This is a genomic window from Rhizobium sp. BK176 (assembly GCF_024808055.1).
In genome coordinates this window covers 56301-113971 of the sequence record NZ_JANUBV010000016.1, presented here as the reverse complement: position 1 = coordinate 113971, position 57671 = coordinate 56301, and the positions used below count along the sequence as shown (strand labels likewise).

Genomic DNA, 57671 nt, shown 5'->3' with positions numbered 1-57671 from the left:
GACACTCGAGCCCGATCCCCGGAAAGCTACATCGCTGTTTGCGGCGGCGGCCGCCAAGGGAAGCGTTCCGGCCATGCTGCGGCTGGTGGACATGAGGGTCGCAGCCGCGGATGGTGGTGGCATGGAATGGCAGCAATGGCTCGGCCGGGCGAGCGCCACAGGCGATCTGCGCGCCACCCTCGTGCAGGCCGACGTCGAGGGCCGCGACGACCGGAAGGCCGCCATTCTGAAGTCTGTGCTCGACCGGCCACTCTGCTCGGAGAAGGAACAGGTGCAGGCTGCCCTGGCGATGCGGTCCGTGCCGCAGTTCAGGCAGAATTATTTCGATCTGTTCGACAGGGTCATGGCAGCGCCGATGCGGGACCCGACCACGCAGTATCAGGTCGCAAGGTTCCTTCTCAATGAGCGCCCGGCCGACAAGCCAAGAGCGATCGAGCTGATGAAGACCGCCGCGGAAGGCGGAAAGCGCGAGGCCATGCGCGAGATCGGCCGGATGTACGGAGCCGGCGATGGGCTGCCGCTCGACGAAAAGAACAGCTACATCTGGCTCCTGAGAAGCGCTCGGCTCGGTGACGAGGGCGCCCTGGAAAGCCTGGTCAAGGAGATTCTGTCCGAGCAAAGCTCGCTCAATGATCCGACAAGCGGCGACGCAAAGATCGATATCCTGCTACGTGATCTCGCGGCCGAGAATTCCGCCCAGGTCGCCAGTCTTTTGTCCAGGCTTTATCTGAGGCTCGCCGAAGGAAGCCCGGCCTTTGCGCCGGCGGCAAAGACCTGGACCCTGAAGGCTGCCTCGCTCGGAAGCGGGCCGGCCATGCTCAACGTCTCCGATTTTTATGCCGCCGGCACGCACGGGTTCGAACATTCCGACAGCATGAGTACCGAATGGCTCGCCAAAGCGGCGCACGCCGGATACCGCGGGGCATTCGAGAAGTACGCGATCGCGTTGCAGATCGGGTTCGGCACGAAGCCCGATGCAGAAGAAGCGCAGCGCTGGCTTGGCCGGTCGACCGACCAGGCAAGATGAAGAGATGAAGGCAGGAGCAGGCGTCATGAAGAGCACCCTTTGCATAATACTGACCGCTCTGATGGCAACAGTTGTCGCCATGCCGGCGTCGGCCAAGGTTGTGAAGCCGACGCCGAAGCCCGTAGTCGAGACCTACGCAAACTTCGAGGCGATGCGGATCGCAAAGGGATGGCCTGACGCCGCCGCAGCAGCGAGGCTTCCCCTGCCGAAACGGCTGCTGATTGCAACGGCAGCTCTGACCACCAAGGACAGGTTGGTGCGTGATCCCGATTACGGCTTCGCGCTTCTGCTCGCCCAGCCGACGTCGCGGGACGCCACCAGGCTTCTCGCCAAGGGCGTACTGATGAACGACTATAGCTTCGGGGAGAGGACGCCGGCTGTCCTTCGCTCGCTTGCAACCGAAGCGATGCGCGGATGCAAGAGCTGTGTGGCGGCCTATGGATTGATCCACTTCGAAGGCCAGGACATCACCCGGAATGACGCGGTCGCCTATAAATGGTATCGCTGGGCGGCGGTCGTGGGAAATGCAAAGGGTATCGAGGCATTGTCCCTTGCTCTTGTCGAAGGACGCGGTACGCCGAAGAATATTGTCGAGGCCAAGAAGTGGGCCGCCCGCCTCGAACCGGCGCGCCGGGCAAAGCTCTACACCGAAATGGCGAAGCGGGTCGTGCTGAGCAACAGCCAGGAGGACATGGCGGCAAGCTCCGACCTCCTTTTGCAATCGATGGCACTCAATCCCGCCGATGCCGGCCGGCCGGCAAAGCAGCTTCTCAATCTCGACTACGCTCCGGAAGCGCAGGACAAGGCAATGGCGGCGATCCGGGCCGCCGGGCCAAAGGCTGATCCAAATGCGCTGAAGATCATGGCAGAAGTACTTTGGAAGAGGGGAACACCTGAGGCGGTTGCCGAAGCCGTCTCGATGTTCCAGACATTGGCCCAGGGCGGCGATCCCGAGGCCGTCGACTACCTGTCCAAGGCGCTCGCCCGCTCGGATCTCGACAAGGACAAGAAAGACAAGATCATCGCAAGTCTGACCCTGGCGGCAGACAGTGGTTACGCACAGGCCTCGAAGGCACTTGGCAATGCCTACTACTACGGAACCGGGGTCGATGCCTCGCTCGAAAAGGCCGAAAGCTACCGCGAGCGTGCTGCCAGGCAGAATGATCCCGAGGCCCAGTATCTACTTGGCATGATGCTGCTGCAGTCGACGAGCGATAGACAGAATGACGAAAAGGGCCGGCAATGGCTGGAGAAGTCCGCGACAGGTGGATATCCACTGGCACGGGCCGCGCTCCAGAAGCTGTCGTCGAATTGAGCTCCGCAGCAGGATGCCTGCCTCATAAAGGATCAGCAGTCGCGCAGCGGCTCCAGCTTTGTCTTTCCCGCCTTTGTCTTCCTGGCGTCGCCATCAAACGTGTTGCCGCAGACCTTGCCCTGCGGGCCACGCTGCGCCTTGACGACGCCGACACCCACTTTCCGGAAGGTGTTGCCGTAGACGTCATTGTTGATGCCATCCGTGTCGCTGTCGCCGCCGAGGCGCACACCCGCCCCCCTCACGTCGCTGACGGTGTTGTAGCGGAACACGTTGTTGTTCCCGCGAGAATCAAAACCGGCGGAATTCTTGTCCCTCTGGCCACTGCACTGGTTGTGCTCGACGATGTTGCGGCTCGATCCCTCCTTGATGTCGACGCATTCATTGCCGTTCGTATCGATGACATTGTGATGCACGTGGTTGCCGTCGGAAGCATCGACGGCGCGGTCGGGTGCTCCATGGGCGCCGCGCTGCTCGGGCGCGGTGCCGATATAGATTCCTTCACCGTTCTTGCCGCCGCCCCTGAAGGCGAAATCATAGAGGCCGCAATTGCCGATCGTGGAATAGGCAATCTCGTTTTGACGCGTCTGGTAGCGCAGCCTGATGCATTCGCCACCGGCATTCCTGACCGACATGTTCACGATGCGAAGACCCGTCACGCCATCCCCGGGCCTTTTGCCGACCGCATAGATCAGCTTGTCCCTGTAACTGCCCTTGTCGTGGCGGGCGCCGAATTTTCCATCGACCGTGAAGCCCCGCAATTCGAGATAATCATGATTGATCTCGATCACCCTTGCTGCACCGCCGCCCTTGACGACCGCAGAGCGCGGACCGGTGATGATGATCGGCTTGCCGGGCCTGCCGTCGCGGACCGTCTTGAAGTCCTGGTAGTAGATCCCCGGCTTCAACCGGATCACGTCGCCTGGCGCAGCTCTTTCAAGCGCGGACTGGATCGTCCTGCCTCCGGATGGCGTAACGTCAATCGTCGCCGAAAGCCCGGGGCTGGCGAAGGCCGTGCATGCACAGATCACCGTCACAAGGACGGCGTAATGACGGGACGGGAATGCAGGGGCCATTGCATGTCTCTCGCGTTTCATCGACGGATTGAGGCGGGCAGTGCAAGCAGGCTTTCCAATGGCAGATGTTTCGACATTCAGCCAACGGCCAACCATGTGGAATTAACGCAAGACTTTGTCAAATCATGGATAGGAGACAGACTTCCATCACCCCTTGCCTCGTGAAACGTGACGCCCGTCGATTTCAGGCGCGATATCGCCTTTCGAGATCGACATCGAAGGAGAAAAACCATGTTGAAACTCGTCCTTGTCGCCTCCGCCGTCCTGTCACTGTCCGCACCGGTTGTCCTTGCCGACAGCCCCTGGTACCGGATCGTTCCGGTGCCGAACGCGCCAGGCTGCAAGGTCCTTGCCGACCCGAGCGGCCGACCGATCCAGCAGCGATACGAAAGCGGTGGCGCCCGTATCTATGCCATAGGGGGCAAGGCCTGCCCTGAACGGTTCCCCGGCGACAATTACGCCACGATCTCGACGGCTCGCTCGATCACGACAGACGGGAACTTTGCGCGGATCATTACCAAGACGCGCAAGCTCGTCGTGACCCGCGGCGGCACCGGGAGCAACTATACCTTTGCAATCAACAAGCTCGACGTTCCGAGATAAACACAATACGACGGGGGCAGGGCTGCCCTCGACCAACCGGACCAGGTCCAGCCACGAACGTAAATGTGGTATCGTTCCCACATGTTCAGCGATACGCCCTCCGTTTATTTGGGGTATTGCTCATGCTTCGATTGCCTCTTCTCTTCCAGGAAGCCGACACCCAACTTCGCCAAAAAAAACGGGCGGTAGGCTGCGACAACGGGCCCGTTCGAATGTCCGCTTGCTGCGCGCCCGGGCGCGCCTGCGCCGGCGTTACATTCGAGGCTTCCGTCCTGTACTTCATTGGCCGCGCAGCCAAGCGTGTGCTAATATGAACGGAGAGGGCAGAGTGATACCGGTGTAGAGGATATCTCTCCGGTACATATCGTTGTTTCCAATCCGTTTGTGGAGTTGGTTGGGCTTCAGCTCCAACCCATGCGTATGATGCCCTCGTTCGACTCGCGTTTCCCTCAATGCTGATGTGACCGTTTCAATCTGATGGTAGTGACAAGGAGGGTACCATGCGAATGAAATTGGCTTTCTTGACGCAGGTCGCTGCAGCGGCCCTGACATGTTCAGCCTGGGCCGCAAGCGCCCAGGAAATCACAGGGACACCGGGTGCACCGGACGCGACGACGACCCTTGACGAGCGATACCTTCCCAATCCGCCGACGCCGTTTGGTGGTGAAATCGGGCTGAGCGCCAAGGACTCAAAACCCTATTGGCCGCCGCAGGTCGTCCCTCCCAAGGGCGCCCCCAATATCCTTTTGATCATGACCGACGATGTCGGTTACGGGGTCGCCGGTACGTTCGGCGGTGTTGTCCCGACTCCGGCGCTCGATCGGGAAGGCCCCCGACACGCTGCCACCCAGTAAGCATACCATCGAGTTCGATTTCACATCGGACACCCACAATATGGGCAGCGGCGGTACGGGCATCCTCAAAGTGGATGGCAAGGAGGTCGCCAACCAGAAAATTCCGCACACTGTCCCAGCTCTTATGCCATGGGACGAGACCTTCGATGTCGGTGTTGATACTCGCACAGGTGTCGACGACAAGGACTACCAGGTGCCGTTCGCCTTCACCGGAACGATCGACAAGCTGACGGTCCAGTTGAACTGAGACCGTGCTGCGGCCTCTGCACAGTCCTGGGGCCCGGCAACAAGGCCGTTCCCGGGACGTTCAACACCTGGAGGTTGATACCGTGGAGAACAGCCAGGACGACTGGACCTTTCAGGCACCAGGAGCCGACATTCACGTCACCCCACGAAGGGCAGTTCTTCAAGTGTGGCCGGGGATCAGGACCGGGCGCAGCTTTTGTGCGCCGAGCCAATCCCGCTCTGTAAAGGCTGGCACGTCGGCTGAGATGATGCCGAAATGCATACAGAGTCCAAAGCAACGCGATCAAGTAAATACACTTGGTTGCGTCATTGCATTTATAATATCTCAAGTATTATTGCTGTAATTAGCCCCGCTATTTCAATAGATTTTAGATTTACCCAATAAGGCGTATCGGGGGTGAATTGTTGCGCGCGTTAATCCCATGCTAACTATACGGCAGGGTTGAGGACGTGCACTATGACTATTCCGGTCGAATACAACTGGAGCCCGAATCATTCCGTCAGAAGCGACCGGAAATGGCTCGGTTTCAACGCCATTGCGATTTCCTGCATCGCCGCTTCGTGCGACTTTGTCGCCCTGATCGGGGCAAGTGCTGCCGGCCATCTGCTTTATCAGCAGATCGGCACGGGCACCGCTGCGGATATGTCGCCCTATGTCGGGGTTGGGCTTTTCGTCGCGACGGTTTTCGTTCTGGCGATGTTTGGCGTCCATGGCTATCGTCCCCGCGAAATCCTGTCGTTCCGCCGTCAGCTGCTGATGATCCTGACCCTCCTGCCGGCAGCGATCCTCTTGTTCATCGCCGTTGCGCTGTTCCTGAAGGTCGGGACGACCATGTCCAGGGGCTCCCTGATCACGACGGCTGGTCTTTCTGTCGCCGGTCTCGTGGCACTGCGATTGTGCTGGCGCCAGGTCGGCGATGCCTTTTCTCGTGCGCAGTTTCCCTCCCGCACGGTACTTCTGATCTGCCCAGGCTCGATGCAGGTCGAACCGGTCATCCAGAGGGCAACTCAGAGCGGGCTTTCCGTCAATCACATCATGAAGATTGCCGAGAATGACCTTTCGCTTGGATGGATGGGGGAAGTCTACCAGGAACACGGCATCGACGACGTCGATGAGGTCCTGGTCGCCTGGAGCGACTATGGCAATCTTCGTGCCCTGGAAAAGTGCCTTTCCGACCTTCGCCAGTTCTGCGTGCCGGTCAGCGTCATGTTCGGTGGCGTGGTTGGCGAGGTTGTCGAGGGCTTCGCGCAGACGGTCGGCGAGCGGCGCGCCTTCCAGATTCATCGGCCGCCACTCGATTTTTACCAGCGCGCCCTGAAACGCGCCTTCGACATCCTGTTTTCGATCGCCGCCCTCTTCGTGATGTTTCCGATCTGCCTGATGGTCGCAATCGCGGTCAAGCTCGACAGCCCGGGCCCGATTTTCTTTGCCCAGTCACGCAAGGGCTACAACGGCCGCGCTTTCCGCATCCTCAAGTTCCGCAGCATGACGGTCTTGGAAGATGGTGGCAACGTCCGCCAGGCGACGCGCAACGATCCCCGGGTCACCCGGGTGGGCGGCTTCATACGGTCGACGAGCCTCGATGAACTGCCGCAATTCTGGAACGTCCTTCGTGGCGACATGTCCGTCGTCGGACCGCGCCCGCATGCAATGGCACATGACGATCTCTACGGCACGCTGATTGCCCAATATGCAACGCGGCGGAACGTCAAGCCGGGCCTTACCGGCTGGGCCCAGATCAGCGGATGCCGCGGCGAAACGCCGACATTGGACCGGATGGCCGACCGGGTTCAACACGATCTCTGGTATATCAACAACTGGTCATTCTGGCTTGATGTGAAAATAGTATTGCTGACCATGCGCACGATGTTAGATCGGAGCAATGTTTACTAGAGGGCAATCGCTGTTTAGTGTTGCGTTGCAACAGGGGTGTCTCGACAATGATATTGGTGACTGGCGGAGCCGGTTTTATCGGCTCGAACTTCATTCTGGACTGGTTGGCAAACAGCAAAGAGCCTGTCGTCAATCTCGATGCGCTCACCTACGCTGGCAATATCCGCAACCTCGACGCGCTCGCCGATGACGAAAGGCACATTTTCGTGCATGGCAGCATCGCGGATACGGCACTGGTTGCGAGCCTTCTCGAGCGCCACAAGCCACGCGCCATCATCAACTTCGCGGCCGAGAGCCATGTCGACCGATCCATCCATGGTCCGGAAGATTTCGTCCAGACGAACATCGTCGGGACATTCCGGCTGCTCGAAGCGGCCCGCGCCTACTTTGCAAAGCTGCCCGATCGCCAGGGCTTCCGCTTCCTGCAGATATCGACCGATGAAGTATTCGGCACGCTCGGCCCGGACGATCCGGCATTCGACGAACAGACGCAGTACCAGCCGAACAGCCCGTACTCTGCCAGCAAGGCGGCAGGCGACCATCTGGTGCGCGCCTACCACCATACCTACGGCTTGCCGGTTCTGACGACGAACTGCTCCAACAACTACGGTCCCTATCATTTCCCAGAGAAGCTCATCCCGCTTGTCATTCACAATGCCTTGCAGGGCCGCCCGTTGCCGCTCTACGGCGATGGCCAGCAGATCCGCGACTGGCTCTATGTGAACGATCACTGCAGCGCCGTGCGCCGTGTCCTCGAAGCGGGCCGTCCCGGAGAGACCTACAATATCGGCGGCTGGAACGAGCACACCAATCTCGACCTCGTCAACCTCCTTTGCGAAGTCCTCGACGAAATGGCGCCAAAGGCCGACGGAACCTCGTACAACACCCAGATCACCTTTGTCACCGATCGTCCCGGCCATGACAGGCGCTATGCCATCAATGCCGGCAGGATGGAAACGGATCTCGGCTGGCGCCCCGTGGAGACGCTGGAGAGCGGCATCAGGAAGACGGTGCGCTGGTATCTCGACAATGCCGAGTGGGTGACGGGCGTCACCTCGGGAAGCTATCGAAACTGGATCGCCAAGCAGTACGCATGAACATCCTTCTCCTCGGAAAGAACGGCCAGGTCGGCCAGGAACTCCAGCGCACGCTGCTGCCGTTCGGCGCGGTGACCGCGCTTGGTCGTGACGGGCTCGACATCGAAGCAACAGACCGGCTCGCCGAAACGGTCAGCGCGCACGCACCCGATATCATCGTCAATGCGGCGGCGTGGACGAAGGTCGACCTGGCGGAGGCCGAATCCGAGAGGGCCTTTCGTGTCAATGCCGAGGCTGTCGCGGTCCTTGCGGAGATCGCTCTCGAACGCAAGGCAACGCTTGTCCACTACTCCACGGACTACGTCTTCGATGGCAGCAAGCCATCGGCCTACCGTGAAGGCGATGTGACAAATCCGTTGAATGCCTATGGCCGATCGAAGCTTGCGGGCGAGGAAGCGATCCTGTCCAGCGGATGCGATGCGATCGTGCTCAGGACGAGCTGGGTCTTTTCCGCACACGGCGCCAATTTCATAAAGACCATCCTTCGCCTCGCCAGAGAACGGAAAAGCCTGCGGGTGGTGGCGGATCAATTCGGCGCCCCGACCTCGGCGGAACTGATCGCCGACGTCACGGCGCTCGCGCTCGCCGCCCATCGCCGCCGCGAGCTTCCAGGTGGCGTTTACCACCTGACGGCGCGCGGCAGGACGAGCTGGCACGAGCTTGCCCGCTACGTCGTCGGGCGCGCCAGTGAGCTGGGTTTTGACCTGCAGGCGGGGGCAGCTGACATCGAGCCTATTTCAACCGCGGACTATCCGCTGCCGGCAGCCCGACCATCCAATTCAGAGCTCGACAGCGATGGCCTGGCCAACTGCCTGGGACTGGAGCTTCCGGACTGGACGATCCACGTGGACAGGATGCTTCATCAACTGAGAAGACGGGAGCTTCAGTCGTGAACCGAAAGGGCATCATCCTCGCCGGCGGCTCCGGCACGAGACTTCATCCGGCGACGCTCGCCATCAGCAAGCAGCTGCTGCCGGTGTTCGACAAACCGATGATCTACTACCCGCTGAGCACGCTGATGCTCGCCGGCATTCGCGATATCCTGGTGATCTCGACGCCTCAGGACATTCCCCGCTTCGAGCAGCTGCTCGGAAGTGGCAGCCAATGGGGTGTGAACTTCTCCTATGCCGTCCAGCCGTCCCCTGACGGTCTTGCCCAGGCCTTCATCATCGGGGAGGAATTCCTCGCCGGCTCACCGTCGGCACTGGTGCTTGGTGACAACATCTTTTACGGGCACGACCTGCCCCTTTTGCTGCAAAGCGGCATGTCGCGCGAAACCGGATCGACCGTCTTCGCCTACCATGTTCTCGATCCGGAACGCTATGGCGTCGTCGATTTCGACGGCACGAACAGGGCGCTCTCGATCGAGGAAAAGCCGGCGCAGCCGAAATCGAACTATGCCGTGACCGGCCTTTATTTCTATGATGCCCGGGCGGTCGAGTTCGCCAAGGCACTCAAGCCTTCGCCGCGCGGCGAACTTGAGATCACCGACCTCAATCTCCGCTATCTCGAGGACAGCAATCTGACCGTCGAGATCATGGGCCGCGGCTATGCATGGCTCGACACCGGAACACACGACTCGCTGCTTGACGCCAGCCAGTTCATTTCCACGCTCGAGCATCGGCAGGGCCTGAAGGTGTCCTGTCCGGAGGAGATCGCCTTTCGAAACGGCTGGATCGATGTCGCAGCGCTCGAGCACCTGGCGACACCTCTCGCAAAGAGCGGATACGGGAAATATCTCCTCAGGCTCGTTTCGGAGGCTGCGACGCGATGAAGGCGACACGACTTGCAATCCCCGAGGTGCTGCTGATCGAACCGACGGTCTTCGGTGACGACCGCGGCTTCTTCTTCGAGAGCTTCAACCAGGCGAAATTCAATGCGCTTGTGGGCTCCGATGTCAGCTTCGTGCAGGACAATCATTCGAAATCCGCAAAGGGCGTCCTCAGGGGACTGCACTACCAGGTCAGGCAGCCGCAGGGAAAGCTGGTGCGGGTCGTCGAAGGCGAGGTGTTCGATGTCGCCGTCGACCTGCGCAGGACCTCGCCAACCTTCGGCAGGTGGGTAGGGGAAATTCTCTCTGCCGGGAACAAGCGCCAGGTCTTTATCCCGACCGGCTTTGCCCATGGCTTTCTGGTTCTCTCCGAGACGGCCCAATTCCTCTACAAGACCACGGATTTCTACGCGCCGGAAAGCGAGCGGGCCATTGTCTGGAACGACCCCTCGCTCGCCATCCGCTGGCCGATCGATACGGCGCCACTCCTGTCGGGCAAGGATGCGGCCGCGGCCGCCTTCAAGGACGCCGAGGTGTTCGACGACGCCCTGGTCGGCTGATCTCTGATGAGCTCTTCCCCGGACCGCCGGATCGGCGTTGCTGTGGACCCCAGGAACCTGATGGCAAAGGACGAAAAGCGCGTTGAGTGAACTTGGCGGCGGATCCGACCTGACATTTTACGCCCGGGTGATCGCCTGGGCGCTGTTTGCCTTCATCCTGTTCGTGACGGTCTCCCCGATCAGGATGCGGCCGCGGACGATCACCCGCGTCAACCTCGACAGGGCGCTTGCCTTTGCCTCCATGGCATTTTTCTTCGTGCTCGGCTATCCACGCTCCACGGCATGCGTGGTCCTTGCCTGCGTGGTCGGTTCCGCCCTTTCGGAACTGCTGCAGCTGTTGTCGCCGTCGCGCCATGCGCGATTTGGCGATGCGATGGCAAAATCGATCGGAGCGGCAGCCGGTGCCGGCGTTGCCATCGCCGCGCTCGCCACATCAAGCCTCGTCGCAAGCTGAACGGCGGACCATGCATTCGTCGATGCCGGCTTTTCGGAAACGTTTTAGTGTGGCAGATAGGAACGGGTTGATCGGGGAGAGAGATTGCCGCAGATGAAGGGAATTCGCCAGCTCGCTAAGCATCTCGATATTTCGATCGGAACAGTTTCGCGTGCGCTGAATGGTCGGCCTGACGTCAACGAGGAGACGCGCAAGCGCGTGCTGGCGGCCGCCGAGGAAATCGGCTATGTCGCCAACCAGTCCGGCAGAAGCCTTCGCCAGGGGACGACCAATGTCATTGGCCTGATGATCGAATCCAGCAAGGAGACGGTCGAAAACAGCGACAACTTCTTCCTCGGCGTTACCGGCGGGCTGCAAAGCGTGCTCTCCCGCCACAAGCTCGACCTGCTGATGCTGCCCTGCCCGAATGACGAGGACCCGCACGAATATCTGAAACGGATGGTTGCGCGGCGGATCGTCGATGCGATGATCATCTCCGCCACCCAGCGCGTCGACAAACGCATCGATCTCCTGATCAAGACGAAGATCCCCTTCGTGGCGCTCGGACGCAGCGCGTCCGGCGGCAACCACACATGGATCGACCTCGATTTTGAAGGCGTTGCTGCCTGCGCCGTCGACCGGCTGGTGTCCAAGGGTCATCGCCGCATCGCCATAGCCGCGCCGTCGAACGACATCAATCTCGGTTATATTTTTGTCGATGCCTATCGCAAGTCGCTTGAACGACACGGCATTGCCTTTGATCCCTCGCTGGTCATCCGGGTCAAATCGAGCGAGCAGGGGGGCTATCAGGCGGGCCACGAAATTCTGCGGCTCGACAGCAAGCCGACCGCCATCATCCTGATCTATGAGCTCATGGCGATCGGTCTCTATCGCCGCCTCAACGAGGCAGGCATCGTACCCGGACGCGATCTTGCCGTGATCGGCTTTCGCGAGGAACCGCGCGGAAAATTCCTGCAGCCGTCGCTCACCTGCTTTCGCATGTCGCTGCGTGACCTCGGCGTCGAACTCGCCGAAACCCTGCTTGCCACCATGCCTGCCTATGCCGAACATTATCCGAAGGGTGCCCGCAACACGATCTGGCCGCTCGAGCTCGCGCCAGGCGAGAGCGATGCTTTTTCGCTGAAGGCTTAAGTCGCGCCGCGTGCGGGGACGCTTCGCTGGCGACGGATTCGTCGGATGACGCGAGGCAGAAAGGCTCGTCATCAGGCCGAACTTTTTTCCTGCTGCCTGCGGCGCAGACTGCCTAAAGCCCCGCCATTCCACACGTTTTCGGCCGCATTTGCGAGGGCATGACCCGGTATTGACACCAGGAAACGTTTCCGCTTAGTATCGTAAACGTTTACGGGATGCGTTTCGGGAGGAAAGCCGGAAACCACCCATCGGAGGAAATCGTGATTTTGAAAGCCGTTCTATGCGGGTGCGGAGCCATGTCCAAAGGCTGGCTGCGCGCCATCAAGGAAACGCCGACGCTGGCGGCCGCCATCGAGGTCAGCGGCCTCGTCGACGTCAACCCGGCAGCAGCCGAAGCGCTGGCATCCGAATTCGGTCTTGAGGGCGCCGTCATCGGCACGGACTTGTCCGAAGTCATTGCACAGTCGAGCGCAGACATCGTGTTCGATGTCGTCGTGCCTGCGGCTCGCTTCACCGTTGTCTCGACCGCGCTGAAGGCCGGATGCCACGTGCTAAGCGAGAAGCCCATGGCGACCTCGCTTGCAGAAGGGGCGGCACTGATCGATCTTGCCGCCGAAACCGGCAGGATCCACGCCATCATCCAGAACCGCCGCTTCATATCGGGCGTGCGCCGCATGCACCGCTTCGTCAAGAGCGGAGCGATCGGCGACCTGACCGCCATTCATTGCGACTTCTTTCTCGGCCCGCATTTCGGGGGGTTCCGCGAGGAGATGGACAACGTCCTTCTGCTCGACATGGCGATCCATACCTTCGACGCGGCCCGCTTTGTCGCCGACAAGAAGCCGCTCGCTGTCTATTGCGTCGAGAAGAATCCGAAGGGGTCATGGTACAGGCATGGTGCAAGCGCCAATGCGACCTTCGAATTTTCCGATGATGTCATCTTTACCTATCGCGGCTCTTGGTGCGCCGAAGGCGAGCGCACGAGCTGGGAAAGCGAATGGCGCCTCGTTGGCTCGCGCGGCATGCTCACCTGGGATGGCGCCGATAAGTTCCGCGCCACCGTCGCCGGCACGGAGCCCGGCCTGCTACACGGGTCTGCGCCCGTAAACGTTCCCGACCCCGAGCACGAGGAAGAGACGCACGGTCATGCCAGCGTCATCTGCGACTTCGTCGAGGCGATCAGATCGGGCAAGCGGCCGGAAACCGCGAGCTCCGACAACATCAGGAGCCTGGCCATGGTCTTTGCCGCAATCGAGAGCGCCAGAACCGGCAAGCGCATCGAAATTTCAGCATAAGGAAAGATATTGTGAGCAACCCCGCCAAGTCCATTCGTATCGGCACCATGGTCAGCGCCTCCAACGGCGGCGCCGACAAGCGCATCGGCCAGATCGCCAATTTGGGCTTCGAAAGCTTCGAGCCCTTCTTCTGGCAGACGACGAACCGGCAGGACCTTGCCGAGCTCGGAAAGCGCTGCGTCGACGCCATCGGCGACCGCGACATCACCATCTCGACGCTCGGCATGTTCGGCAATCCGCTTGAAACCACCGAGATCGATCTCGAGACGCTGCAGGGATGGAAAGACTGCATCGACAATGCCCACCATTTCGGGGCGACCTGCGTTGCCGGCTTTACCGGCCGTGTCCGCAACAAGCCGCTGACCGACAGCCTGCCGCGCTACAAGGAAATCTGGAGCGATCTTGCCAAGCGGGCCGCCGACAAGGGCATCAAGATCGCCTTCGAAAACTGCGCCATGGACGGCAACTGGGCGACCGGCGACTGGAACATCGCGCACAATCCCGACGCCTGGGAACTGATCTTCAACGAAACCCCGGACGACCATATCGGCATCGAATGGGAACCCTGCCACCAGATGGTCTACCTGATCGAGCCGCTGCCGCAGATCCGCAAATGGGCCAAGAAGATCTTCCACGTGCATGGCAAGGATGCGACGATCCGCTGGGACGTCATCAAGGAGCATGGCATCTTCGGCAAGGAGAAGTTCGTCTTCATGCGCACGCCGGGCTTTGGCGACAGCAACTGGACGGACATCATTTCCGAACTGCGCCTTGCAGGCTGGTCCGGTTCGATCGATATCGAAGGCTGGCATGACCCGGTCTATCGCGATCAACTCGAAATGACCGGCCAGGTTCACGCGCTCAACCACCTCAAGCATGCCCGGGGCGGCGCTTTCGTCGTCGATCCGGTTTGATCAAGTCGTGGCCGGCGAGGAGGATTCGCCGGCTTCTCAAGGGATAACCACAAAGGAGGAGAACTATGGGTATCCACAAGTTTGCAATGATTGGCGCCTTGGCGCTGGCAGGCGTCTCTCTCTTCGGCCTCTCCGCGAAGGCCGAAGACGTCACGCTGACGCTGTGGTCGCTGGACAAGGACATCCAGCCGGCTCCCAATCTCGTCAAGGAATTCAACGCCCAGAACAACGGCATCAAGATCGAGTATCGCCTCATCCAGTTCGATGACGTCGTCACCGAAGCGATGCGCGCCTATGCCACCGGCCAGGCTCCCGACATCATTGCCGTCGACAATCCGGAACATGCGATGTTTGCCTCGCGTGGCGCCTTCCTCGACATCACCGACATGGTGAAGTCGTCCTCGGTCATCAAGCCGGACAATTATTTTCCGGGTCCGCTGAAGTCCGTCGAATGGGACGGCAAGTATTTTGGCGTTCCGAAGGCAACGAACACGATCGCGCTCTATTACAACAAGGACATGTTCAAGGCGAAGGGCCTCGACCCGAACAAGCCGCCGCAGACCTGGGACGAGCTTGTCGAGGATGCGCGCAAGCTCACCGATCCCGCCAAGAACGTCTATGGTCTCGCCTTCTCCGCCAAGGCGAACGAGGAGGGCACCTTCCAGTTCCTTCCCTGGGCGCAGATGGGCGGCGGCAGCTACGAGAACATCAATGCCGAGGGCGCGGTCAAGGCGCTGGAGACCTGGAAAACGATCATGGACGAGAAGCTCGCCTCTCCTGACACGTTGACGCGCGGCCAGTGGGACTCGACCGGCACCTTCAATTCGGGAAATGCCGCCATGGCGATCTCCGGCCCCTGGGAGCTTGATCGCATGACGAAGGAAGCAAAGTTCGACTGGGGCGTTGCCCTGCTTCCGGTTCCGAAGGAGGGCGCGGAGCGCTCCTCGGCGATGGGCGACTTCAACTGGGCAATCTTTGCCAGCACGAAGCATCCAGCCGAGGCCTTCAAGGCACTCGAGTTCTTCGCCTCCCAGGATGACAAGATGTTCAAGAACTACGGCCAGCTCCCGGCCCGTTCCGACATCACCATCCCCGAGACCGGCGAAAAGCTCAAGGATCACGCGCTGAAGGTCTTCATCGAACAGCTGAAATACGCCAAGCCGCGCGGTCCGCACCCGCAATGGCCGAAGATCTCCAAGGCAATTCAGGACGCCATCCAGGCTGCCCTGACCGGTCAGATGTCGCCGAAGGACGCACTCGACCAGGCCGCCGACAAGATCAAGGCTGTGCTCGGCTAACCCTTTCCGGACAACCGGATGGCCTTCGGGCCATCCCACCATTTCCTCCCGGCAGGGGCTGTCTTAAAGCGAAAGCGCAAGGCAGCCCCGTTCGGAGTATTGGAGGATCGATGAAACGGATTCTTTCAAGCGTCAGGGACGGCCGTGGCTTCGACATCATGCTCGTCGCCTTTCCGCTGGCGTTCCTGTTCCTGATGGCGGGACTGCCACTCATCTACAACGTGGTGATGAGCTTCCAGGAGGTCGACATGTTCAGCCTCGGAACCTTCTCGCGCCCATTCGTCGGCTTCAAGAACTACACGGACCTCTTTGCCCAGCCGGAAACCTGGCCGATCCTCGGCAACACGGTGATATTCGTGGTCGGCTCGATCGCCGGGCAGTTCCTCATCGGCTTTGGCCTTGCCCTGTTCTTCTGGGTCAGGTTCCCCGGCGCCTCCTGGCTCAGAGGCCTGTTTCTTGTCTCCTGGGTCATGCCTGGCCTCGTTGTCGGCGCGATCTGGAACTGGATCCTCTCGGGCGACTTCGGTGTCCTCAACTTCATCCTGAAGGAGAGCGGCATCATCGGCAGCAACATCTTCTGGCGCTCCGATCCGCACTTCTCGCTCTATGCCGTCATCATCGCCAATGTCTGGCTCGGAACTGCCTTCAACATGATCCTGCTGTCGGTCGGCCTTTCGGGTATTCCCGGCGATCTCTACGAGGCAGCCGAGCTCGATGGCGCCAATGCCTGGCAGCGCTTCTGGACGATCACGCTGCCGATGATGCGCTCGACGATCGGCGCCATCATCGCGCTTGGCCTGATCTTCACATTGCAGCAGTTCGACCTCTTTGCCGCGATTACCTCGGGTGGCCCGAACAACTCCTCCAACGTCACGCAGTACTGGGCCTGGGATTTGTCCTTCCGCCAGTATGATTTCGCCAAGGGTGCGACCATTTCCGTCATCATGATTGTCTTCGTCATGTTCGCTTCGGTCGTCTACGTCCGCTCGACACGTCATGAGGTGCGCGGATGAGCGAGACGACACGCAACCGCCTGATGCTCGTGATCGCCATCGTCATGGCCGCGATCTATCTGTTCCCGCTCTACTGGATGTACATCACCGCACTCAAGGGCGGGTCCGAGATGTTCGCCACGCCGCCGAGCTTCTGGCCAGGCGATCCGCAATGGGGCACCTTCGGCTATGTCTGGGAAAGCCGCGGCATGGGCCGCTACCTCTGGAACTCGCTGGTCATCGCCGTCGGCGCTGTCACGCTGATCACCGTGCTCGGCGTCGGCTGCGCCTACGTGCTGGCACGCTACCGCAATGTCTGGGTCGACATCGGGCTCTTCCTGATCCTGATGCTGCAGGTTCTGCCCGCGTCGCTGATGGTAACGCCGATCTTCGTCGGCTTCTCGCAGCTCGGCATGCTGGATTATCCACGCCTTGCCGTTATCATCGCGATTGCCGCAAAGAGCATGCCCTTCTTCGTCGTCCTGGTCAGGGCCACGTTCATGGCCGTGCCGATGGAGCTCGAGGAGGCCGCCCTAGTCGATGGAAACAGCCGCATCGGCGCTTTCTTCAGCATCGTGCTGCCGCTCGCCCGCAATGGCATCCTGGTCAGCGCCATCCTGATCTTCATGCAGGCCTTCGGCGAGTTCGTCTATTCGAAGTCGATGATCCAGGCAGCCGAGCTTCAGCCGGCAAGCGTTGGCCTCAACTCCTTCATGGGACCGAACACCAACGAGTGGAACAACATCATGGCCTACGCCACGATGTATGTGACACCGATCCTCGCCATTTTCGTCCTCTTGCAGCGCCGCATCGTATCCGGCCTCACCTCTGGAGCCCTCAAATGACCAATCAGATCGAGCTCAGCGGCGTCAACAAGCATTATGGCGCATTCCATGCCCTGAAGAACATCAACCTGTCGATTGCCAAGGGCACCTTCGTCGCGCTTGTCGGTCCGTCGGGCTGTGGAAAGTCAACACTTCTGCGGTCTCTCGCAGGACTGGAAAGCATCTCGGAAGGCGAGCTCAAAATCGCCGGCGAACGCATGAACAACGTGCCGCCACGCAAGCGTGACGTCGCCATGGTGTTCCAGTCCTACGCGCTCTACCCGCACATGACCGTGGAAGAGAACCTCACCTACAGCCTGCGCATCCGCGGCGTCGCGAAGGCTGAAGCCAGGAAGGCGGCAGCCGAGGTTGCTGCGACCACCGGCCTGTCGCATCTCCTGAAGCGCTATCCGCGCGAATTGTCAGGCGGCCAGCGCCAGCGTGTCGCGATGAGCCGCGCGATCATCCGCCACCCGAAGGCCTTCCTGTTCGACGAGCCGCTGTCAAACCTCGATGCCGCCCTTCGCGTCCACATGCGCAAGGAAATCCGCGCGCTGCATGACCGGCTGCACGCGACCTCCGTCTACGTGACCCATGACCAGATCGAAGCCATGACCATGGCCGACCACGTCGTCGTGATGCGCGAAGGCGTGATCGAGCAGCAGGGCAAGCCACTCGATCTCTACGACAAGCCCGCCAACAAGTTCGTCGCAGGCTTCATCGGATCGCCCGCCATGAACTTCATTCCGGCCGTGGCCAGCGACGATGGCAACAGCCTGACGATCGATCTCGGCAACGTCAAGCACCGGATCGCGATCGATCACCAGGTGCAGCCTGGGCGCAAGGTCACGGCCGGCATCCGCCCTGAGCATATCGGCGTGACCGCCCCAGGGCAGGGGACCTTTGACGTCCCGGTGGCGGTGGTCGAGTCGACAGGTTCTTCCACCTTTATCACGGCATCGACGACCCCTGAACTGACGATCGTGGAGACGGGACGTGGCACCGCCCGGGCGGGAGAGGCGATCGGCGCGACCGTCGATCCCGCGAACCTGCATCTCTTCGACGAGACGAGCGGGGCACGCCTCTGATTTGTCAAGCGGCCGGACGATGATCCGGCCGCTCATCAATCCTAGCGGCCGCCTTCGATCTTGCGATGCCGTTGGTTCGTGCCGCCGGCTCCGTACGGGTAGTCGGCGACCAGAGGCTGGCTGATTTCGTTCAGCCTTGCCATCTCGCCCTCCGACAGGACGAGCTTTGCCGCGGCAAGGTTGTCCGCGAGCTGTTCGTTTGTTCGCGCTCCCAGAATGACCGAGGTCACCGCGGGTCGCGCAGCCGTCCAGGACAATGCGACCTGCGCCATGCTGACGCCACGGGTCTTTGCAATGTCAGCTACGGTATCGATGATGGCCCAGGTCCGCTCCTGCGCATTCCGCTTCGTGTAGGATTCCATCCCCCTTGCGGGGTTTTCGCCAAGGCGGGTGGCGCCGGTCGGCGTCACGTCGCGGCGATACTTGCCCGTCAGCCAGCCGCCCCCAAGCGGTGACCAGGGCAACAGGCCCATGCCTGCGTCCTGGCAGGCCGCGACGATCTCGAGCTCGATGTCGCGCACCAGCAGATTGTACTGGGGTTGCAGCGTCACCGGCAGGCTGTAGCTGCGCGCCTTGGCAATCTCCGCCGCCTTGGCGATCTGCCAGCCGACATAATTGGAAAATCCGTAATAGCCGATCTTGCCTGCTGAAACGGCATCGTCGAGGAAGCGCAATGTCTCCTCGATCGGCGTCAGCCCATCCCATGCATGCATCTGGTAGAGGTCGATATGCTCAAGGCCAAGGCGCGCGAGCGAGGCATCGAGAGCCTGGTTGAGGTGGCGGCGAGACAGCCCGATGTCATTCGGGCCCGGTCCCATCGGAAACCGACCCTTTGTAGCGATGACAGCCTGCCTGGCTTCCGTCGGTCGCTGCTTCAGCCAGCGGCCGATGATTTCCTCCGACGCGCCGGCGCTGTAGACGTCGGCCGTGTCGACGAAGTTACCGCCCCAGGCGAAGTAATCGTCGAGCAGCCTGTGCGATGCCGCTTCGTCCGCCTCCGCACCGAACGTCATGGTGCCGAGGCAATAGGCGGTCACGACCGCACCGCTGTTGCCAAGCCTGCGATAGTCCATGGAGATCTCCTCTTCTTCAAATGGAACGTTTTGCCTGAGCGGCTGAAATCATCCGTACGACGCCATCGGTTTTGACGTCGGCCTTGCCGGAGAAAGTGTGTCTACGACGTCTCACGTCAACCGAGACGATACAAGCGACAACTTCGTGACATCGAAGGCCGGCCGCAGGTTGCAATGGGAATAGACCGCTCATGAGCAATGATGGGCGGATCTGTCGCGGGCTCATTGATAGGTGTCTGGGAAAAAGGGGACATGTCGCAGCGCTGCCCCGTCCGGTGGCCTCGTGCGTCGACCTCGGACGGGGTGCTGCGATCGTCATGAGCGGTGGGATGATTCGACTAAGCCGGCGTCGCGACACTCGGATCGTCCGCAAGAACGCGCGCCTCGAGGATCGAAACGCCATAGGCTGCCATCAGCCACAGGCACAAGGCGACGCAACGTGGCACGGGTTGCTCGCCGGCGGCCAACCGCCGGCGGGTTTGTTCGTCGACCCCGAGCAGTTCGTGAATGTCGCTTGCCGACAGTCTTGCGACCTCCACGGCCGCTCTAAATTCAGACGGTGTCATGTTACCCCCTGGCGCGATTTTCTCGCGTATAAGTCTCCTCCAATCAGGGGCAAGCCTTTATCGGGCATCCGCTTCCAAGATCGGAGCATTGTTCCAATTCCAAGCGGGCGGCAGCGCCTGGCTCAAGAACATCCGCTCGACCTGACGGCCGAACATCGGGGCTAGAAGCCCATGCTCGGCCGGTGTCGGAAGCCTGTGTTCAGAGCCTCGTGACGATGACCTCCAGATAATCGCTTGGCACGACCACGGTGCCGTCATCGGCGCGATTGAACCGCTCCATGAGCGCCAGCAGGTCGTTGGTCAGCATATCCCGCGCAACCGAATCAAGGGCGGCGAATGTTTTCAGCACGGGACCATAATAGGTCCGGAAGACCTCAAGCCAGTGGTCCGGTGACTTGTAGCGGAACACGAACTGCCGCGGCGTCGCCGCGATAGACGCGACCGCACCCGGGAACAGTTCCTCAAGCCGCGCCCGTGAACCCCAAAGCGCCGGTGAGCGGGAACCTGCCGGAGGCGGCACATGCTTACCGATCGTCTTGAACATCTGCCCGATGAAACCGTCAGGGGTCCAGTTCGCAAGACCGACCGAACCACCGCGCTTGCAGACCCGAAGAAGCTCGGACGCGGCGCGCTCCTGGTCGGGCGTGAACATCACGCCGAAAATCGAAAGCACGTTGTCGAAAGACTGGTCGGCAAACGGCAGATGTTCCGCATCCGCCACCTGGAAGGCGATCGGCAGCCGGTCGGCCTTGGCGCGCTCCTGGCCGCGTTCGAGCAGAGCTGGAACGTAATCGGTCGCGGTGACCTCGCACCAGCGTCGGGCGGCGGCAAGCGCGCCGTTGCCGTTTCCGGCCGCAACATCGAGCACCGTTGCACCCGCGCGCAGATCGAGCGCTTCACAGAGGCTTTCGCCGACGATTTGCAAGGTTGTCCCAACGATTGCGTAGTCGCCCGAAGACCAGGCGCTTTGCTGCCGGGCTTTGAGCGCGCCGAAATCAACGGCTGGCTGAGTATCACGCGCGACGGCCGCAGATGTGGACATTGTTTTCTCCTTCGGTCAGATTGGTCGGCCTCATGGTGCGTCTATAGCAACCGTGGTTGGGCACGTGTCGTGCCGCAGTCTCTGGTTTAGACAGGGATAGTGGGGGTCGGCGTGGCAGCTGGCGTGGGAACGAGCGTGGAATCGGGTGGCGGAGAGGCCAAACAGCACGGGCGCTCGCTTGAGATCCGACTGCTTGGGCCGATGGCAATCCGGCGCGACGGCGTCGACCTGAAACTCCCCGGATCCCGCAAGGTGCGATCGCTTCTTGCCTATCTTGCGCTCTCGCCCCGACCCCGCGGCAGGTCACAGCTTTGCGATCTGCTGTGGGACATTCCTGACGATCCGCGTGGCGAGTTGCGATGGTGCCTGAGCAAGATCCGGTCGCTCATCGGGGAACAACGCGTTATCACCGACGGCGGCGCTGTTGGCCTGGACCTGTCGGACTGCTCTGTCGATGCTATCGAGGTGGAAACGGCCTATCAGCACGGCTTCAAGACGCATTCTGAAGACCAGTTGCGATCCCTGGCGGCGCTGTTTGCCGGCGACTTTCACGATGGGTCGAGCCTCGAACGGAGCCCGGCGTTCGAAACATGGCTGGTGTCGCAGCGCCGTCGACTGCGCGACATTCATGCCGCCCTTCTTGAGCATATGGTGCAGCGTTTGCCGTCGGAGGAGGCCCAGGCCTACCTCGATCGCTGGATCCAGCTTTCGCCCTTCGATATTCGCCCGCACGAACTGCTCTTGATGTCCCTCGCCAGGGCGGGCCGTTTTCGAGAGGGCGAGGAGCATCTTGACGCGACCACGAAACTTTTTCGTGCCGAAGGTATCAACGAGCGACCCCTGCATGACGCCTGGCTGACGGTGAGAACACAGACCGACGACAGCTTCCGGCCGCGACAGGCCAGTGCTAATGCCGTGCCCTCATCGTCTCCCCGCGACACAGAAACCTTGCCCAAAGAGCCGCGGCGGCCGTCGATTGCGATCATGCCGTTCAATGAGATCTCGGCCGTGGCCGCCCCTGGCGGTCCTTGCGATGCTTTGGCATACGACATCATCACCCGGCTTGCGAAGCTTCGCTCCTTTCACGTCATCGCCCAAGGCACGATGTTCGCACTGAGGGAGCGCCACCACACAGTCGGCGAGACGGCGCAGCTGCTGGGCGTCGACTATGTCGTCGACGGATCGTTCCAGCGCATCGCTGACCGTATCATCGTTCGCGTCGAGTTGACCGAAGCAAGGTCGTCTCGCATCGCCTGGACTGATGTCTTCGAGCGCCGGGTTGCCGATACCTTCCTCCTCCTTGACGAAATCGGCAGCAGAATCGTCGTCTCGATCGAGCGCGAAGTCGAGGCGATCGAGAGCAATCGTGCCCTCCTGAAGGCGCCGAACTCTCTTGATGCGTGGGAGGCTCACCACCTGGGGCTCTGGCACATGTATCGCTTCACCAAAAGCGACAACGAGCAAGCGCAGCTTTTTTTCGAAAGAGCAATAGGACTGGACCCGACATTTGCCCGCGCCCATGCCGGGCTGTCCTTTACCCATTTCCAGAGTGCCTTTCAGCATTGGGCAGATCGCGACGCCGAGGCCGAGCTTGCCTATCGGGCGGCGAGCCAGAGCATGATGGCAGACGAGCGGGACCCGACGGCCCACCTTGCCATGGGTCGAGCGCTGTGGTTACGGGCGCTGCACGATCAGTCGGTCGGTGAGCTGCAACAGGCAGTCGAACTGAGCCCAAGCTTCGCCATCGCCCACTACTCTCTCGCCTTCGTTCAATCCCAGTCCGGTGATCCGCGTGCAGCGGTTGTTGCAGCCGATCACTCCCGCGCGCTCAGTCCTTTCGACCCGCTGCTTTTCGGAATGCTCGCGAGCCGAGCCCTGGCCCTCGTGCGTCTCGGCAACATCGAGGACGCCGCAGATTGGGGTGTCAAGGCCGCAGCCCGTCCGAACGCCCATGCCCATATTCTGGCGATCGCGACGCTTTGCCTTTCCATTGCCGGACGCCTGGTTGAAGCAAAAGCGTATCTGGCAATGCTTCACGATCGATATCCGGCCTACCGCCTTGGTGACTTCATGTCGGCCTTCCATTTTCCTCGCGACGACCAGGTCTTGTTTCGGCAGGGTGCAAAGCGGGTCGGCCTGGATTGAAAGGCCGGGGCGCGCGAATGCATCGACCGCCTGGGCGATCCCCTGTGGGGCCAAAGGCGCCGGGACCGTAGCGAAGCGCCCTGTTCAGCACTCAAGAAAGGGTGAAGCTGCGGTTGGCGAGCGCGCCGCGTCAGAGGCTTGCGATCTTTCGCAGTTCCTCGGCTGTTGTTGTCGGGAAGCCGAAGAATTCGAGATACGCCGGGATCTGTTCGAAGAGCATATCGGTGCCGACCTGAAAGGCGCATCCCCTGGCGCGAGCTGCGGCGAGAAACGGGGTGATCTCCGTTTTCATGACAACTTCGCCGACGAAGGTGTCAGGGGAGAGACGTGATACGTCGACGGGCAGCGGATCATCCTGGCGCATGCCGAGCGGCGTTGCGTTGACGACGATGTCAAAACCGCTTGGGTCCGCAGAGCCGGCCGTGACCTGGGTGTCCGGATAATAGGTGTTCAGTCGTTCATGCAGCCCGCTCAGAGCGATCATGTTACCGTCATGAAGAGCGATGCGTCGAACACCCGCCGCAGCCAGCGAAGCGGCGATCGCAGAACCAACGCCGCCAGCCCCGGCGATCAGCACATCGGTTCCTGCTACTTTTCGCCCCTTGCGCAGCAGCCCCCGGACAAAGCCGTCGCCGTCAAACATGTCGCCGATCAGTTCGCCACTAGAGCCGAGGCGGATCGCATTGCATGAGCCCGCTACCTTGGCGTTCGTGGATATTGTGTCGAGGAGGCTCATCGTCGTGACCTTGTGCGGCATGGTCACGAGCGCCCCGTGGATGTTGGAGAGCCGGAACAGGACCTTGAGGAAGGACGGGTAGTCCTCGGGTTTGCAGCCCATTGGGACAACGATGGCATCGATCCCACTGGTTTCAAAGTAGGGATTGTAGATCAGCGGCGCCTTAAAGGACTCCGTCGGGTAGCCGAGATGTGCGATGAGCCGTGTGGTGCCGCTGATCATGATAGCGTCCCCTTGGTCACGGCGTTGTTGAGCAGGACAGTCTGACCCGAACGCGCAGACGATTTGATAGCCTCAATTACCCGAAGGGTCGCAAGCCCCTCCCGCGCACTGACAAGCGGGCTTTGCTTGCCTGATATGACATCGCAGAAATGGTTGAGCTGGACGGCGAGCGGATCGGCGGCATCAAATGCGACGTGCTCCTGGACCAGCTGTTCCAGCCAGTTCGGCGCTCCGACACTCGTCCAAAGCGTGAGCTGGGGGATGGAAAGCGACCCGGTGGTGCCACCAATCTGGTAGCAGGACTGATCCTGCCGGGGATAGGCGGGGTTTTCGCCGGCTGTCAGTTCCCAACTCCATGGCGAGGCGATGGCATCGGACGCATTAAACGTCGCAAGAACACCGCTCTCGAACCGGACCAGGATGACAGCGGTATCCTCGACAGCCAGTTGTCTCGTGGAATTCGACTGCATCGCATGGACGCTGTCGACCCCCCCAAAGAAGTAACGGAAGAGGTCAACATCGTGGACCAGGTTGATGAGGATTGGACCGCCGCCCGCCTCGCGCCGCCAATCTACATCAAAATAGTCGTCCGGCTTGGCAACCCAGAAGCTCCCGTGTGCCGTCAGGACCGTCCCCAACCGGCCGCTGTCAAGGATCTGTTTGACCGCCTTGATCATCGGATTGTGCCGACGGTGATGACCGATCAGGATTGGTACACCTGCAGCTTCGGCCGCTGCCGCGATGGTCTCCGCCGCAGCGGCATCGTGCGCGATCGGCTTTTCGACGAGCGTCGGCAGCCCCGCGTGAATGGCTTCAAGCGCATTCTCTGTATGGAGCTCGTTGGGCGTTGCAATGATGATGCCGTCAAGTGGCACATTCGCTTTGGCTTCCGCGAGGGTCGAAAACCAGGTAGCGCCCTTGCGAGAAGCGAAATCTCTTGCCGAGGTGGACGGATCAATGATCGCGCCAAGCATCGCCCGCGGCTCAGCCGATATCCTTTCGATATGGCGCTTGCCTATCAGGCCCGCGCCCATGACCGCGATCTTCAACGGGGTAGTTTGGCTAGTCATTCAACGTCCCCAGATTCAGTTTCGAAGGATTTCGCCGAGGAACTTGCGCGTGCGGTCGTGGCGCGGATTGGTGAAGAAGTCCGCGGGTTGGGCTTCCTCAACGATCGCGCCGCTCGCCATGAAGATCACCCGGTCGGCGACTTGGCGGGCAAAGCCCATCTCGTGCGTCACGCAGATCATCGTCATGCCTTCGTCGGCGAGGCTGATCATGGTGTCGAGGACCTCCTTGACCATCTCGGGATCGAGAGCCGACGTCGGCTCGTCGAAGAGCATCACCTTCGGTCGCATGCATAGCGCTCGAGCGATGGCCACGCGCTGCTGCTGGCCACCGGAAAGCTGGATGGGGTATTTGCTGGCCTGTTCCAGAATCTTGACCCTGTTCAGAAGTGCGCGGGCACGCTCTTCGGCCTCCGGCTTTCGCAGCCCGAGTGACCGCATCGGCGCCAGCATGCAGTTCTCGAGGACCGTCAGGTGCGGAAAGAGATTGAACTGCTGGAAAACCATGCCGACTTCACGGCGGATGGCGTCGATCGCCTTGGCCTGGTTTCCCATCAGGATGCCGCCGACGCGGATCTCGCCCTTCTCGTAGCTCTCCAGGTGATTGATGCAGCGGATGAGCGTCGACTTACCGCTGCCGGAAGGTCCGCAGAGAACGATCTTCTCGCCTTTTTGCACGGACATGTTGATGTCGTGCAGCGCTTGAAACGCGCCATACCATTTCTCCACGTGGGTCATGGTGATCATGGTCTCGGCGGCAGATGTCGACATGTTGCTCATGGTCTCGTTCTCATCAACGGCGTTCAGCGGGCACCAGAGGCGGCGAAGCGGCGTTCGAGCCGTGCGCCGAGGATCGTCAGCGGGCAGCACATCAGGAAGTAGAGCGCACCAACGATCCCAAAGACCGTCAGCGGCTGGAAGATCTGGTTGGAGATGATGTTGCCGGCCCGGGTCAGTTCGGTGAAGCCGACAATGGAAGCCAATGACGTTCCCTTGATCAACTGCACGAGGAAGCCAACCGTCGCGGGCAGGGAGATGCGGATTGCCTGCGGCAGGATCACATCCTTCATGCGCGAGATGTATTTGAGGCTGAGCGCTTTTGCCGCCTCCGTCTGGCCGCGAGGCACGGCATCGATCGAGCCACGCCAGATCTCGCCAAGATAGGCGCTGGCATGCAGCGTCAAACCGATCGCGACCGCGAGCCAGGCGTCGAGCTTCAGGCCGATCAGGGCAAGCCCGTAATAGACGACGAAGAGCTGCATGAGCAGCGGCGTGCCCTGAAAAATGCCAATATAGCCCGCCGTCACGCGCTCCAACAGCGGCCATTGCGAGGTGCGCGCCAATGCTACGCCAAGCCCTGCAATGCCGCCGCACACGAAGCCCACTGCTGACAGAAGAACGGTCCACTTGAGGCCGATCAGGAGAAAGACGAATTCGTCCGTGCCCATCGTTCGTCTCCTATTTGACCGGATAGCTGAAGTAGCGGGCCGACAGGAGCGAGAACAAACGCATCATCAGCCAGGAAATGACGAGGTAGAAGATCGTCACGGTGAAATAGACTTCGAAGCTCCGGAAACTTTCGGATTCGATGCGCTGGGACACCGAGGTCAACTCGTAAGCAGAAATTGCCGAAGCAATGCTGGTAGACAGCGTCAGCAGCACAAACTGGCTGGTCAACGACGGGTAGATCGCCCGCAACGCAGGCTTCAGGATGACCAGCCGAAACACCTGCAGCTTATGCAGGCCAAGCGCCAACCCGGCTTCCATCTGGCCCTTGGGGATGGATTGGACGCCGCCACGGATGATTTCGATCGCATAAGCGCCCCCGTTGATGCCGAGGGCGATGATCGCCGTCGGCGTCGGGTCGAGCCGGATGCCGGCAAGCGGCAGGGCGAAATAGAGAAAGAAAATCTGCACCAGGAACGGCGTATTGCGGATCAGTTCGACGAAACCGATCACCACCCAGCGGACGGGCTTCAGAGGCGAGTCGCGCAGGGCTACGCCGCCAACGCCGATGATGATCGCAAGCAGCATGCCGCAGATCGCCAGCAGGAAGGTGCCGAGACAGCCAAGTAGCAGGCTCGCAAGCCCATCGATGACTGGCGTGAAATCAAGTTGGTAGTTCATGCCGCGCTCAGCTCCGCCCTGCCATTTCGGCCATCGCCTCGATCGCCAGTTCGTAACCACGGGCGCCGAAACCAATCATGATTGCGGTCGCGACGCGCGAGATCAGTGAATTGTGGTAGATGCTCTCGCGGGCATGCACATTCGATATATGCAGTTCGATCTTCGGCGCATCGAAGGTCTTCAGCGCGTCAAGCAGGGCGATCGATGTGAAGGTATAGGCAGCGGGATTGATGATGATGCCGCACGCCTCGTTCCGCGCCTGATGCACGCTTTCGACCAGTTCCCCCTCGAAATTGGTCTGCCGGAATTCGACCATAAAGCCTAGGCCCCGTGCCCGGACAATGCATCTTTCCTTGATGTCGGCGAGCGTCGTGGTGCCGTAAATGGTCGGCTCGCGCTGGCCAAGGAGATTAAGGTTCGGCCCGTTGAGCACAAAGATGGTCTTGGTCATGGTCGCGCTCCTCGAAACGCACGGCTTCTCAGGTATAGCGGCAACGTCGACGGGCATCGTGATGCCCGTCGCTCCTATTCGCTGGAACAGGTCGGCCGGTCAGTTGGCGGCGAAGGGGATGCCCTCGAGCTTCTCCGGAAATTCCGGTACGGGAACTTTCATCCACTTGTCGTAGATGGTCTTCAGTTCGCCGTTGGCCTTGATCTTGTCGATGAAGGCGTTGATCGAAGCGTTGATTTCCTTTTCCCCCAGCCGCGTGCAGGCACCATTGTAGAGCTTCTGGAATTCGAGCTTGTTTTCGAATTCGCCTGGGCGGGCCTTCTCGACGCGGTCCATGTAGAAGATGTTGCCGCCGAGAGCCTGGACCTGGCCGGAGACAAGAGCCTGGACGCTCGGAGCGTCGCCATCGAAGCGGCGGATCGTTGCCGTTTGCGGCGCATTCTTGGTCACCTGGGTATCCTGTGCCGCACCTTTCGCGACGCCGATCGTCAGGTTCGCCATGTCGTCATTTGTCTTGATCGGCATGGATTTCGGGGCAATCAGCACGATCGCATTGGCGACGTACGGCTTGGAGAACTGAACGGCCTTGGCGCGGTCCGGCAGCATCGCCATGGTTGCAAACAGCACGTCGACGCGACCCGTCGTCAGCGCCGGTATGCGGTTATTGACCTCCAGCGGCACGAACTCGACCTCGACGCCGAGCTCCTTGGCATAAAGAGTTGCGATATCCGCGTCGAGGCCATCCTGCTTGCCGCCGCTCGTGACGAAGCCCCACGGCGGGTTGTCGCCCTGGATGCCGACGATGATTTTTCCCCGGGCCTTGATTTCGTCCGGGGTAATGGCGGCGGCCGGCCTTGCCAGCCCGGCTGCGGCTATCAGAGCGGCAGCGCAAAGCATCGCGTTTCGCCGCGTTAGCATTGATTTCAGCATGGATTCCTCCTCCGTTGGGCGGCCGTTTGCGACCGCGACAGTCACTCTCCCTGACCGTATGTCCTAATCCTTGTCAGACAGCTTGTCCTAAATCAACATATTTTTCTGAAAATCTATGATGATTCATTGTTTGCCAATTGAATTGAAATCGTCACGACATTCGGCATAATGCCTTGCGGTCAATTTGGGAGGATGGGGGCATCCTGTCAGCTGAGTACGAAAGGGTTCTGATCATGAAGACCTCGATTGCCACGGTGAGCATCAGTGGCGAATTGCCGGAAAAGCTGGAAGCAATTGCGAAAGCAGGTTTCGACGGTGTGGAGATATTCGAGAACGACTTTCTGGCCTTCGACGGCAGGCCCGCCGAAGTCGGGAGGATGGCAAGGGATCTCGGTCTGGAGGTCACGCTTTTCCAGCCGTTCCGTGACTTCGAAGGCATGCCGGAACCCCTGCGCGGCCGTACCTTCGACCGGGCCGAGCGCAAATTCGATGTCATGCAGGAGCTCGGAACCGACCTTGTGCTTGTGTGCTCCAACGTTTCATCCGCGGCGCTTGGCGGCATCGACCGCGCAGCCGCCGATTTTCATGAGCTCGGCGAGCGCGCTGCGAAAAGGGGCTTGAGGGTCGGATACGAGGCGCTCGCCTGGGGACGCTTTATCAACGACCACCGGGATGCCTGGGAGATCGTGCGGCGGGCAAACCACCCGAACGTCGGGCTCATCCTCGACAGCTTCCACTCGCTGTCACGAAAAATCGATGTCAATTCAATCCGTTCCATTCCGCCGGAGAGGATCTTCATCGTCCAGCTCGCCGATGCTCCGCTGATCGATATGGATCTCCTCTACTGGAGCCGCCACTTCCGCAACATGCCGGGCGAGGGTGATCTTCCAGTCGCCGCGTTTACCGAGGCTGTCGCCTCGACAGGCTACGATGGCTATTTCTCGCTTGAGATCTTCAACGACCAGTTCCGCGGCGGTTCCACCCGCGAGATTGCCGCAGACGGCCACCGGTCGCTGATCTATCTCGGTGACCAGGTCAGCCGCAGCACAAGTGCCAGGATCGGCATCGACATGCCCCCGAGAGCGTCCGCACAGGGCGTCGGCTTCGTCGAATTTGCCACCGATGAGGAGGAGGCCGTCGAGCTCGATGGTCTGATCAGGGCACTCGGCTTTCGCAAGGCGGCGGTTCACCGCTCCAAGAAGGTCAGTCTGTATCAGCAGGGCGACATCCGCATTCTGGTCAACGTCGAGCCGGTTGGTTTTGCCAATGCTGCTTACGCTGTTCACGGAACCTTTGCCTACGCGATGGCACTCGTCGTCGATGATGCCGCCGCGGCCTACCGGCGCGCGATTGCCCTTGATGCCGAACCGTTCCGTCAGGCCGTTGCCGACGGCGAGCTCGAAATTCCAGCCATTCGCGGCGTCGGCGGCGCGTTGATCTACCTGATCGACGACAAGAGTCCGCTCGGGCAATTTTCCAGGATCGACTTCGAAGCGGTCGATGGTAAGGACGCCGGCGATGCGGGTCTGCGGCGGGTTGATCATATTGCGCAGACCGTGGCCTATGACGAGATGCTGACGTGGCTGTTGTTCTACACTGCGATCTTCGAAACAAAAAAGACGCCGATGGTCGACATCATCGACCCTGGCGGGGTGGTGCGCAGTCAGGTCGTCGAGAACGACACGGGCTCGCTCCGCATCACCATGAACGGCGCGGAAAATCGTCGCACGCTTGCCGGCCACTTCATCGCAGAGAAATTCGGATCCGGCATCCAGCATCTGGCATTTTCGACAGACGACATCTTCGCGACAGCGAAATCGCTGCGCGAAAGAGGCTTCAAGGCGCTTCACATCTCGCCAAACTACTATGATGACGTCGAGGCGCGCTTCGGCCTTGATCCACAGCTCAGCGAGCGGTTGAAAGTGGAGAACATTCTCTATGATCGCGACGAGCACGGCGAGTATTTCCAGCTCTACAGCGGGACCTACGGCGAAGGCTTCTTTTTCGAAATCGTCGAACGCCGCGGCTATCGCGGCTATGGTGCGCCCAACGCCATCTTCCGCATTGCTGCTTTGAAGAAGCAGATGCGGCCCGAGGGCGTGCCGAGGGATGCGATCTGACCTTGCGGCGGCCTAAGGAAGCCGACCGCTTTTCAGCACGTGGTCAACACCACTCTGGATATGCTGCCGGACCACGGCTTGCGCGCCTTCGACATCACGCTTCAATGCGAGCTTGAAAAGAAGCTTGTGATCATCGACGACCGGCTGCCCGCGAAAACTGCGGGCCAGCATGTGATAACGCAGAAAACGGTCGAAGACGGAAGAAAGAATAGTCATCAGCGTGGTCGAATTGCAGGCCGAGACAATCGCCTGATGGAACTCCCAGTCGTAACGAACCCAATCGATCGTGCGTGAGACATCCCCGCAGAGCAGCGTCTTCTCGGCCGCCGCGAGTTTATGGTGCGCGGCAACGATCCTTCCCTCCCATTCGAGGTTTCCGGCAGCGAAGGAGAGAGCGATCGCATGCGTCTCGAGGACAATGCGAAGGTCCGCAAGTTCCTCCAGCTCCTTGCGGGAGGCGGGGCTGACCTCAAAGCCGCGCTGTCCTTCTGCAAGCACCAGGTTTTCGGTCGTTAGACGGCTCAGGATTTCGCGCAAGGAAGAGACGCTGATCGAATAGCGCTCCTTTGCCTGTTCGAGCTTGATCTTTGCACCCGGCACGAGCCTGCCGGAAATGATGTCCTCGCGGATCTGGCGCAGGACGACATCGCTGACCGTCTCAGAGGGTTCGGTTACAGGCTTGAGCATGGTGTTTCCTGATATGCCTAGATGTCACGCGTCATAGTCGCTGCTGGGCAAGGGCGTGCTCGACCCCGCCGAGGATGTGGCGCTCAAGGATTTTCTTCGCGGTCGCGCTGTCGCGGGCCAGTGCCGCTTCCAGAAGTTGCCGATGCTCAGCTTCTGCGACGTTTCCGCGGTATGACAAGGCCACCATCTGATAGCGCAGGTATTTGTCGAAGACGGCGGAATGCGTTTCCATGAGGAGACGCGATCCGCAGGCCGAGATCAAAGCCTGGTGGAATTCCCAATCGTAGCGCTTCCAGTCTTCAGTCTTGCTGGTGTCGCCGGAGGCCATCACTCCTTCCATGCGGGCGAGCTTGTAGTGAGCCGCCATCAATGCGGCCTCCCATTCGACACCGCCCTGTGCGAAGGATTGATCGAGCGCATGTTCTTCCAGCAGCAGCCGCAGCGCAGCGATTTCCCGCAGATCTGCCTCCGAAACAGGCGCGACTTCGAATCCGCGCTGACCCTCGGCGATGACAAGCCCTTCCGATGTCAGACGGTTCAGAATCTCCCGGAGCGTGCTGACGCTCGTATCATAGGCTGCTTTCAGATTTTCGAGCTTCAGCTTTTGCCCAGGTGACAGTCTCCCAAAGATGATATCGGCCTTGATCTGCCGATAGCTGCTCTCCGCGACGGTTTCGCCCAAAACTTTCTGCAGCAAAATGATCTCCGATATTTTGCATTTTGTCATACGTATAACGAGGATGCTGCACGCGTTCAATCGGTGATTACGAGCGATTTCCGACACCTACGCCGCGCCAACGTCGATCAGTGTGAGGCGGTTCTGAGGAAGGCGGCAGCGATAGCCGGAACCGGCGCACGAACCGAAACTGTGGAATACATCAATGCCTATGAAGGCATTCTTGAGACTGCGTAGGCGATTGACGCAGATCTTATCGTCATGGGCTCGCACAGCCGCGGTTTCGTCAACAGATTGATTATCGGAAGCCAGGCCTCAAAGGCGGTCAACCTGTCTGAGGTCCCGGTCCTCATCATCAAGCAGCGCCCGGCCACATAGAAGCCACCTCGGGCATTCCCGACAGTCTGGGCGTAGCCCTTTCCATTCAGCAACCTTCGACCGGGATCAGGCGCGCATTGTCCCGCTGCCTTGCCGCCCCAGGCGCTTACACCTCCATTTAAATCTGATATTTCGATATAAAACAAATATCTTGAAATAAAAAATCATACAGATTAGCGTGCCAAAAAATCGAATTCAATAAACGAGGAACACCGATGCGCGCAAAGGCAACCCTGAACAGGGAATTCACGATCTCGACCGTAGACAAGAGGGTCTACGGTTCATTTCTCGAACATATGGGACGGGCCGTTTACACCGGAATTTACGAGCCGGGCCACGAAAAAGCGGATTCGAATGGCTTCCGTACCGACGTTCTTGATATGGTCCGCGATCTGGATATGCCGATCGTACGCTATCCCGGCGGCAATTTCGTTTCGGCTTATCACTGGGAAGACGGTATCGGTCCGCGCGACCAGCGCCCGACGCGTCTTGATCTTGCCTGGCGGACCCGCGAGACGAACCAGATGGGCGTCAACGAGTTTGCCGACTGGTCGAAGCTGGCAAATACCGAAATGATGCTGGCGATGAACCTCGGCTCCCGCGGCCTGAACGACGCCCGCAACTTCCTCGAATATTGCAACCATCCCAGCGGCACCTACTGGAGCGACCTGCGCGTCAAGCACGGCTACAAGGACCCGCACAATGTGCGCATCTGGTGCCTCGGCAACGAGATCGACGGCCCCTGGCAGGTCGGCCACAAGACCGCGGCCGAATACGGACATCTTGCCAACGAAGTCAGCAAGGCTTTCAAATATTTTGACAAGACCCTCGAAACAGTGGTCTGCGGCTCGTCCAACGACAAGATGAAGACCTATCCCGAATGGGAAGCAACCGTCCTCGATGCGAGCTATGACAGTGTCGACTACATCTCGCTGCACAAGTATTTCGGCAATGAGGAAAATGATACGCTGAACTACTACGCCAAGGCGATCGATCTCGATCGCTACATCGTCACCATCGGCGGCGTCATCGACTATATCAAGGCGAAGAAGCGCTCGAAGCGTGACGTAAAGATCTGCTTCGACGAGTGGAATGTCTGGTACCATGACCGTAAGGAAGACGATCAGCGCTACAAGAATTGGGATTGGCCGGAAGCTCCGCCGCTTCTCGAAGAGCTCTACAATCTGGAAGACGCAATCTTCGTCGCTTCCTTGATCAACGTCTTCATCCGTCGCTCCGATCGCGTCAAGATCGCTTGCATGGCACAGCTCGTCAACGTGATCGCACCGATCCTTACCAAGGCTGGCGGCCCGGCTTGGCGGCAGTCGATCTACTATCCGCTGCAGTACGCATCGAAATACGGGCGCGGCACGGCGCTGACGGTTTCCGCTTCTGGTCCGACCTATGACTGCGACGTGGCCCAGGACGTACCCTATCTCGACCTGTCGGCCGTCCTGCAGGACGACGGCAAGACGATTGCGCTCTTTGCGATCAATCGCAGCCTCGACGAAGTCATGGACCTCAGTGTCGACCTGCAAGGCTTCAAGGGTGCCACGATCCTCCAGCATCGCACGATGGTTGGCGATGATCTGAAAGCGCGCAATTCGGTTGAAGATCAGACACGCATCGTGCCGAAGGCGGGTTCAAGCCTTTCCGTCACCGATACGGGCACGCTCTCGGGCTCACTGCCGCCGAAGTCGTACCACTTCGTGCTGCTGTCCGTCGCCTCGGCCTAGAAGGGCCGGTTCGGGGCGGCTCGGATAGGCCGTCCCGATCATGACGAGGATCGGGAGGATCAATGTCTGGTATCCGGTTGACGAATGTCAGCAAATCTTTCGGCGCGCTTAAGGTCATTCATGGCGTCGACATCGAGATAGAGCAGGGGGAATTCGCCGTCTTCGTCGGTCCCTCGGGCTGTGGCAAGTCGACCCTGCTCAGGATGATTGCCGGGCTGGAAGAGACGAGCGGCGGCAAGATCGCCATCGAGGGCGAGGACGTGACCCATCGAGAGGCCTCCAAGCGCGGAGTGGCGATGGTCTTTCAGTCTTACGCGCTCTATCCGCACCTCTCCGTTTACGAAAACATGGCCTTCAGCCTGACGATCGGTCGGCGCCCGAAGGCAGAGATCGAGCGCAAGGTTAAGGCGGCTGCCGAAATCCTGCGGCTCGGCGAATATCTCAACCACAAGCCTAGTCAGCTGTCAGGCGGCCAGCGCCAGCGCGTCGCGATTGGTCGGGCAATCGTACGCGAACCGCGCGTCTTCCTGTTCGACGAACCGCTATCCAACCTCGATGCCGAGCTGCGCGTCAGGATGCGTATGGAGATCGCCCGTCTGCACCGGCAGATCGGCGCCACGATGGTCTATGTCACCCACGATCAGGTGGAGGCAATGACACTTGCCGACAAGATCATCGTGCTGAAAGCCGGCCTCGTGCAGCAGATCGGTGCGCCGCTGGAGCTTTACCGGAACCCGGCCAACATGTTCGTCGCCGGCTTCATCGGCTCGCCCGGCATGAATTTCCTGAAGGGCAGGGCCCTCGCGGCAAACGGCAACGCCCTGCGGGTCGCACTCGAGGATGCACCGGGTCAGGCTTTCGATCTGCCGGCCCGCACGGCGGTCGCCGTCGGTACACAGGTCTATGTCGGCGTGCGGCCAGAGCATATCGAACTCGGCGCCAGACAAGGCGCTGTGACAGTGCCGGTCACCGCTGAATTCATCGAGGAACTCGGCGGCACCGGATATCTGCATGTTCTGACGGGAAACGGTACGGAAATGACCGTCGAATGTCGTGATGGCCGTCCACAGCCGAAGGAGAAGATCAGTCTCTCTCTGAGAGTGCCCGAAATGTTGGCCTTCGACACCGAGGGCGGACGGCTCAGCTGACGGCCGCAGCCCAGCCGGGCGGGACACGTCGGACCTGACTGAAGAAGAACATTGCCGACCTTGGAGGAGGCCGGCGGTGAGGGGTACCCCGATGCCTTGGGGTGATGAGTAAACCACACTTTTATCGAGGAGGAACCGATGAAGAAGCTACTGAAACTCGCCGTTTCCGCGGCGATCGCCTTGCTGCCCTCAGCAGCCGCATTCGCGCAAACCGACATTACCTGGTGGGACTTCCTGAGCGGCGGCGACGGCGTTCGTATGAAGGCGCTCATCAAGGAGTTCAACGATACCCATCCGGATATCAAGATCAACGCGACCACGCTCGAATGGGGCGTGCCCTTCTACACCAAGGTCCAGACTTCGGCCGCCGTCGGCCAACAGCCCGACATCATGACCTATCACATGTCGCGCTACCCGCTGGCCGTGCCGACCGGCATCCTGCGTCCGATCTCGGAAGAAGAGCTCGCTGGTGCAGGTATCAAGAAGGAAAACTATGTCGATGCTGCTTGGAAACAGGCGACATTCGACAACAAGGTCTACGGAATTCCCTTCGACGTTCATTCCATCGTTCTCTACTACAACAAGACGATCCTGAAGGAAGCGGGCCTGCTCGGCGATGATGGCCTGCCGAAGGGCCTCGATGGCCTTGAGAATTTCAATGCGGCCCTGGAAAAGATTAAGGCAACCGGCAAGGTCGAGTATCCGCTGTCCTTGCACACGGATGAAGGCGGCTCCATGTGGCGCGTCTTTTACACGCTGCTCTCCCAACAGGGCGCCAAGTTCATCGACGGCGATGAAATCCTGCCAGGCGACGCAGGCGTGAAAGCGCTGCAAACCATGGCGAACTGGGTATCCACCGGTTACGCGCCGAAGCTGATCTCCTATGAAGCGTCGATCGCGCTGTTCACCTCGGGCAAAGCTGCGATGCACATCAACGGCGTCTGGGAAGTGCCGACGATGACTGACCTTGCCAAGAACGGCAATCTTGGCTTCGAGTGGGGTGCCATCGAAATCCCGAACCTGATGGGCACGCAGGCGACCTGGGCGGACTCGCACTCTTTCGCGATCCCGAACAGTGACTCCAAGCCGATCTCTCCGGAGAAGGTGAAGATCGTGCTCGAGATTATCAACTGGATGAACGAGCACAGCATCTCCTGGGCTTCCGCCGGTCATATCCCGGCCTACAAGCCGGTGACCGACACCAAGGAATTCAAGGAAATGCAGCCGAATGCGACCTATGCAAAGCTTGCAAACACGGCCACGTTTGATCCGGTTTCCAAGCTCGCCGGGGTCGCCGGCCCGATCTACGAGGCAACCCAGAACTTCGTGGTTCCTGCGCTCAACGGCCAGCTCGACCCGGCAGACGCGATCGAGCAGATGCGCGACGAGCTGAAGAGCCAGATGTAAGACGAGCCTGGCCGGAGCGAAACCTCCGGCCAGCACCGCTCTGAGGGAGATGTTCGTGGTTACCAGTGAAAAACGGCGCAAGACGCTGACCGCCATCGTCATGATCGCGCCGTTCCTGATCGCCTACATGGTCGTATTTGCCTACCCCGTCTTCAAGATGTTTGCCTTGAGCTTCACCGACGCACCTCTTATCGGCGACGGCAAATGGGTGGGTTTCGACAACTACGTGAAGCTCTTCCATCAGAAGCTCTTCTTCACGTCGTTCTGGAATACCGGCTATTTCGTCGTGCTGACTGTGGTTCCGAATACGCTGATCGGCCTCGGTCTGGCATTGATGGTCGTGCGTCTGAAGGGCTGGCTGCAGAGCCTGATCCTGGTTCTGTTTTTCATACCTTACATCCTGCCCGTCTCGGTCGTGACCCAGATCTGGAAATGGGTGCTTGATCAGCAGTTCGGCGTTGCGCAGTTCGTCATCGAATTCGTCACCGGCAAACGCATCAGCGTGTTTCGCGATCCGCTTTGGGCGATGCCCATGGTGGCGCTGGTGACCGTCTGGTGGACCAACGGCTTCAACCTGCTGCTCTTCATTGCCGGGTTGCGGAACATTCCCCATGACTACTATGAGGCTGCGATGCTCGACGGCGCGACGCGCTGGCAATGTTTCCGGCGCATCACCTGGCCTCTTATCTGGCCGGTCACCGCGCTCGTCCTGACGCTGCAACTGATCCTTCAGCTGAAGATTTTCGATCAGGTCTACCTGCTCACCGAAGGCGGCCCGTTCAATTCGACCTACGTCCTGTTGCAACTCGTCTATCGCGAGGCGTTTCGCACGAACCATGGCGGCGTCGGCTCCGCCGTTGCGGTTCTGCTCTTCATGATCATCGTCATCGTCTCGGTGCTACAATATCAGCTGTTGCGGGTAAGGGAGCGCTAAAATGCCCGGCAAAAACATCGGCAACCTGCTGCTGCTCGTCCTCACCTTCTGCATCGCCTGCATGTGGGCATTCCCCATCTACTGGGCAATTGTGACCTCGATGAAACCCGAACAGGAGGTCGTGTCGAAAACGACGTTCATTCCCGACGTCTTCAATTTTTCGGCCTACTACTATGCGCTGTTCGAAACGAAGCTTTCGACCTGGTACCTGAATTCCATCGTCACCTCGATCACTGTCACCGTCGTGGTGATCGTGATCAGCGTCATGTGCGCCTACGCGCTGTCGCAGATCGTCTTCCCCGGACGAAAGCTGCTCTACGGCATCATCCTCGCGAGCTTCATGGTGCCTTCGCAGGCGCTCGTTATCTCGCAGTTCGTACTGATGCATAAGCTCAACCTCATCAATACCTGGGGCGGGATCATCCTGCCACAGCTCATCGTTCCGGTCGTCGTCATCGTCTACAAACAATTCTTTGATTCCGTTCCGAAGGAGTTGCGGGAGGCTGCCAAGCTTGATGGTTGTGGTGAGTTCCAGATCCTCTTCAAGCTCTATCTGCCCTTGAACTGGGGTATCACCACAGCGCTTGCGATCATCACCTACATCATGGCCTGGAACGCGTTTCTCTGGCCATTCCTGGTCACGAACTCCGATGAGATGATGACAATCACCGTCGGCATTACCCAGACGAGAGATGCTTTCGGCGTCAAATATGCGCGTGACATGGCAGTGGCAATCCTCGCCGCAATGCCGGTTGCTGTCGCCTATCTGCTCTTCCAGAAGCGGGTGACGCAGGCGCTGATGCTGTCTTCCGGAATCAAGGGATGACGAGGATAAACCTTCGCCATCCGTTCCCGGGCTTCGTTGCCCGCCGGCCTTTCAGGGCCTGGGCAGCGGCGGAAACGTCCAGAAAAAGCCGCGACACCAGACAGGCTGCCGTGATATCAGCAACGATCTAACAAGAAAGAACCAGTAGCTGCGCATGGAGACGAAACTTCTCACCGTCGATCCCATCAAGGACGTCGAAGTCGTCCAGGCCCTCGGTTCCGCGACGCGCATAGAAATACTCAATCTGCTCCGCCAGTTGGGGCCCTTGAACGTGAATGACATTGCCGGCCGCATGGGGCTGCCGCAATCGACGGCAGCAACCAACCTCAAGGCGCTGGAACTTGCCGGTCTCATCCAGACCCACACGATGAAGGCGACGAAGGGTAACCAGAAGATCTGTTCCAGCATCTATGACGAGATCCTCATCCGCTTCGACAGCGGTGGCACAAAGGCGTCCGAAGATGTCGTGACCGTCAGCATGCCGATCGGTCTCTTCACCGAGTTCGAGGTGGGAGCGCCCTGCGGCCTCTGCTCTGTCAACAATGTCATCGGCATGCTTGACGTGCAGGAGGTCTTTCTCGATCCGCAGCGCATGCAGGCTGCCCTGTTGTGGTTTACCCGCGGCTATGTGGAGTACAAGTTTCCCAACAATGCCAAGGTCTCCGGCAGGAGAATCCGCAAGGTCGAGTTCTCCGCGGAACTCAGCTCGGAGACGCCGGCCACCAACGCCAACTGGCCCTCCGACATCTCGATCTGGATCAACGGCATCAAGGCTGGTCACTGGACGTCTCCAGGCGATTATGGCGACCGGCGCGGCCTCTATTCTCCAGCCTGGTGGAAGCTCAGCGGCTCGCAATACGGCAAGCTGAAGACCTGGACGATCGACGACACCGGCACCTGGATCGACGGCGCCATGGTCTCGACGCAGACGATCTCTTCGCTTGGCATCGCCGATCATCACTCCATCCGTTTCCGCATCGGCATCGACGACAAGGCCGACAATCCTGGCGGAATGAACCTGTTTGGCAAGGGATTCGGCGATTTCGATCAGGATCTGGTTATGAGCCTGTTTTTCTAGGCCGCGGCGAGGGGCCTGAAGAAGTCGCAATGCTGGCGACTGCCGGATGCCGCCTCGGTCGCAAGCCTGAAGGGCCTGAAGCCTGTGGTCATCGACGGTGCATCAGAAACCGATAGTATCCTCGGTCGTTAGAGTGGTTGTCATGAAGGCATCTCCCTCCGTGCCAAGGTCGGGTCGTCCAGGGCGCGCGTGCATGCTGCAGATGTTTCACCGCCCTGGAAGCATCGTTTCCAGGCGCAGGAACGCGATGCGCTCGACTTGAGCGGTGGCCGTTTCAAACTCCTCGTCGCTCGTATTGCCGATGCGCTTTTCGAACGCCGCCAGAATATCGTCCTTGTTCAAACCCTTCACCGCAATGATGAACGGAAAGCCGAACTTCTCGACATACGCCGTATTCAGCTCGGTGAAACGGTCGTGCTCCTGGGCATTAAGTCGGTCGAGCCCGGCGCCCGCCTGCTCCTTCTTGCTGTCCTCGGTCAATTCACCTGCGATCGCGAGGCGTCCTGCAAGATCGGGATGGGCACGCAGCACTCCCAGCCGCTCCTCTGGGCTGGCCGCCCGGAAGACGGCAACGAGCGCCGTGTGGACACGATCAACCGTCAATTCGTCACCGACGAAGCCATCATCATAGGCACGCTCGGCAATGAATGGCGAATGTTCAAAAACACCGCCGTAACGCGATACGAACTCGTCACGCGAAAGCATCAGATCGTCTCCGGCTTGTGGTGGGCATGCCAATGTTGCGCGATCTCGAGACGCCGGGGGATCCACACCTTATCGTGCTTCAGCACATACTCCATGAAGCGCTTCAGCGCCGCAGCGCGGCCAGGACGACCAACGAGGCGGCAATGCAGGCCGACGGACATCATCTTCGGGCTGCCGGCCTTGCCTTCTTCATAGAGCGTATCGAAGGCATCCTTGAGGTAGGTGAAGAACTGATCGCCAGAGTTGAAGCCCTGGGGCGTGGCGAAACGCATGTCATTGGTCTCGAGCGTATAGGGGATGATCAGGAACGGCTTGTCATCGACACCCTTCACCCAGAACGGCAGGTCGTCGGCATAAGAGTCCGAGGAATAAAGGAAACCACCCTCCTCCATGACGAGGCGCAGCGTGTTGTCGGAGGGCTTGCCTTGATACATGCCGTAGGGCCGCTCGCCGGTCAGCTCGGTGTGCAGGCGCACGGCTTCCTGGATATGCTTGCGCTCGACGTCCTCCTGGAAATCCTTGTATTCCAGCCAGCGGTACCCGTGGCTGGCGATCTCCCAGCCAGCCTCCTTCATGGCCGCGACCGCCTCCGGGTTGCGGGCCATGGCAAGTGTTACGCCATAGACGGTCGCCTGAACCTTGAGTTCCGTGAACGTCCGCCACAGCCGCCAAAAACCGGCGCGCGAGCCATACTCATAGATCGATTCCATGTTCAAGTTGCGCTGGCTCGGCCAAGCGGCGGCGCCGACGATTTCCGACAACAAATTTTCAGAGGCCGGGTCGCCATCGAGAATGCAGCTTTCGCCGCCCTCTTCGTAGTTGATGACAAACTGGACTGCCACACGCGCATCGCCCGGCCACTTCGGATCGGGCGTATTGCGTCCATAGCCGACGAGATTGCGCGGATAAGTCTCGGATACCATGAAATCACCTTCCTGAACGTCGGCGAAACGATAGTATTCCGAGACGGAATGACTAGATGGAAATTGCGCAACAGAGTTTTGCGGTGAAGCCACTGATCGCGCTCGGACCGGGGCTTATTTTGAAAAAGAGCCCACCGATCCATGCCACAGTGAGCAGTGCCGCGAGGATCAGTCAACCCGAAACGAGTGCCGATTCCTGGGGACAGGCGAGGGGGCCATTTTGGTCGTCAATCAAGGAGACGGTAGCATTCAACGGATCGATGCAAGAACCAATGAGCTGTTGGCAACGATAGAGGCGGATACAGCCGGCGGCGTTGGCGATGTCGCGGTTGGCGGCGGTTTCGGGCGCATCGCTCGCTCCCATCAACCCAGTATAAATAGTAAACCATGCCTCGCGTCGGTTGTCGGGCCGCGAGGGCAGCCAAGTCCCCGAACGGGCCGTCGAGCCCCTTGATTGACTCGGTTCATGGTTTTGGGCGAGTTGCAACATTGCAGAATAGCGACAATCCCGGAGGTGGGGTGTAGCATAGCCCTCACTGGTTGCGGTTGTCCTCGCAGTGTCTGCAGGATCGGAGGGTCTTATGAGCGGCCTCGAAGCAGTCGATAGTGTTGAGGTTCTGATCCTTGTCGATAACGCGACGGATAACCTCTCCACAGTCCCGTCATTTGTCGAGACCGAGTTTGCCGCACTGGAACGCCGACGCCGCGGAACGTGGGTTATGGGCGGGAAATGCATATGCTGCGCGGCCCATGGCCTTGCATGTCTCATTTCCGTTCGTCAGGGGAGCAACACGAGAACGATCCTGTTCGATACAGGCCCTGAAGACGGCACCTTCGAACAAAATGTCTCCCGCCTGGGAGTGGATTTCGGGCCGGTCGGTCGATGACTCGATCCTCGGGGATGGGGATTTGTCTGCGGCCCGACCCCGACCGCATGCCCGGACTTTGGCCATATGGCATCAGTCCGAGAAGGGCCTAAGATTTTAGACATCCGCTCCCGAGGATGGACGGAAGCCTGGCGGCTGGGGATCAGACATCACGCTGATGCCAGGGTTCGCTCCTGTCGCCGCGAACAGGGCGGCTCGGAAAACTGGCCGACATGGACCAGAGCCCATCCGGACGATAGCGTTCCCGGAAGGCAGGCGAATATTGAGGCTCCTGCCTGCAATGAATTCACGGAAAGCCACCAAGTGCCTGCGTCGTTCTATAATAAACCTTGGTACGTAATGAGATTTGGATGCTGAATTCTTCAATATATAGCGTTTTCAATCCGTCTAACTTATAGTTTTAAATAATCTACTTCAAGTATACATTGAGTAACTCGAAAATCTTGCTATGGTTATGCCTTCGAGCCAAAGGTAAGACTGGCCCGATGAGGGGAATATCAGGTCAATCAGCAGAACTTTCGAATGGATGTGTCTACATCCATTTTCGAGATTGGTGCGACGATGGCGATCCCCGCCGACAACTGAGCGCATCCCGGCCTGCAAAGCTGCGTCGAGCAGTTGCGGACGATGCTTCAGCGCTATGCGGACGATTGTGAAAGGGCAAGGGCCTCCTTGGGGAAGCCCGTGGCAGCCCCCGCCAATCCGATCACCGAGGAAACTGCACGCAAGATAGCGAGTACCTTGAGAAAACTGAACGGATCGCCGGTCGCGCGGTCACCAGGAACAGGCCACGGTGACGCGGGATACCCGCCTCGAAGGCAGAGAGCTGTTGTAAAACAACGTTCATTCCTCCTCGGACACCGGTCGAAGAGCCTTGAGTTGGCGGTTGGGGACTGGCGATATGCCCCGATGGAACGTCGCCTTGGCAATTCTTTGGAGAAGCGTGACGTCCGCCAAGGAGAAACAGACATGAAATGTCGAGCGTTCATGTGCATGGCTGCCGCAGGTGTGGTTACCACGTTCGCAGAGCCTTCGTATGCATCAGAAGTCAGGATGGACATCTACAAGGACCCGAGTTGCGGCCACTGCGGAGCCTGGGCCGCCGCAATGGTGGATGCCGATTTCAATGTCGTCGTCCATTCCGAGGAATTCATCGTGATAAAAACCAGGCTCGGCATCCCCGAGAATATGCATGGATGCCATACAGCTGTGGTTGGCGACTACTTCTTCGAAGGCCACGTCCCATTGGAGGCTGTCGAGAGGGTCTTGAAAGAGAAGCCCCAGATTGCGGGACTTGCCGTTCCGGGCACGGCAGAGTGCTCGCTTGCAGCAGAGGACGATTCACCGGTCTACGAGGTTTTCAGCCTGAGCAAGCCTGACATGAGGCCGTCTTTGTACATGCGAATTGATGGCCGGTGATGTCGATCACACTCGAACATGGACTGCAGCGAAATTCAAAATCACGACAAAGGCTGATGTTTGCTAGCTGACCTCCGGTTTCCAAGGTCGTGCACGCGAGGCCCTGGAACAAGCGGCAGCCAGGGCCGGTTCAATCAAAGCCCTTCCGGTGACAAGAACGACATGACTACCGGGGTCTGCTCCTCCCCGGACGATGCAGCACGGGCGAGACTACCCCCGCCCGCCCTCGCGCCAAATTGGAGATCAGATCGGGGTGAGGTGTGAACTGCACGGCGATCCTCCTTTCCCAAACGAAGCGTCTTCCGCGGTAAAGGTGACAACCCCTACGTGGTTGATGCGCTCGTCTTTTCTTCCAGCAGGGCGTCGGGAATGTCGTCGAACGACGCGTAATTCAGATTGTAGAGCTTAGAATAGAGCTTGCGGTTCTTCATGAGCTGCTGGTGGTTGCCGCTCTCGATCAGTTCCCCGTTCTGCAGGACAATGATGCGATCCGCCTCGCGGATCGTCGCAAGACGGTGGGCAATGACAAGCCCCGTGCGATTTTCGAGGAGCTTGACCAGCGCCTTCTGGATCAGCATCTCGGTATAGCTGTCGATGTTGGCCGTGGCTTCGTCGAGCACCAGGATCTTAGCGTCGGCAACCAGGGCGCGGGCGAAGCTCAGGAGCTGGCGCTGGCCGAGCGAGAGATTGCCGCCGCGCTCGCCAAGCATGCTGTCGTAACCCTCAGGCAGGCGCATGACAAAATCATGCGCGCCCACCGCCTTGGCGGCCTCGATCACCTGTTCGCACGTTGCCTCCGGCTTGTGGTAGCGGATGTTTTCGAACACCGTGCCGGTAAACAGGAAGGGCTCCTGCAGAACCATGGCGATCTGGTTGCCGAGCGAATCCTGCGTCAGGTCACGCACATCATGTCCACCGACCAGCACCTGGCCCTGCTGGACATCATAGAAGCGGTGGATCAGCGACATGCAGCTCGACTTGCCGGATCCCGTTGGTCCGACAAGCGCAACCGTTTCGCCGGGGTTCACCTTGAAGCTGACGTGCTTCAGGACAGGATGTGCGGGATTGTAGCCGAAGACCACATCGCGAAACTCGACCGAACCATCCATGTCGGCGGAAAGTTCCTTCGCGTTGGGCGCATCCCTGATGTCGACCGGAACATCAAGAACCTCGGTCAGGCGCTGACCCGACGCCATGGCACGCTGCATCACCGAATACTGCAGGGTCAGAGAGCGGATCGGATCGAAGAACCGCTGAATGTAGAACAGGAAGGCGACAAGGACACCGACGTCGAGCGCCTGGTTGAGAACGCGTGCACCACCGACGACGATGACGAGCGCCATGGCGACACCGGTCAGGGTATCCACAATCGGCACCATGACCTGCGCGTAGCGGGCAGCCGTCAGGTGGGTCTTCAGGTTCGCCTTCGCCTTGTCGTCGTAGAGCATGAAGTTGACGCCCTGGCGATCCATGCTCTGGACGGCGCGAACACCGTGGATCGCTTCGGCGAGCGCCCCGTTGGCAACCGAATTAGTCTCGTGTGCCGCCATGAAGGACTTGCGCGCCAGCGGCAACCAGAAGAGGCGGACCACAAACAGGATCGGCAGCACGGACAGGGTGAGAAGGCCAAGCTTGAAGTCGAGATAGAGCATGACGAAGACGATGCCGAACAGCAGCACGATATCGCCAACCGACAGGACCGACGTTTCAAGAAACTCCTGCATCGAATTGACGTCGCCCTGCAGGCGAGACATCAGGCGTCCGACCTCGGTCTTATCCATGAAGGACAGCGAAACCCGCTGAAGATGCTGGAACATCGCCTTTCTGATGTCGAACAGGACCTCCTCGGCGACATTGCCGACCAGCGTTTCCTGGGCGTAGCTGGCGCAGTAGTTGACCAGGATCGCGGCGAGAAAGGCAATCATCGACCATCTCAGTGCCGAATGGTCCCCCTCCGCCCGCATCCCGTGGTCGATCGCATAACGGATGATCAGGGGAATCAGGAGCTGCATCGACGTAAACGTCAGCACCGCCGCCACCGAAAGCCACACCTGTCTTCGGTAGGGATGCACGAAGAACCAGATGCGCCTGATGATGTTGCCGTCGAAGGCCTTGCCGAACATCTCCTCCTCGATGCGGTGCGAGCCGACAACCGCACGCGGCGGCCGGCGTCCATCCTCGCGAACGTCGGAGCGCTCGGTTTCCAGTTCCTCGGCCATGTCATATTCCTCCCTAGGCGCTGAGGGCGTCGTCGCCCGGTCGCACCTGCAGATCATAGAGCGCCTTGTAGCGCCCGCCGGCAGCCAGCAGCGCCTGATGGGTTCCACGCTCGACAATCTCTCCGTTCTCGACAAACAGGATCTGGTCGGCATGCATGAGCGAGCTCAGCCTGTGGGCAACGATGATGGTGACGCGATCTGCCGCGTATTTGCGCATCGCCGTGCGGATGCGCTGCTCGGTCGCGGCATCGATCGCAGCGGTCGAATCGTCGAAGACCATGACGGCCGGCTTCAGCATCAGCGCCCGCGCGATCGTCAGGCGCTGGCGCTGCCCGCCGGAGAGCGAAACACCGCGCTCGCCGACGACCGTGGTATAGCCCGTCGGTAGGCCGAGAACGTAGTTGTGGAGCTGGGCGCTTTCGCTGGCGCGCTCGATGCGGCTCTCCTTGGCCCAGGGATCGCCATAGGCGATGTTGTTTTCGATCGAGGTAGTGAACAGGAAGGAATCCTGCTGCACGACGGCGACCGACCGGCGAAGCGACTGCAGGGTCGCCTTCCTGATGTCCTGGCCGTCGATTGTGATCCTGCCTTCCGTGACGTCGTAAAAGCGCGGGATGAGATGGGCGAGCGTCGACTTGCCGCTGCCGGGCGGGCCAACGATGCCGATGGTTTCGCCGCGCCTTGCCTCGAAGGAGACGTTGGTGAGGACGCCGTGCATCGGCGAGCTGGGGTAGGCAAAGCTTACCTTCTCGAAGCGAAGCGTTCCCTCCGATATCAACAGATCCTTCGCGTCGGGCGCATCGCGCACCGCAACCTCGAGATCGAGCAGGTTGAAGAGCCTAGTCCCGCAGGTCGACGCGCGGGCAAAGGCGTTCACCATCAGGCCAAGCTGGCGGACAGGCATCTGCAGGATCGTCATGAAGGTCAGGAAGGATGCAAGTGTACCGACGGTGATCTCGCCCGACACGACCTTGCCGCCACCGATCCACAGGACGAGGCCCATCGCCGCAAAGAAGGAGAAGGTCATCGCACTGGTGTTGATGACGCGGATGCCGACACGCTGGTGGGCGAGCGCCAGGGCATTCTTCGAGGCCGTCTCGAACTTCATCATTTCGTGCGCCTGGGCGGCGAAGGCCCGAACCACCCTGATACCGCCGAGATTTTCCTCCATGATCCGTGTCAAGACGGAAAGCCGCTCCTGCAGATCGAGCCAGGTCGCGCGCAGCCGCAACTGCGTGACCGAAGAGCGCCAGGCGACAAAAGGCACGAAGCTCAGCGCCAGCAGGCCGAGCAAGAGGTCTGTGGTCAGAAGCATGTAGGCGCCGATGCCGATCAGCATGGTCAGAAGCACCATGCGAACCAGGGCGGTCGAGAAATACATGCGCACGCCTTCAAGGTCGAGCAGGCCGACCGTGATCAGGTCGCCCGAGTGGACGCTGTCATGGAAGCTGAAGGAAAGCCGCTGGATCTTCTCGTAGCAGGCAAGCCTGAGCTCGTAGCCCATATGATGGCCGACACTCTCGCTGTAGTAGTTCTGGACCATCGTGAAGAGGCCGCGAAGGACGCTGGCGCCCAGGAGCAGAAGCGCCGTCGTCAAAAGCGCATCCTGTGCCACCTGTCCCGCCTGGCCGCCAGCCATTGCAACCTGGGTGTGATCGACCGCCTGGCCAAGCAGGCGCGGGATCATCAGCTGGAATGTCGAGGCAACAAGGGTGGCACTGATCGCAAGGCCAGATTGCCAGGGATGGCGAAACGCCATGACGGTAATGCGGACCAGCGTGAAGAGGCCCTTGCCCCAGCCCGCCGCGGTCGCCTTCGCCATCGAGGCGGATGGCTTCGTCGTGCGTGTTAAAGCATCGCTGCTCACGGTGATGTTCCAATACAGAGGTGTGGTCGGACGCCTGTCCGAACGAGCGGAATCCATGAAGGGATTGATTAGCACCCTTACTTTTGCCGATTCCTTTGGGCCCTTCAAGTCAAGAATTCACCAGTTGGTTATTTTATCGTGAGTAGCAGGCTGGCTTCGCACGGCTCCGATCAGAGCAACCGTAAACGACAAATTGCCATGACATCTCAGTCACTTGGCGTTTCCATTGCGCAGGCGGGGGAACAAAGGGCTTGCCAAAATGCTCTTTTGAAGCTCTCATACACGACCAGTTTGATAGACTATGGGCGGCTTAGAACCGCGGGAACAAAACCGGCGCGGATTGTCCGCGTTGCAACCAATCGAGACACGATGCGCAAAATCGCAGGGGAGTTGAGATGACGGTTCATGGCCTGTTTTCCTCGAAATCATCGGCGGCAGCACGAGCGTCCGCCATCCCGCGCATCGCCGTTGTCGGGCGCGGTTTTTCCGGAATGATGACGGCGATCGCGCTGATGAAGAGGGTGCGCACGCCCTTTCACCTGCAACTCTTCGACCCCAACTCCTCCGTGAGCGGCGGACAGGCGCTCTCCTCGTCGCGTGCCTCGACGATCCTCAATACGCGCGTTCGCGATCTCTCGGTCTCGACAGGCGACGCGGATGACTTCAACGACTGGCTCTGTAGCAACGCGGAATTCCGTGCCGCGGTACCCGCGGCCATCCCGGGGTTCCGCCAGATCTTCGTGCCGAAGACCATTTTCAGCGATTATGTCTATCAGCGCTTTTCGGAAGCACTCTCCGCCCGCAAGGATATCACCGTCCAGGTCTGCCCGGAACCGGTCGTGGCCATCAGGCGCACGCACGGCGCCCGCTATCTGCTCGAGAGCGCCAACCCCTCCAATCCGCTCTTCGATGTGGTCATTCTCGCGACCGGCTACGGATTGCCGGAGGCCGATTATGTCCAGGAAGAGCCTTCGCCGGTGAGGGCCCGGCGCCTGGTGGGGCGTCCCCACACGGTCCTGCTTGGAAGCGGCATCAGGGTCGTCGATCAGCTTCTGCAATTGCGCGATGCCGGCTATGACGGTCAGGTGACCATCCTCTCCCGGCACGGATTCCTGCCGCAGAGCCACACACCGAATTCCGCCGATCCGGTTTTTCCGGCCGACGCAATGCCGTCGAATCTGGCCGACATCCTGCGCTTCATCCGCAAGGCCTGCCGCGAGGCGGAGGCCGATGGCCGCAGCTGGCAATCGGTCATGAACGGCTTGCGCAAGCATGCCCGCTCGCTGTGGCGCGCCCTGCCAGCCCGCGAGAAGCAGCAGTTCAACCGGCATTTGCGGGCGATCTATGACAGCCATCGCAACCGGCTGCCGGAGGCAATTCACGCCCGCCTGCAGGGGGAACTCGCCAGTGGCAACACGGTTCTGCGTCGCGGCACCGTCGGTCGCCGGGGCCTGGGGGGCGTGTTTTTCCGGCCCGCCGGTTCAGGCATGGATGAGACCGTGCATGCCGAGCGTATCCTCGATTGCCGCTGCCGGGGGCCGCAGTTGGCTTCACCCCTGATTGCAAGCCTGCTTAACGAGGGATTGGCGCTGCCTGACGAGTTGTCGCTCGGTCTTGCCGTCGACCAGCGCGGGAGCCCCTGGCTCGACGACGGGTCTGTGGTCGAGGATCTGTTTGCCGTCGGCCCCCTTGGTCTCGGCAGTCTGCCCGACATCGATCTGGTTCCGGAGATCGTCACCCAGGCCTACGCGGTCGCTGAACACGTCGCCGAGCGTGTCTATCCCTGCAGCCGGGCAATCTGATCAGGCCTTTTGCGCCCTGCGCTCGCCTCTGAGCACGAAGACAAGCAGTCCCGCAGACATGAGGGCCAGGGCAAACCAGGTGATCGCATAGACAAGGTGATTGTTCGGGAAGGCGACCTGTGTCAGCCCGCCGACAGGCAATCCGCCTGGATTGGGCGTCGCGTCCGCGTCTATGAAATAGGGCGCAACACCATCGACGCCGCGCCAATCAGCAATCGCGGCCACGTCGCGCGAATACCAGCGGTCGTTCGCCGGATCGTTGGACCTCAGCCACGTGCCTTTCGGCTCTGCTATCCTGAGCAGTCCGGTGACGACAACCGGCGTCGACACCTGGCCATCGATGCGTGTCGAGGGATCGCGTCGGTCCGTCGGGACGAAGCCACGGTTGACCAGGACGACGGTGTCGTCGGTCCGCCTGAGCGGTGTCAGGACCCAGTAGCCAGGGCCGAGTGTCGTCGACGCATAGACCAGTGTCTCCCTGTCATTGTCGAGCATTCCTTTAACCGTCACGCGCCGATATTCGTCATTGGCGCGGTTGACCTTGCCCCACTCGGCCTGCGCCGGGGCGCCAACCGGTTCTGCGTGGACGCGGGCATCGACGCGCGCAATCAGATCCCGCTTCCAGGCCAGCCGCTCGACCTGCCAGATTCCGAGCGCGATCAGCGCGCCGGTCAGCGTCACCAGCAGGCCGCAGAAGATCGCGATGCCTGCGGCGCTGTGCCGTTTTTGTGTCCTGTCTGGGAAGGTGTCGGCCATGCCAGAAACAAACCTGGCGGGCGGCTGAGCACCGCCCGCTCCTGCCATTACGGCATGTTCTTCATCATTTCGGGGGTCATCGGCATCATGTTCGTGTTCAGATGATGCATGACCCAGAGGGAGCCCGCGAGCGCGATCGCCACGATCAGCAGGGTGAAGATCAGCGCCATCATCGTCCAGCCGCCTTCCGACTGCGGATTCATGTGGAGGAAGAAGATCATGTGAACGACGATCTGGACAGCCGCCAGGCCCATGACCCAGGCGGCGGTGACGGTCGAGCTCTCGAAGACGTCGGCCATGACGAGCCAGAACGGAATTGCAGTCAGGATGATCGAGAGCACGAAGCCGATCATGTAGCTCCTGAAGGTCCCGTGGGCGGCCTCATGCCCGTGGCTGTGGCCGTGATGGGCCTCGTGAGCGTCCTCGGTTGCGGGTGCGTGAGTGGTCATCCGAGAACTCCCATAAGGTAGACGAAGGAGAAGACGCCGATCCAGACGACGTCGAGGAAGTGCCAGAACATCGACAGGCACATCAGGCGGCGACGATTTTCCGGGATCAGACCGTGCATCGACACCTGCACCATCAGCGTGACAAGCCAGACGATGCCGAAGGTGACGTGCAGGCCGTGCGTACCGACCAGCGTGAAGAAGCACGACAGGAACGCGCTGCGGGTCGGGCCGGCACCCTCGTGGATCAGGTGCGCGAACTCGTAGAGTTCAAGCCCGAGGAAGGCCAGGCCGAACGCGCCGGTGACACCGAGCCAGAACAGTGTCTCGGTCTTGGCTTTGCGCTCCATCTGCAGCATTGCGAAGCCGTAGGTGATGGACGACAGCAGCAGCATCGAGGTGTTGATCGCCACCAGCGGCAGATCGAAGAGATCGGCCGGCGAGGGACCGGCCGCATAATTGCGGCCGAGAACGCCATACGTCGCAAAAAGCACCGCGAAAATGAGGCAGTCGCTCATCAGATACAGCCAGAAGCCCAGCATCGTGCTGCCTTCCGGATGATGATCCTCGGTCAGATAGAATTCAGGCTTGTTGGCCTTGTCGATGGCAGTATCGCTCATGGTCTTACACCTGCTCGGCAAGCAGCGCCGTCCGCTTGCCCTCTGTTTCGGTGACTTCCGCCGCTGGGATGTAGAAGTCGCGCCTGTAGTTGAAGGTATGGCCGATCGATACGGCGATCATGGCGACAAAGGACAGGACGGCAAGCCACCACATGTACCAGATGAGGCCAAAGGCCAGCCCGATGCTGAGAACGCCCAGAATGACGCCGGTGCCGGTGTTCTTCGGCATGTGGATCGGCTTGAAGCCTTCCAGCGGACGGGCATAGCCGCGCGCCTTCATGTCGTACCAGGAATCATGGTCGTGCACGACCGGCGTGAACGCGAAGTTGTAATCTGGAGGCGGAGACGAGGTCGACCATTCGAGCGTACGGCCGTCCCATGGATCACCCGTCGTATCGCGCAGTTCCTCGCGCTTGAAGAAGCTGACGACGAGCTGGATGATGAAGCTTGCAATGCCGATGGCGATCAGCACGGCACCAAAGGCAGCAATGATGAACCAGATCTGCAAGGACGGATCCTCGAACTGCGAGACACGGCGCGTCACGCCCATCAGGCCGAGCACGTAGAGCGGCATGAAGGCGAAATAGAAGCCGATCAGCCAGAACCAGAAGGACATCTTGCCCCAGAACGGGTCGAGCTTGTAGCCGAATGCCTTCGGGAACCAGTAGGTGACGCCCGCCATCAGGCCGAACACCACGCCGCCGATGATGACGTTGTGGAAATGGGCAATCAGGAAGAGAGAGTTGTGCAGCACGAAGTCGGCTGGCGGTACCGCCAGAAGAACGCCGGTCATGCCGCCGATGACGAAGGTGACCATGAAGCCGATTGTCCACAGCATCGGCACTTCATAGCGAATCCGACCGCGGTACATCGTGAACAGCCAGTTGAACATCTTCGCTCCTGTCGGGATCGAGATGATCATCGTGGTGATCCCGAAGAACGAGTTCACGCTCGCACCCGACCCCATCGTGAAGAAGTGGTGCAGCCAGACGAGGTAGGACAGGATCATGATGACGCAGGTGGCGTAGACCATCGACGCGTAACCGAAGAGACGCTTGCCGCAGAAGGTAGCCACGACCTCCGAGAAGATGCCGAACGCCGGCAGCACCAGGATGTAGACCTCCGGATGGCCCCAGATCCAGATGAGATTGATGTACATCATCGGATTGCCGCCGAGGTCATTCGTGAAGAAGTTCGTGCCGGCATAGCGGTCGAGGGACAACAGTGCCAGCGTCGCCGTCAGTATCGGGAAGGTGGCGACGATCAGGATGTTGGTGCAGAGCGAGGTCCAGGTGAAGACGGGCATCTTCATGAAGCTCATCCCGGGTGCGCGCATCTTGACGATGGTCGCAATCAGGTTGATGCCCGACAACGTCGTGCCGACACCGGCAACCTGCAGTCCCCAGATATAATAGTCGACACCGACACCCGGGCTGTAGTCGGCTCCCGACAGGGGCGGATAGGCGAGCCAGCCGGTCTGGGCGAATTCGCCGACGAAGAGCGAGATCATGATGATGATCGCGCCGGCCGTCGTCATCCAGAACGAGAAATTGTTGAGGAACGGGAAGGATACGTCGCGGGCACCGATCTGCAGCGGCACGACGAGGTTCATCAGCCCGGTGACGAACGGCATTGCCATGAAGAAGATCATGATGACGCCGTGGGCGGTAAAGACCTGGTCGTAGTGATGGGGAGGCAGGTAGCCGGCCGAGCCGTTGAAGGCAAGCGCCTGCTGCAGGCGCATCATGATGGCGTCGGAGAAACCGCGCAGCAGCATGATGAGGGCGAGGATGACGTACATGATGCCGATCTTCTTATGATCGACGCTTGTCAGCCACTCGCGCCAGAGGTAGCCCCAGAGCTTGAAGTACGTGACAACACCCAGAAGCGCGATGCCGCCAAGCGCGACGACCGCAAAGGTCACGACCAGGATCGGCTCGTGGTAGGGGATCGATTCTAGGGTCAACCGACCGAAGATGAACTTCAGGAGGTCAGGATTCGAAAACATGGATTAACCCGTTCATTGATGTCGTATCGACGCAAAGCGCCAGGTCTTAGTTGTTGTCTGGTTGCGCGGGCGCCGCAGCACCGCCGGTCCCGTGATCCATGCCGGGCATCGCGTGCCCGTCATGCTGCATGTCCTGCGCACCCGGCGCGCCTTGCGTCGCCGGCGCTCCTTGCGTGCCGCTTCCGCCTTCAGCGCCGGCCGGCGTAGCTTCCTCGGGCTTTACCTCTTCAGCGCCGGAACCTTCGCCCGCCACCGGATGCATGCCGCCGAGATGACGGTCGTCGTAGCGCAGCTTTTCGCGATTTTCGGCGCTTTCCTTGCCGCCGCCGCCCATCCTGTCGATGTGCATCATCTCGTTCATGCACATCTTGCCGGGGGCCGCGCACATGTTGAGGATGGCGTCAAAGAGATCCTTGTCGACCGACGAGAAGTAGCGAACCGGCTCCCTCTCGCTCGGCCGCTCGAGCTTCAGATAGGTATCACGGTTCAGCGCCGTGCCCTTTTCCTTGACCTGCGCGACCCATTGGTCGAAGCCCTGCTGGTTCACACCATGGAACTTGAAGCGCATATGGGAAAAACCTGCGCCACTGTAGTTGGCCGAAAAGCCGTCGAAGACGCCTTCCTCGTTGATGACCGCGTGCAGCCTGGTCTCCATGCCGGGCATGGCGTAGATCTGGCCGGCGAGCGCGGGAACGTAGAAGGAGTTCATCACCGACGAGGAAGTGATCCTGAAGCTGATCGGGACGTCGACAGGGGCGGCCATTTCATTGACGGTCGCAATACCGAGCTCGGGATAGAAGAACAGCCATTTCCAGTCGAGTGCCACGACCTCGACGGTCAGCGGCTTGGCATCGGCAGGAACGGCGCGCTCGGCGTCGATCCGGTCCAGCGGACGGAAGGGATCGAGCTTGTGCGTGCTGATCCAGGTGATCGCGCCGAGAGCAATGATGATGGCCAGCGGCGCCGACCAGATGATGACTTCAAGACGTGTGGAGTGGTGCCATTCGGGATCGTAGGTGGCGGTCGTGTTGGACCGGCGGTAACGCCAGGCAAAAAAGAAGATCAGGAAGATGACCGGGACGATGATGAGCAGCATCAGGACCGTCGATACGATGATCAGGTCACGCTGCTGGATTGCGATATCGCCCGATGGCGACATGACCACCAAATTGCACCCTGCCAGCGTCAAAAGCAGGGGCAGAATAAGGAGATGGCGGGAAAACCTTGGCAGTTTTTGCACGTCTCTATGCTCTTGTTGTTTCATCCAAACCGCGACTAAAGCACTGTACCTGATAGCAACATGAGGTGTTTGGTCGCAGTGCAGCACAAATTGCCGCACTGCGGGATAAGCAACGTGGCGCAGGATGTCAAAACCCGATCTGGGCTCGAAAGCGTTTTGCGCGAGATCATTTTGAGGGGCTAATATAACCGGGAACCCCGATCATGCCAGCTTTCCCGCGCCGATTTCTCCGCAGCGGGCGCCATTTTTCGCGGGCTTTCGATTTTCAGCCCACGGGATGAACTATTTAGCGCCTCCGGACTTGATTAGCGCGGTCGTTTGATCAAGATCGCTAGTGAGGCGCTTTGCCACAGGAGTGCCTCAACGAGGGAGGCATAGCATGGCAGGTACCACGACCCAGTACGGCCCATCGTCGACATCGATGGAGCAGGATGCGCGCCGCATCCACGCCGACAAGCCGGTTTCACCCGGCAGTATCGCAATCGGCGTCGTCATCGGGCGCATGTCCGAATTCTTCGACTTTTTCGTCTACGGCCTGGCATCCGTGCTGGTCTTTCCACAGCTTGTGTTTCCCTTCGCGCCCGACAGACTGACGGCGACACTCTATTCTTTTGCGCTGTTTTCACTTGCATTCCTGGCACGACCGGTCGGATCGGTCGTGTTCATGACGATCGATCGCATCTACGGGCGCGGTGTCAAGCTGACGATCGCGCTCTTCCTGCTGGGGGGCTCGACGGCCTCAATAGCCTTCCTGCCCGGCTATGCCGAGATCGGCGCATGGTCGATCGCGCTGCTCGCGCTCTTCCGGCTCGGCCAGGGCTTTGCCCTTGGCGGTGCATGGGACGGCCTTGCCTCGCTGCTTGCACTCAACGCGCCCCCGAACCATCGCGGCTGGTATGCGATGATCCCGCAGCTCGGCGCCCCGATCGGCTTTGCGCTCGCAAGCGCGCTCTTCGGATACTTCATCGCGAACCTCTCCAGCGAGGATTTCCTGAGCTGGGGCTGGCGCTTTCCGTTCTTCGTCGCCTTCGCCATCAACGTCGTCGCACTGTTTGCGCGGCTCCGCCTTGTCATGACGCCCGAGTTCGGCACTGCCCTGGAGCAGCATGAACTCGAGGCCGCACCGATCCACTCCGTGCTGCGCGTTCACGGTCGCGACATCCTGCTTGGCGCTTTCGTGCCGCTCGCAAGCTTCGCCATGTTCCACCTCGTCACCATCTTCCCGCTTGGCTGGACGTCGCTCTATGGCACCCAGCCGGTCGGAGCCTTCATGGTGGTCCAGATCGTCGGCGCCGTCGTTGGCTTGATCGCCATCATCGTCTCCGGCATGATCGCCGATCGGATCGGCAGGCGCGCCCAGCTTGCCATCTGTGCCGTCTTGATCGCGGTCTTCAGCTTCGTGGGTCCATACCTTATCGCAGCCGGCCCGAAGGGGCTGGATGCCTTCGTGATCATCGGTTTCGGAGTTCTTGGCTTGTCATTCGGCCAGGCAACGGGTTCGATTTCATCGCGGTTCGGCAGGGGCTACCGTTATACCGGTGCAGCCTTTACCTCCGACCTCGCCTGGCTTGTTGGCGCGGGCTTCGCGCCACTCGTTGCCCTGACGCTCTCGAGCCGCTTCGGCTTGCCCTTCGTCGGCTATTACCTACTTTCAGGCGCCATCTGCACGCTCGCTGCCCTCGCATTCAGCAGGGCACTGGAACAGCGCGACTGAGCACTCGCCGCGCAGGCACCAGAAAGACCCGCTTCGCAGTCGCGAGGCGGGTCTTTTCAATTGACCAGTGCTGTTGAGCGGATCGGCCGGAGGCGACTACATCGCCGCAGCTTGCGTCTGCTTGGCTGAGCGCGCAGCCGTCAGTTCCGCTGTCGTGTGATTGAGGCGGTCGGCGAGCACGCGCATGATCTCGACTGCCATCTCGGGGAAATCGCTGAGCAGCTTCAGAAAGTGTTCCTTGCTGATGCGCAGGACCTCCAGCGACGAGGTGGCGCGCACCGTCGCGGTACGGGAAACGTCGCACAGGATCGCAATTTCGCCGACGATGGAGTTCAGTTCCACATCGGCGACCTTGATATCGCCGGCCGGCGAGTGAACGAGGATGTCGGCGGTACCTGACAAGATGACGTAGGCTGCATCACCCGGATCACCCTGATGGAAAAGATCCTGCCCGGCCTTGTATGACATTCGATCGGATGTGAAAGCCAACAACTTGAGTTTTGCCGGCGCAATCCTTGAAAAGATTGGCACGCGCCGCAGCATTTCGACTTCATCTCTCAAGAGCATATACGTACTACCCCTGCCGCACTTCTCCGGTGCGCGGCGCTAGACCGTGGCGCCTCTCAGGGGGCGCCATCTTTGTTGTCCCTCCTTAGAGTATTACGATAACAGTTCCTTGAACATACCGTTTTGCTCGGAAAGCTCCGGAAAGTTGCCCGCCTCGGCCAGCGTTCCCCTGTCGAAGAGCAGGATCCGGTCGAAGATCTCCGCCAGTTTCGCGTTCGACAGCACCCAGATGATGGCCGGTTTTTCGCCTTCCTTGTGCAGGCCCTCGACGATGTTCCTCGTGATCGCGTCCTGCACGCGCTGATCAAGCGCCGATAGCGGCCTGTTGAAGATCAGGTAATCAGAGCGTTTCAGGAGCGCGCGAGCAAGGTTCAGCTTCTGGCGCTGCACCATGGTGAGCCGCTTTCCGCCGGAGCCGACGTCGAATTCGAGGCCGATCGACATGACGTCGTTGGCAAGGCCGAGCGATTCAAAGAGGTCCCCCATCATCGACCGGATGCTGTCGGACGCATCCGCCTGCTGGTAGGCGATGCGTCCGAAAAGGACATTGTCCATCAGGCTCGCGGACGAGATGAAGTTCTCCGGATCGTAGCGTTCGATCACGGCTGCAAGATCATCCGGAATCTTCTCGTGGAACTGCTTGCGGGCGCTGACGATCTTGTCCATCAGCTCCTCGGTCAGAAGACCGAAACGATGCCGTGGCTCGATATAGG

Annotated in this window: 54 protein-coding genes and 1 pseudogene (2 of these 55 cut by a window edge); 31 read left to right on the top strand and 24 right to left on the bottom strand. The window is 60.1% G+C overall.

The features are described 5' to 3' along the window. Positions 1-1027: the 3' end of a tetratricopeptide repeat protein gene (locus FHT76_RS31590; RefSeq protein WP_259131522.1), read on the top strand. The gene continues 1844 nt to the left of window position 1, outside the view; the window shows 1027 of its 2871 coding nt (coding positions 1845-2871); its start codon lies off the left edge, out of view; its stop codon occupies positions 1025-1027. Positions 1028-1052: 25 nt separating this feature from the next. Beyond that, entirely contained in the window at positions 1053-2342 is a 1290-nt protein-coding gene (locus FHT76_RS31585; RefSeq protein ID WP_259186203.1) for a tetratricopeptide repeat protein, read from the top strand. Between the two features lie 32 nt (positions 2343-2374). On the opposite strand, the gene FHT76_RS31580 is transcribed toward FHT76_RS31585, so the two are convergent. Next, positions 2375-3415, bottom strand: a complete 1041-nt coding sequence (locus FHT76_RS31580; RefSeq protein ID WP_246712752.1) for a nitrous oxide reductase family maturation protein NosD — start codon at positions 3413-3415, stop codon at positions 2375-2377. A 231-nt stretch (positions 3416-3646) separates the two neighbouring features. Between FHT76_RS31580 and FHT76_RS31575 the strand changes: the two genes are divergently transcribed. From FHT76_RS31575 to FHT76_RS31500, 16 genes and pseudogenes are all read left to right on the top strand, one after another. Continuing rightward, on the top strand, positions 3647-4018 hold the full coding sequence (locus tag FHT76_RS31575; protein ID WP_183757382.1) for a hypothetical protein: 372 nt from the start codon (positions 3647-3649) through the stop codon (positions 4016-4018). A 506-nt stretch (positions 4019-4524) separates the two neighbouring features. Next, positions 4525-4842 (top strand): annotated as a pseudogene (locus FHT76_RS31570) (arylsulfatase); the annotation flags it as partial. 70 nt (positions 4843-4912) lie between these two features. Beyond that, on the top strand, positions 4913-5119 hold the full coding sequence (locus tag FHT76_RS31565; protein ID WP_259131520.1) for a hypothetical protein: 207 nt from the start codon (positions 4913-4915) through the stop codon (positions 5117-5119). Between the two features lie 456 nt (positions 5120-5575). Next, on the top strand, positions 5576-7012 hold the full coding sequence (locus FHT76_RS31560; protein WP_259131519.1) for an undecaprenyl-phosphate glucose phosphotransferase: 1437 nt from the start codon (positions 5576-5578) through the stop codon (positions 7010-7012). A 47-nt stretch (positions 7013-7059) separates the two neighbouring features. Further along, entirely contained in the window at positions 7060-8109 is a 1050-nt protein-coding gene (gene rfbB / locus FHT76_RS31555; protein WP_259131518.1) for a dTDP-glucose 4,6-dehydratase, read from the top strand. Further along, the gene (rfbD, locus tag FHT76_RS31550; protein ID WP_183757379.1) at positions 8106-9002 is read left to right on the top strand and encodes a dTDP-4-dehydrorhamnose reductase; all 897 of its coding nucleotides are present in this window, start codon (positions 8106-8108) and stop codon (positions 9000-9002) included. The genes rfbB and rfbD overlap by 4 nt, the downstream gene beginning before the upstream one ends. Further along, positions 8999-9883: a glucose-1-phosphate thymidylyltransferase RfbA gene (gene rfbA, locus FHT76_RS31545; RefSeq protein ID WP_259131516.1), complete on the top strand. Its 885-nt coding sequence runs from the start codon at positions 8999-9001 to the stop codon at positions 9881-9883. Before rfbD ends, rfbA begins: the two co-directional genes overlap by 4 nt. Next, positions 9880-10440: a dTDP-4-dehydrorhamnose 3,5-epimerase gene (rfbC, locus tag FHT76_RS31540; protein ID WP_183757377.1), complete on the top strand. Its 561-nt coding sequence runs from the start codon at positions 9880-9882 to the stop codon at positions 10438-10440. Before rfbA ends, rfbC begins: the two co-directional genes overlap by 4 nt. 82 nt (positions 10441-10522) lie before the next feature. Further along, the gene (locus tag FHT76_RS31535; protein ID WP_183757376.1) at positions 10523-10894 is read left to right on the top strand and encodes a VanZ family protein; all 372 of its coding nucleotides are present in this window, start codon (positions 10523-10525) and stop codon (positions 10892-10894) included. Between the two features lie 93 nt (positions 10895-10987). Then, positions 10988-12025 carry a LacI family DNA-binding transcriptional regulator gene (locus FHT76_RS31530; protein ID WP_183757405.1) on the top strand — a complete coding sequence of 346 codons (1038 nt, stop codon included), beginning with the start codon at positions 10988-10990 and terminating at the stop codon, positions 12023-12025. A gap of 215 nt (positions 12026-12240) precedes the next feature. Continuing rightward, positions 12241-13320 (top strand): Gfo/Idh/MocA family protein, encoded by a 1080-nt coding sequence (locus FHT76_RS31525; RefSeq protein ID WP_210281014.1) that lies wholly within the window; start codon positions 12241-12243, stop codon positions 13318-13320. Between the two features lie 11 nt (positions 13321-13331). After that, a complete protein-coding gene (locus FHT76_RS31520; RefSeq protein WP_183757374.1) occupies positions 13332-14234 on the top strand; it encodes a sugar phosphate isomerase/epimerase in 903 nt (300 codons plus the stop codon). 65 nt (positions 14235-14299) lie between these two features. Then, positions 14300-15532 (top strand): sugar ABC transporter substrate-binding protein, encoded by a 1233-nt coding sequence (locus FHT76_RS31515; protein WP_183757373.1) that lies wholly within the window; start codon positions 14300-14302, stop codon positions 15530-15532. A gap of 110 nt (positions 15533-15642) precedes the next feature. Then, positions 15643-16545 carry a carbohydrate ABC transporter permease gene (locus FHT76_RS31510; protein WP_183757372.1) on the top strand — a complete coding sequence of 301 codons (903 nt, stop codon included), beginning with the start codon at positions 15643-15645 and terminating at the stop codon, positions 16543-16545. Continuing rightward, on the top strand, positions 16542-17369 hold the full coding sequence (locus FHT76_RS31505) for a carbohydrate ABC transporter permease (protein WP_183757371.1): 828 nt from the start codon (positions 16542-16544) through the stop codon (positions 17367-17369). Before FHT76_RS31510 ends, FHT76_RS31505 begins: the two co-directional genes overlap by 4 nt. Then, a complete protein-coding gene (locus FHT76_RS31500; RefSeq protein WP_183757370.1) occupies positions 17366-18436 on the top strand; it encodes an ABC transporter ATP-binding protein in 1071 nt (356 codons plus the stop codon). Before FHT76_RS31505 ends, FHT76_RS31500 begins: the two co-directional genes overlap by 4 nt. Before the next feature lie 41 nt (positions 18437-18477). On the opposite strand, the gene FHT76_RS31495 is transcribed toward FHT76_RS31500, so the two are convergent. From FHT76_RS31495 to FHT76_RS31485, 3 genes are all read right to left on the bottom strand, one after another. Continuing rightward, positions 18478-19509 (bottom strand): aldo/keto reductase, encoded by a 1032-nt coding sequence (locus FHT76_RS31495; protein WP_183757369.1) that lies wholly within the window; start codon positions 19507-19509, stop codon positions 18478-18480. Positions 19510-19847: 338 nt separating this feature from the next. Then, on the bottom strand, positions 19848-20075 hold the full coding sequence (locus tag FHT76_RS31490; protein ID WP_183757368.1) for a hypothetical protein: 228 nt from the start codon (positions 20073-20075) through the stop codon (positions 19848-19850). Between the two features lie 199 nt (positions 20076-20274). Continuing rightward, positions 20275-21117: a class I SAM-dependent methyltransferase gene (locus FHT76_RS31485; protein ID WP_183757367.1), complete on the bottom strand. Its 843-nt coding sequence runs from the start codon at positions 21115-21117 to the stop codon at positions 20275-20277. A gap of 111 nt (positions 21118-21228) precedes the next feature. Between FHT76_RS31485 and FHT76_RS31480 the strand changes: the two genes are divergently transcribed. Beyond that, on the top strand, positions 21229-23262 hold the full coding sequence (locus FHT76_RS31480; protein ID WP_183757366.1) for a BTAD domain-containing putative transcriptional regulator: 2034 nt from the start codon (positions 21229-21231) through the stop codon (positions 23260-23262). Positions 23263-23392: 130 nt separating this feature from the next. Here FHT76_RS31480 and FHT76_RS31475 read toward each other — a convergent pair whose 3' ends face one another. The 7 genes from FHT76_RS31475 to FHT76_RS31445 all read right to left on the bottom strand — a co-directional run bounded on the left by FHT76_RS31475 (position 23393) and on the right by FHT76_RS31445 (position 28795). After that, positions 23393-24220 (bottom strand): shikimate dehydrogenase, encoded by an 828-nt coding sequence (locus tag FHT76_RS31475; RefSeq protein WP_183757365.1) that lies wholly within the window; start codon positions 24218-24220, stop codon positions 23393-23395. Next, on the bottom strand, positions 24217-25290 hold the full coding sequence (locus FHT76_RS31470) for a Gfo/Idh/MocA family protein (protein WP_183757364.1): 1074 nt from the start codon (positions 25288-25290) through the stop codon (positions 24217-24219). The genes FHT76_RS31475 and FHT76_RS31470 overlap by 4 nt, the downstream gene beginning before the upstream one ends. 15 nt (positions 25291-25305) lie before the next feature. Next, positions 25306-26034: an amino acid ABC transporter ATP-binding protein gene (locus FHT76_RS31465; RefSeq protein WP_183757404.1), complete on the bottom strand. Its 729-nt coding sequence runs from the start codon at positions 26032-26034 to the stop codon at positions 25306-25308. A 56-nt stretch (positions 26035-26090) separates the two neighbouring features. Next, positions 26091-26735, bottom strand: a complete 645-nt coding sequence (locus FHT76_RS31460; RefSeq protein WP_183757363.1) for an amino acid ABC transporter permease — start codon at positions 26733-26735, stop codon at positions 26091-26093. Between the two features lie 10 nt (positions 26736-26745). After that, complete coding sequence (locus FHT76_RS31455; RefSeq protein ID WP_183757362.1) at positions 26746-27414, bottom strand: amino acid ABC transporter permease; 669 nt, start codon at positions 27412-27414, stop codon at positions 26746-26748. A 7-nt stretch (positions 27415-27421) separates the two neighbouring features. Further along, positions 27422-27865 (bottom strand): type II 3-dehydroquinate dehydratase, encoded by a 444-nt coding sequence (gene aroQ / locus FHT76_RS31450; protein WP_183757361.1) that lies wholly within the window; start codon positions 27863-27865, stop codon positions 27422-27424. 99 nt (positions 27866-27964) lie between these two features. Further along, positions 27965-28795: a transporter substrate-binding domain-containing protein gene (locus FHT76_RS31445; protein WP_183757360.1), complete on the bottom strand. Its 831-nt coding sequence runs from the start codon at positions 28793-28795 to the stop codon at positions 27965-27967. A 233-nt stretch (positions 28796-29028) separates the two neighbouring features. Here FHT76_RS31445 and FHT76_RS31440 point away from each other — a divergent pair, with 233 nt between their 5' ends. After that, positions 29029-30915, top strand: coding sequence for a bifunctional sugar phosphate isomerase/epimerase/4-hydroxyphenylpyruvate dioxygenase family protein (locus FHT76_RS31440; RefSeq protein ID WP_183757359.1), 1887 nt, complete (start codon positions 29029-29031; stop codon positions 30913-30915). Between the two features lie 12 nt (positions 30916-30927). Here the strand turns inward: FHT76_RS31440 and FHT76_RS31435 are convergent, their stop codons facing one another. Together FHT76_RS31435 and FHT76_RS31430 are read right to left on the bottom strand one after the other, a co-directional pair. After that, the gene (locus FHT76_RS31435) at positions 30928-31602 is read right to left on the bottom strand and encodes a GntR family transcriptional regulator (RefSeq protein ID WP_183757358.1); all 675 of its coding nucleotides are present in this window, start codon (positions 31600-31602) and stop codon (positions 30928-30930) included. 31 nt (positions 31603-31633) lie between these two features. Then, complete coding sequence (locus FHT76_RS31430) at positions 31634-32299, bottom strand: GntR family transcriptional regulator (protein WP_183757357.1); 666 nt, start codon at positions 32297-32299, stop codon at positions 31634-31636. Positions 32300-32518: 219 nt separating this feature from the next. Here FHT76_RS31430 and FHT76_RS41480 point away from each other — a divergent pair, with 219 nt between their 5' ends. The 7 genes from FHT76_RS41480 (at position 32519) to FHT76_RS31400 (ending at position 39785) form a co-directional block, all read left to right on the top strand. After that, a complete protein-coding gene (locus tag FHT76_RS41480) occupies positions 32519-32656 on the top strand; it encodes a universal stress protein (protein WP_405049523.1) in 138 nt (45 codons plus the stop codon). 215 nt (positions 32657-32871) lie between these two features. Continuing rightward, the gene (locus FHT76_RS31425; RefSeq protein ID WP_183757355.1) at positions 32872-34392 is read left to right on the top strand and encodes an alpha-N-arabinofuranosidase; all 1521 of its coding nucleotides are present in this window, start codon (positions 32872-32874) and stop codon (positions 34390-34392) included. A 62-nt stretch (positions 34393-34454) separates the two neighbouring features. Continuing rightward, positions 34455-35540: an ABC transporter ATP-binding protein gene (locus FHT76_RS31420; protein ID WP_183757354.1), complete on the top strand. Its 1086-nt coding sequence runs from the start codon at positions 34455-34457 to the stop codon at positions 35538-35540. A 138-nt stretch (positions 35541-35678) separates the two neighbouring features. Beyond that, positions 35679-36947 carry an ABC transporter substrate-binding protein gene (locus FHT76_RS31415; protein WP_183757353.1) on the top strand — a complete coding sequence of 423 codons (1269 nt, stop codon included), beginning with the start codon at positions 35679-35681 and terminating at the stop codon, positions 36945-36947. A gap of 100 nt (positions 36948-37047) precedes the next feature. After that, complete coding sequence (locus FHT76_RS31410) at positions 37048-37881, top strand: carbohydrate ABC transporter permease (protein WP_246712756.1); 834 nt, start codon at positions 37048-37050, stop codon at positions 37879-37881. 1 nt (position 37882) lies between these two features. Continuing rightward, positions 37883-38707 carry a carbohydrate ABC transporter permease gene (locus FHT76_RS31405; RefSeq protein ID WP_183757351.1) on the top strand — a complete coding sequence of 275 codons (825 nt, stop codon included), beginning with the start codon at positions 37883-37885 and terminating at the stop codon, positions 38705-38707. Between the two features lie 154 nt (positions 38708-38861). Beyond that, the gene (locus tag FHT76_RS31400) at positions 38862-39785 is read left to right on the top strand and encodes a transcriptional regulator (protein ID WP_183757350.1); all 924 of its coding nucleotides are present in this window, start codon (positions 38862-38864) and stop codon (positions 39783-39785) included. A gap of 207 nt (positions 39786-39992) precedes the next feature. Here the strand turns inward: FHT76_RS31400 and uraD are convergent, their stop codons facing one another. Together uraD and puuE are read right to left on the bottom strand one after the other, a co-directional pair. Continuing rightward, positions 39993-40490 carry a 2-oxo-4-hydroxy-4-carboxy-5-ureidoimidazoline decarboxylase gene (uraD, locus tag FHT76_RS31395; protein WP_183757349.1) on the bottom strand — a complete coding sequence of 166 codons (498 nt, stop codon included), beginning with the start codon at positions 40488-40490 and terminating at the stop codon, positions 39993-39995. Then, positions 40490-41413 (bottom strand): allantoinase PuuE, encoded by a 924-nt coding sequence (puuE, locus tag FHT76_RS31390; RefSeq protein ID WP_183757348.1) that lies wholly within the window; start codon positions 41411-41413, stop codon positions 40490-40492. The genes uraD and puuE overlap by 1 nt, the downstream gene beginning before the upstream one ends. A 581-nt stretch (positions 41414-41994) precedes the next feature. Here puuE and FHT76_RS31385 point away from each other — a divergent pair. Together FHT76_RS31385 and FHT76_RS31380 are read left to right on the top strand one after the other, a co-directional pair. Next, positions 41995-42300, top strand: a complete 306-nt coding sequence (locus tag FHT76_RS31385; protein WP_183757347.1) for a hypothetical protein — start codon at positions 41995-41997, stop codon at positions 42298-42300. Positions 42301-43293: 993 nt separating this feature from the next. Next, the gene (locus FHT76_RS31380) at positions 43294-43719 is read left to right on the top strand and encodes a DUF411 domain-containing protein (RefSeq protein ID WP_246712749.1); all 426 of its coding nucleotides are present in this window, start codon (positions 43294-43296) and stop codon (positions 43717-43719) included. 323 nt (positions 43720-44042) lie between these two features. Here FHT76_RS31380 and FHT76_RS31375 read toward each other — a convergent pair whose 3' ends face one another. After that, positions 44043-45938 carry an ABC transporter ATP-binding protein gene (locus FHT76_RS31375; RefSeq protein ID WP_183757346.1) on the bottom strand — a complete coding sequence of 632 codons (1896 nt, stop codon included), beginning with the start codon at positions 45936-45938 and terminating at the stop codon, positions 44043-44045. Positions 45939-45951: 13 nt separating this feature from the next. Next, positions 45952-47760: an ABC transporter ATP-binding protein gene (locus FHT76_RS31370; RefSeq protein WP_183757402.1), complete on the bottom strand. Its 1809-nt coding sequence runs from the start codon at positions 47758-47760 to the stop codon at positions 45952-45954. 440 nt (positions 47761-48200) lie between these two features. Between FHT76_RS31370 and FHT76_RS31365 the strand changes: the two genes are divergently transcribed. Beyond that, entirely contained in the window at positions 48201-49607 is a 1407-nt protein-coding gene (locus FHT76_RS31365; protein ID WP_183757345.1) for an FAD/NAD(P)-binding protein, read from the top strand. Here the strand turns inward: FHT76_RS31365 and FHT76_RS31360 are convergent, their stop codons facing one another. The 5 genes from FHT76_RS31360 to cyoA are packed head-to-tail and all read right to left on the bottom strand — an operon-like array spanning position 49608 to position 54677. Beyond that, positions 49608-50363, bottom strand: coding sequence for an SURF1 family protein (locus tag FHT76_RS31360; RefSeq protein WP_183757344.1), 756 nt, complete (start codon positions 50361-50363; stop codon positions 49608-49610). A 47-nt stretch (positions 50364-50410) separates the two neighbouring features. Further along, on the bottom strand, positions 50411-50812 hold the full coding sequence (gene cyoD / locus FHT76_RS31355) for a cytochrome o ubiquinol oxidase subunit IV (RefSeq protein WP_028827810.1): 402 nt from the start codon (positions 50810-50812) through the stop codon (positions 50411-50413). After that, complete coding sequence (cyoC, locus tag FHT76_RS31350; protein ID WP_183757343.1) at positions 50809-51429, bottom strand: cytochrome o ubiquinol oxidase subunit III; 621 nt, start codon at positions 51427-51429, stop codon at positions 50809-50811. The genes cyoD and cyoC overlap by 4 nt, the downstream gene beginning before the upstream one ends. Positions 51430-51433: 4 nt before the next feature. Continuing rightward, complete coding sequence (gene cyoB, locus FHT76_RS31345; RefSeq protein ID WP_028827812.1) at positions 51434-53437, bottom strand: cytochrome o ubiquinol oxidase subunit I; 2004 nt, start codon at positions 53435-53437, stop codon at positions 51434-51436. Positions 53438-53483: 46 nt separating this feature from the next. After that, a complete protein-coding gene (gene cyoA / locus FHT76_RS31340; RefSeq protein WP_183757342.1) occupies positions 53484-54677 on the bottom strand; it encodes a ubiquinol oxidase subunit II in 1194 nt (397 codons plus the stop codon). 379 nt (positions 54678-55056) lie between these two features. Here cyoA and FHT76_RS31335 point away from each other — a divergent pair, with 379 nt between their 5' ends. Then, on the top strand, positions 55057-56391 hold the full coding sequence (locus FHT76_RS31335) for an MFS transporter (RefSeq protein WP_183757341.1): 1335 nt from the start codon (positions 55057-55059) through the stop codon (positions 56389-56391). A 96-nt stretch (positions 56392-56487) separates the two neighbouring features. Here FHT76_RS31335 and FHT76_RS31330 read toward each other — a convergent pair whose 3' ends face one another. After that, a complete protein-coding gene (locus FHT76_RS31330; RefSeq protein WP_028827815.1) occupies positions 56488-56958 on the bottom strand; it encodes a cyclic nucleotide-binding domain-containing protein in 471 nt (156 codons plus the stop codon). Between the two features lie 93 nt (positions 56959-57051). Then, positions 57052-57671 carry the end of an ABC transporter ATP-binding protein gene (locus FHT76_RS31325; protein ID WP_183757340.1) on the bottom strand. 2095 nt of this gene lie beyond the right edge of the window, so 620 of the gene's 2715 nt are visible here — the last part of the coding sequence; its start codon lies beyond the right edge, outside the window — the gene reads right to left on this strand; it ends in the stop codon at positions 57052-57054.

Excerpts from the sequence above, each read along its gene's own strand:
- FHT76_RS31380 (WP_246712749.1), top strand. The coding sequence starts at position 43,294 with ATGGCTGCCGCAGGTGTGGTTACCACGTTCGCAGAGCCTTCGTATGCA.
- FHT76_RS31575 (WP_183757382.1), top strand. The coding sequence starts at position 3,647 with ATGTTGAAACTCGTCCTTGTCGCCTCCGCCGTCCTGTCACTGTCCGCA.
- FHT76_RS31580 (WP_246712752.1), bottom strand. The coding sequence starts at position 3,415 with ATGGCCCCTGCATTCCCGTCCCGTCATTACGCCGTCCTTGTGACGGTG.
- FHT76_RS31495 (WP_183757369.1), bottom strand. The coding sequence starts at position 19,509 with ATGGACTATCGCAGGCTTGGCAACAGCGGTGCGGTCGTGACCGCCTAT.
- FHT76_RS31375 (WP_183757346.1), bottom strand. The coding sequence starts at position 45,938 with ATGGCCGAGGAACTGGAAACCGAGCGCTCCGACGTTCGCGAGGATGGA.
- FHT76_RS31365 (WP_183757345.1), top strand. The coding sequence starts at position 48,201 with ATGACGGTTCATGGCCTGTTTTCCTCGAAATCATCGGCGGCAGCACGA.
- FHT76_RS31400 (WP_183757350.1), top strand. The coding sequence starts at position 38,862 with ATGGAGACGAAACTTCTCACCGTCGATCCCATCAAGGACGTCGAAGTC.
- FHT76_RS31435 (WP_183757358.1), bottom strand. The coding sequence starts at position 31,602 with ATGCTCAAGCCTGTAACCGAACCCTCTGAGACGGTCAGCGATGTCGTC.
- rfbD (WP_183757379.1), top strand. The coding sequence starts at position 8,106 with ATGAACATCCTTCTCCTCGGAAAGAACGGCCAGGTCGGCCAGGAACTC.
- FHT76_RS31470 (WP_183757364.1), bottom strand. The coding sequence starts at position 25,290 with ATGACTAGCCAAACTACCCCGTTGAAGATCGCGGTCATGGGCGCGGGC.
- FHT76_RS31460 (WP_183757363.1), bottom strand. The coding sequence starts at position 26,735 with ATGGGCACGGACGAATTCGTCTTTCTCCTGATCGGCCTCAAGTGGACC.
- FHT76_RS31410 (WP_246712756.1), top strand. The coding sequence starts at position 37,048 with ATGATCGCGCCGTTCCTGATCGCCTACATGGTCGTATTTGCCTACCCC.
- FHT76_RS31485 (WP_183757367.1), bottom strand. The coding sequence starts at position 21,117 with ATGTCCACATCTGCGGCCGTCGCGCGTGATACTCAGCCAGCCGTTGAT.
- cyoC (WP_183757343.1), bottom strand. The coding sequence starts at position 51,429 with ATGAGCGATACTGCCATCGACAAGGCCAACAAGCCTGAATTCTATCTG.
- FHT76_RS31585 (WP_259186203.1), top strand. The coding sequence starts at position 1,053 with ATGAAGAGCACCCTTTGCATAATACTGACCGCTCTGATGGCAACAGTT.
- FHT76_RS31475 (WP_183757365.1), bottom strand. The coding sequence starts at position 24,220 with ATGATCAGCGGCACCACACGGCTCATCGCACATCTCGGCTACCCGACG.
- FHT76_RS31335 (WP_183757341.1), top strand. The coding sequence starts at position 55,057 with ATGGCAGGTACCACGACCCAGTACGGCCCATCGTCGACATCGATGGAG.
- FHT76_RS31490 (WP_183757368.1), bottom strand. The coding sequence starts at position 20,075 with ATGACACCGTCTGAATTTAGAGCGGCCGTGGAGGTCGCAAGACTGTCG.
- FHT76_RS31465 (WP_183757404.1), bottom strand. The coding sequence starts at position 26,034 with ATGATCACCATGACCCACGTGGAGAAATGGTATGGCGCGTTTCAAGCG.
- rfbC (WP_183757377.1), top strand. The coding sequence starts at position 9,880 with ATGAAGGCGACACGACTTGCAATCCCCGAGGTGCTGCTGATCGAACCG.
- FHT76_RS31425 (WP_183757355.1), top strand. The coding sequence starts at position 32,872 with ATGCGCGCAAAGGCAACCCTGAACAGGGAATTCACGATCTCGACCGTA.
- FHT76_RS31445 (WP_183757360.1), bottom strand. The coding sequence starts at position 28,795 with ATGCTGAAATCAATGCTAACGCGGCGAAACGCGATGCTTTGCGCTGCC.
- FHT76_RS31370 (WP_183757402.1), bottom strand. The coding sequence starts at position 47,760 with ATGGCGAAGGCGACCGCGGCGGGCTGGGGCAAGGGCCTCTTCACGCTG.
- FHT76_RS31515 (WP_183757373.1), top strand. The coding sequence starts at position 14,300 with ATGGGTATCCACAAGTTTGCAATGATTGGCGCCTTGGCGCTGGCAGGC.
- rfbB (WP_259131518.1), top strand. The coding sequence starts at position 7,060 with ATGATATTGGTGACTGGCGGAGCCGGTTTTATCGGCTCGAACTTCATT.
- FHT76_RS31500 (WP_183757370.1), top strand. The coding sequence starts at position 17,366 with ATGACCAATCAGATCGAGCTCAGCGGCGTCAACAAGCATTATGGCGCA.
- FHT76_RS31525 (WP_210281014.1), top strand. The coding sequence starts at position 12,241 with ATGCGTTTCGGGAGGAAAGCCGGAAACCACCCATCGGAGGAAATCGTG.
- FHT76_RS31415 (WP_183757353.1), top strand. The coding sequence starts at position 35,679 with ATGAAGAAGCTACTGAAACTCGCCGTTTCCGCGGCGATCGCCTTGCTG.
- cyoD (WP_028827810.1), bottom strand. The coding sequence starts at position 50,812 with ATGACCACTCACGCACCCGCAACCGAGGACGCTCACGAGGCCCATCAC.
- cyoB (WP_028827812.1), bottom strand. The coding sequence starts at position 53,437 with ATGTTTTCGAATCCTGACCTCCTGAAGTTCATCTTCGGTCGGTTGACC.
- FHT76_RS31560 (WP_259131519.1), top strand. The coding sequence starts at position 5,576 with ATGACTATTCCGGTCGAATACAACTGGAGCCCGAATCATTCCGTCAGA.
- FHT76_RS31505 (WP_183757371.1), top strand. The coding sequence starts at position 16,542 with ATGAGCGAGACGACACGCAACCGCCTGATGCTCGTGATCGCCATCGTC.
- FHT76_RS31530 (WP_183757405.1), top strand. The coding sequence starts at position 10,988 with ATGAAGGGAATTCGCCAGCTCGCTAAGCATCTCGATATTTCGATCGGA.
- uraD (WP_183757349.1), bottom strand. The coding sequence starts at position 40,490 with ATGCTTTCGCGTGACGAGTTCGTATCGCGTTACGGCGGTGTTTTTGAA.
- puuE (WP_183757348.1), bottom strand. The coding sequence starts at position 41,413 with ATGGTATCCGAGACTTATCCGCGCAATCTCGTCGGCTATGGACGCAAT.
- FHT76_RS31385 (WP_183757347.1), top strand. The coding sequence starts at position 41,995 with ATGAGCGGCCTCGAAGCAGTCGATAGTGTTGAGGTTCTGATCCTTGTC.
- FHT76_RS31360 (WP_183757344.1), bottom strand. The coding sequence starts at position 50,363 with ATGGCCGACACCTTCCCAGACAGGACACAAAAACGGCACAGCGCCGCA.
- FHT76_RS31455 (WP_183757362.1), bottom strand. The coding sequence starts at position 27,414 with ATGAACTACCAACTTGATTTCACGCCAGTCATCGATGGGCTTGCGAGC.
- FHT76_RS31565 (WP_259131520.1), top strand. The coding sequence starts at position 4,913 with ATGGGCAGCGGCGGTACGGGCATCCTCAAAGTGGATGGCAAGGAGGTC.
- FHT76_RS31510 (WP_183757372.1), top strand. The coding sequence starts at position 15,643 with ATGAAACGGATTCTTTCAAGCGTCAGGGACGGCCGTGGCTTCGACATC.
- FHT76_RS31440 (WP_183757359.1), top strand. The coding sequence starts at position 29,029 with ATGAAGACCTCGATTGCCACGGTGAGCATCAGTGGCGAATTGCCGGAA.
- FHT76_RS31420 (WP_183757354.1), top strand. The coding sequence starts at position 34,455 with ATGTCTGGTATCCGGTTGACGAATGTCAGCAAATCTTTCGGCGCGCTT.
- aroQ (WP_183757361.1), bottom strand. The coding sequence starts at position 27,865 with ATGACCAAGACCATCTTTGTGCTCAACGGGCCGAACCTTAATCTCCTT.
- FHT76_RS31405 (WP_183757351.1), top strand. The coding sequence starts at position 37,883 with ATGCCCGGCAAAAACATCGGCAACCTGCTGCTGCTCGTCCTCACCTTC.
- FHT76_RS31330 (WP_028827815.1), bottom strand. The coding sequence starts at position 56,958 with ATGCTCTTGAGAGATGAAGTCGAAATGCTGCGGCGCGTGCCAATCTTT.